This is a genomic window from Belnapia arida, assembly GCF_016773205.1.
GTDB lineage: Bacteria > Pseudomonadota > Alphaproteobacteria > Acetobacterales > Acetobacteraceae > Belnapia > Belnapia arida.
In genome coordinates, this window is the sequence record NZ_JAETWB010000028.1 from 1 (window position 1) to 41,769 (window position 41,769).

General features: G+C 65.4%; 35 protein-coding genes and 1 pseudogene. 21 read left to right on the top strand and 15 right to left on the bottom strand.

Features of this window, described 5'->3' with window-relative positions:
* Positions 1 to 198: 198 nt before the first annotated feature.
* The 8 genes from JMJ56_RS35670 to JMJ56_RS26165 form a co-directional block, all read right to left on the bottom strand.
* Positions 199 to 1,104, bottom strand: a complete 906-nt coding sequence (locus tag JMJ56_RS35670) for a trypsin-like serine peptidase (protein WP_407927956.1) — start codon at positions 1,102 to 1,104, stop codon at positions 199 to 201.
* A 343-nt stretch (positions 1,105 to 1,447) separates the two neighbouring features.
* Positions 1,448 to 1,792 (bottom strand): terminase TerL endonuclease subunit, encoded by a 345-nt coding sequence (locus tag JMJ56_RS26135; RefSeq protein ID WP_268885105.1) that lies wholly within the window; start codon positions 1,790 to 1,792, stop codon positions 1,448 to 1,450.
* Positions 1,686 to 1,937 carry a hypothetical protein gene (locus JMJ56_RS26140; RefSeq protein WP_202834699.1) on the bottom strand — a complete coding sequence of 84 codons (252 nt, stop codon included), beginning with the start codon at positions 1,935 to 1,937 and terminating at the stop codon, positions 1,686 to 1,688. Before JMJ56_RS26140 ends, JMJ56_RS26135 begins: the two co-directional genes overlap by 107 nt.
* 230 nt (positions 1,938 to 2,167) lie before the next feature.
* Entirely contained in the window at positions 2,168 to 3,082 is a 915-nt protein-coding gene (locus JMJ56_RS26145) for an SMP-30/gluconolactonase/LRE family protein (protein ID WP_202834700.1), read from the bottom strand.
* Positions 3,083 to 3,417: 335 nt separating this feature from the next.
* Positions 3,418 to 4,278, bottom strand: coding sequence for an SDR family oxidoreductase (locus JMJ56_RS26150; protein WP_202834701.1), 861 nt, complete (start codon positions 4,276 to 4,278; stop codon positions 3,418 to 3,420).
* A gap of 62 nt (positions 4,279 to 4,340) precedes the next feature.
* Positions 4,341 to 5,318 (bottom strand): Bug family tripartite tricarboxylate transporter substrate binding protein, encoded by a 978-nt coding sequence (locus tag JMJ56_RS26155; RefSeq protein WP_202834702.1) that lies wholly within the window; start codon positions 5,316 to 5,318, stop codon positions 4,341 to 4,343.
* Between the two features lie 425 nt (positions 5,319 to 5,743).
* The gene (locus tag JMJ56_RS26160) at positions 5,744 to 6,112 is read right to left on the bottom strand and encodes a hypothetical protein (protein ID WP_202834703.1); all 369 of its coding nucleotides are present in this window, start codon (positions 6,110 to 6,112) and stop codon (positions 5,744 to 5,746) included.
* A gap of 679 nt (positions 6,113 to 6,791) precedes the next feature.
* Positions 6,792 to 7,550 carry a DUF2161 domain-containing phosphodiesterase gene (locus tag JMJ56_RS26165; protein ID WP_202834704.1) on the bottom strand — a complete coding sequence of 253 codons (759 nt, stop codon included), beginning with the start codon at positions 7,548 to 7,550 and terminating at the stop codon, positions 6,792 to 6,794.
* A gap of 108 nt (positions 7,551 to 7,658) precedes the next feature.
* On the opposite strand from JMJ56_RS26165, the gene JMJ56_RS26170 reads away from it, so the two are divergent.
* From JMJ56_RS26170 to JMJ56_RS26180, 3 genes are read left to right on the top strand one after another with little or no spacing between them, the layout of a single operon-like run.
* Positions 7,659 to 8,627, top strand: a complete 969-nt coding sequence (locus JMJ56_RS26170; protein ID WP_202834705.1) for a Bug family tripartite tricarboxylate transporter substrate binding protein — start codon at positions 7,659 to 7,661, stop codon at positions 8,625 to 8,627.
* A 3-nt stretch (positions 8,628 to 8,630) separates the two neighbouring features.
* Positions 8,631 to 9,311: a cyclase family protein gene (locus tag JMJ56_RS26175; protein WP_202834706.1), complete on the top strand. Its 681-nt coding sequence runs from the start codon at positions 8,631 to 8,633 to the stop codon at positions 9,309 to 9,311.
* On the top strand, positions 9,308 to 10,081 hold the full coding sequence (locus JMJ56_RS26180; protein WP_202834707.1) for an SDR family NAD(P)-dependent oxidoreductase: 774 nt from the start codon (positions 9,308 to 9,310) through the stop codon (positions 10,079 to 10,081). The genes JMJ56_RS26175 and JMJ56_RS26180 overlap by 4 nt, the downstream gene beginning before the upstream one ends.
* Before the next feature lie 126 nt (positions 10,082 to 10,207).
* Here JMJ56_RS26180 and JMJ56_RS26185 read toward each other — a convergent pair whose 3' ends face one another.
* Together JMJ56_RS26185 and JMJ56_RS34210 are read right to left on the bottom strand one after the other, a co-directional pair.
* Entirely contained in the window at positions 10,208 to 12,079 is a 1,872-nt protein-coding gene (locus JMJ56_RS26185) for a phage terminase large subunit family protein (protein ID WP_202834726.1), read from the bottom strand.
* A 64-nt stretch (positions 12,080 to 12,143) separates the two neighbouring features.
* Complete coding sequence (locus tag JMJ56_RS34210) at positions 12,144 to 12,716, bottom strand: elements of external origin (RefSeq protein WP_236038604.1); 573 nt, start codon at positions 12,714 to 12,716, stop codon at positions 12,144 to 12,146.
* Positions 12,717 to 13,081: 365 nt separating this feature from the next.
* Between JMJ56_RS34210 and JMJ56_RS26195 the strand changes: the two genes are divergently transcribed.
* Positions 13,082 to 13,696: a hypothetical protein gene (locus JMJ56_RS26195; RefSeq protein ID WP_202834708.1), complete on the top strand. Its 615-nt coding sequence runs from the start codon at positions 13,082 to 13,084 to the stop codon at positions 13,694 to 13,696.
* A gap of 166 nt (positions 13,697 to 13,862) precedes the next feature.
* Here JMJ56_RS26195 and JMJ56_RS26200 read toward each other — a convergent pair whose 3' ends face one another.
* Positions 13,863 to 15,155, bottom strand: a complete 1,293-nt coding sequence (locus JMJ56_RS26200; RefSeq protein ID WP_236038606.1) for a site-specific DNA-methyltransferase — start codon at positions 15,153 to 15,155, stop codon at positions 13,863 to 13,865.
* Between the two features lie 724 nt (positions 15,156 to 15,879).
* Between JMJ56_RS26200 and JMJ56_RS26205 the strand changes: the two genes are divergently transcribed.
* The 7 genes from JMJ56_RS26205 (at position 15,880) to JMJ56_RS35000 (ending at position 23,299) form a co-directional block, all read left to right on the top strand.
* Positions 15,880 to 16,680, top strand: coding sequence for a hypothetical protein (locus JMJ56_RS26205; RefSeq protein WP_202834709.1), 801 nt, complete (start codon positions 15,880 to 15,882; stop codon positions 16,678 to 16,680).
* 532 nt (positions 16,681 to 17,212) lie between these two features.
* A complete protein-coding gene (locus tag JMJ56_RS26210; protein WP_202834710.1) occupies positions 17,213 to 18,490 on the top strand; it encodes a hypothetical protein in 1,278 nt (425 codons plus the stop codon).
* Between the two features lie 9 nt (positions 18,491 to 18,499).
* The gene (locus JMJ56_RS26215) at positions 18,500 to 19,816 is read left to right on the top strand and encodes a DUF3987 domain-containing protein (protein ID WP_328702474.1); all 1,317 of its coding nucleotides are present in this window, start codon (positions 18,500 to 18,502) and stop codon (positions 19,814 to 19,816) included.
* 205 nt (positions 19,817 to 20,021) lie between these two features.
* Positions 20,022 to 20,525: a DUF2924 domain-containing protein gene (locus tag JMJ56_RS26220; RefSeq protein ID WP_202834712.1), complete on the top strand. Its 504-nt coding sequence runs from the start codon at positions 20,022 to 20,024 to the stop codon at positions 20,523 to 20,525.
* Positions 20,522 to 21,877 carry a recombinase family protein gene (locus JMJ56_RS26225; protein WP_202834713.1) on the top strand — a complete coding sequence of 452 codons (1,356 nt, stop codon included), beginning with the start codon at positions 20,522 to 20,524 and terminating at the stop codon, positions 21,875 to 21,877. Before JMJ56_RS26220 ends, JMJ56_RS26225 begins: the two co-directional genes overlap by 4 nt.
* A gap of 101 nt (positions 21,878 to 21,978) precedes the next feature.
* Positions 21,979 to 22,338, top strand: coding sequence for a hypothetical protein (locus JMJ56_RS26230; protein WP_236038608.1), 360 nt, complete (start codon positions 21,979 to 21,981; stop codon positions 22,336 to 22,338).
* Positions 22,339 to 22,543: 205 nt separating this feature from the next.
* The gene (locus JMJ56_RS35000; protein ID WP_268885107.1) at positions 22,544 to 23,299 is read left to right on the top strand and encodes a M48 family metalloprotease; all 756 of its coding nucleotides are present in this window, start codon (positions 22,544 to 22,546) and stop codon (positions 23,297 to 23,299) included.
* 713 nt (positions 23,300 to 24,012) lie between these two features.
* Here the strand turns inward: JMJ56_RS35000 and JMJ56_RS26240 are convergent.
* Positions 24,013 to 25,635: a tetratricopeptide repeat protein gene (locus JMJ56_RS26240; protein ID WP_202834715.1), complete on the bottom strand. Its 1,623-nt coding sequence runs from the start codon at positions 25,633 to 25,635 to the stop codon at positions 24,013 to 24,015.
* 625 nt (positions 25,636 to 26,260) lie between these two features.
* Between JMJ56_RS26240 and JMJ56_RS26245 the strand changes: the two genes are divergently transcribed.
* Together JMJ56_RS26245 and JMJ56_RS26250 are read left to right on the top strand one after the other, a co-directional pair.
* Complete coding sequence (locus tag JMJ56_RS26245; RefSeq protein WP_202834716.1) at positions 26,261 to 27,052, top strand: class I SAM-dependent methyltransferase; 792 nt, start codon at positions 26,261 to 26,263, stop codon at positions 27,050 to 27,052.
* Between the two features lie 256 nt (positions 27,053 to 27,308).
* On the top strand, positions 27,309 to 28,325 hold the full coding sequence (locus tag JMJ56_RS26250) for a carbon-nitrogen hydrolase family protein (protein WP_202834717.1): 1,017 nt from the start codon (positions 27,309 to 27,311) through the stop codon (positions 28,323 to 28,325).
* Here the strand turns inward: JMJ56_RS26250 and JMJ56_RS26255 are convergent.
* A pseudogene (locus tag JMJ56_RS26255) lies at positions 28,308 to 29,386 on the bottom strand (IS630 family transposase). The gene JMJ56_RS26250 and the pseudogene JMJ56_RS26255 overlap by 18 nt on opposite strands.
* A gap of 212 nt (positions 29,387 to 29,598) precedes the next feature.
* On the opposite strand from JMJ56_RS26255, the gene JMJ56_RS26260 reads away from it, so the two are divergent.
* From JMJ56_RS26260 to JMJ56_RS35010, 4 genes are all read left to right on the top strand, one after another.
* The gene (locus JMJ56_RS26260) at positions 29,599 to 31,551 is read left to right on the top strand and encodes an acyl CoA:acetate/3-ketoacid CoA transferase (RefSeq protein ID WP_202834718.1); all 1,953 of its coding nucleotides are present in this window, start codon (positions 29,599 to 29,601) and stop codon (positions 31,549 to 31,551) included.
* Positions 31,548 to 32,012: a CBS domain-containing protein gene (locus JMJ56_RS35390; RefSeq protein ID WP_202834719.1), complete on the top strand. Its 465-nt coding sequence runs from the start codon at positions 31,548 to 31,550 to the stop codon at positions 32,010 to 32,012. The genes JMJ56_RS26260 and JMJ56_RS35390 overlap by 4 nt, the downstream gene beginning before the upstream one ends.
* A 102-nt stretch (positions 32,013 to 32,114) precedes the next feature.
* Complete coding sequence (locus JMJ56_RS26270) at positions 32,115 to 33,506, top strand: GntP family permease (RefSeq protein WP_202834720.1); 1,392 nt, start codon at positions 32,115 to 32,117, stop codon at positions 33,504 to 33,506.
* A 76-nt stretch (positions 33,507 to 33,582) separates the two neighbouring features.
* On the top strand, positions 33,583 to 33,717 hold the full coding sequence (locus JMJ56_RS35010) for a hypothetical protein (RefSeq protein WP_268885106.1): 135 nt from the start codon (positions 33,583 to 33,585) through the stop codon (positions 33,715 to 33,717).
* A 254-nt stretch (positions 33,718 to 33,971) separates the two neighbouring features.
* Here JMJ56_RS35010 and JMJ56_RS26275 read toward each other — a convergent pair whose 3' ends face one another.
* Together JMJ56_RS26275 and JMJ56_RS26280 are read right to left on the bottom strand one after the other, a co-directional pair.
* Entirely contained in the window at positions 33,972 to 35,366 is a 1,395-nt protein-coding gene (locus JMJ56_RS26275; RefSeq protein WP_202834721.1) for a hypothetical protein, read from the bottom strand.
* Positions 35,367 to 36,025: 659 nt separating this feature from the next.
* Positions 36,026 to 36,913 carry an alpha/beta fold hydrolase gene (locus tag JMJ56_RS26280; protein ID WP_236038610.1) on the bottom strand — a complete coding sequence of 296 codons (888 nt, stop codon included), beginning with the start codon at positions 36,911 to 36,913 and terminating at the stop codon, positions 36,026 to 36,028.
* Between the two features lie 367 nt (positions 36,914 to 37,280).
* Between JMJ56_RS26280 and JMJ56_RS26285 the strand changes: the two genes are divergently transcribed.
* The 4 genes from JMJ56_RS26285 to JMJ56_RS26300 all read left to right on the top strand — a co-directional run.
* The gene (locus tag JMJ56_RS26285; protein ID WP_202834722.1) at positions 37,281 to 38,153 is read left to right on the top strand and encodes an alpha/beta fold hydrolase; all 873 of its coding nucleotides are present in this window, start codon (positions 37,281 to 37,283) and stop codon (positions 38,151 to 38,153) included.
* 442 nt (positions 38,154 to 38,595) lie between these two features.
* A complete protein-coding gene (locus JMJ56_RS26290; protein WP_202834723.1) occupies positions 38,596 to 39,708 on the top strand; it encodes a DUF3182 family protein in 1,113 nt (370 codons plus the stop codon).
* On the top strand, positions 39,708 to 40,481 hold the full coding sequence (locus JMJ56_RS26295; protein ID WP_202834724.1) for an alpha/beta hydrolase family protein: 774 nt from the start codon (positions 39,708 to 39,710) through the stop codon (positions 40,479 to 40,481). Before JMJ56_RS26290 ends, JMJ56_RS26295 begins: the two co-directional genes overlap by 1 nt.
* Before the next feature lie 165 nt (positions 40,482 to 40,646).
* The coding region (locus JMJ56_RS26300; RefSeq protein ID WP_202834725.1) for a DUF2332 domain-containing protein at positions 40,647 to 41,769 on the top strand (1,123 nt) is incomplete at its 3' end.

The following is a 41,769-nucleotide window of genomic DNA, read 5'->3' on the forward strand; positions in this document are numbered from 1 at the left end:
AAAGGAGCAGCCTAGCTGCCGCGCCAGCGCCGCGTCAGACGCCCAACCAGGCCAATAAATGGCCTACTCCCACGCAGCAGGCAGGCTTTTCAGCAGCCTGCTAGGAAGTCGTACCCTGTGATCTGGAACCGAAATTTTTTGGCCGCACCTACTCCTATGTCCCTGCCCCGCTGCGCGGATGCCGCTATTACGAACCAGCTAAGGGTTTGCTCCGATAGCGGCGGCAGGCACGGCATGCCCGCTGGCGACTGTCGCGTCCGCATTGGTGCTGACTGCAACTCCAACGACTCCCCAACCACTTCCGTCAGGACGACGAGCAAGCATCGGAGCTCCGCTCGCACCGCGGGTGGCAGCACAATCATGGGCGAGCAGAACATGCCCCGAGGGCCTTCGCGTGAGGGATCCAAGACGGCACCCGGTATCAGCGGACAGCGTTTCAGGCCGATCTTGCTGGTATCCTCCCAACATCACCGGTGATCCCGGCTGCGGCGTACCACGCAGCAAGGGCAATATATGCCCCGGAGCACCGATCGGCCGCTCGAGGGTTAGCAGCGCCCAGTCCGCACCCGCTGGTCCCATAGCTGCCACTCCGGGGGTGAAGCCCGGCCCGACCGTATAGGAGATAACTCGCGCATGCCCTGTGTACTGACCAAGATTGTAGCCGAGTAGGAAATGGACCGAACGCGCTTGGACAAACTGGCCCGAGCGCGATGCCACCAGACAGTGCGCGGCGGTGAGTACCGTGCGCGCATCGACCAACGTGCCAGTGCAGCGCCCACCGACCTCCGTTTGCACGCGCCCGAGCGAGCGCCATGGTTCGGCGGTAGGGTCGACCCGTTGTCGCGGGTCGGTGGCCCCAACGCCAGGAAGCAAATTGCCTCGTGGTGCTCTGCGCAACTCGTCCTGACCGCTTTGCGCCGAGGCGGCCCCGGCGGCGACTGCTAATGCAGCGAAAAGTATTGCTGCTGTCGGGGCAGTGGTAGGTGCGATGCAGCGAGTTCCGCGGTGAAAAGAGCTGCGACATGGCCGTTGCTCGGCGCGGGGCGCGCTCAAACGCATCAGGTGTCTCCGCACACCGGCAAGCGGATGAAAGACGATAGTCATCGATTCCCTCCGGATGGGCGACTGTGCGGTACTCAAGAGCGGATGAAGTTTATCGCGCTCCAACTCTAGGCGAAGCTGCTGCGAGTTCCGGGTACGAACTGACGACGCAGCAACACCGCAGTGTGATTTAGAATATTTAGTATAGCGAAATAAGATCCTCGTGATCTGCCCGGTGCAATGCAGCCGGGAAATTGGCGTGCGATGGTGCAACAACCTGCGGCGGTCGCCGTCCCTCTATGCTAGCCGCTGGCAGGCTCTACACATACTCATGCCGCAGCTACGTGCCGATGGTACTCTCCTCAGAAGGCTATGCCCGATTTAATGACGGTGGGTTCTAGCGTCGTCACCCCATCCACAACTCCGCCCGCTCAAAGATGCTGGTGAACTGCTCCGGCTCAGTCATCGAGCGCCCAACCGCCATGACGAGCGCCACAGCAGCGTCGATCTTCTGCTCCGGCCGCGCTTTGGTCGGGTACAGGTTGCCGCGGCGATCCGGCTTGCCGACGACGTTGCCGATGCACCACTCCAGCACCGGGCTGCCGTCGTGCTGGAGGCGGCCCGAGCGCATGGCAGCATCAAGCTCAATGATCGCCCGGTGAGAAGTTCGCCGTAGTCGAGCGGAACTCGACCATCTCGATCTCCTGCGCCCGTAGCCGCTGCGCCAGCTGCGTTGACTGCCAGGGGTCATAGCCGACGCTCATGATCCGAAAACGCCGGCTGAGCTCCAGGATTTCGTCCTCGATGATCTGGAAGTCGGTCTCGTTGCCCATTGTCAGCACGAGATGCTTCGCAGCCGCCCAGCCGGGGTATGAAGCATTCTGTGCCTCGAGCACCGCCTTATCGTTCAGGTAGTAGCGTGCGAGCGCAGCGTAGGTCGTCTTGCTCGTCTAGCGGCAGGTATGGGGAATCTTGTAACTGTCCAACCCGTAGTTGACGATAGCCCGGAGGCAGGTTTTGGCACACCCCCGCCATCATGGGTATGCGAGAAGTTGCCTTAGAAGGTTTTCCGACGACGGCGATCCGATTCTTCAGTTTGCGGAACCACCTCATCGCCACGCCCGCCCTATTGCTGGAAGTTCAGCTTCAGCCCCGGCTCCGGCCAGCGCATCTGGCCAAGCTTACCTTCGCCCGACAGGGTGATGGTCGCGGTGCGCATATCTGGGCCGCCGAAGCAGATATTGGTGGGGTGGGTGTCCGGCATCGCTACCTGGTCCAGGATCCGGCCATCCGGTGCAAACACCGTGATTTTCCCCGTCACCAGCGTGGCGACGCAGATATTGCCGGAGGCGGTGACAGCGAGGCTGTCGAAGCGGGAGAAGCCCGGCGCACTGCCGAGGTAACGGCCGCCATGCGGCGAGGGAAAGGACTGCTTCTTCAGGGTGCCGGGGCTCTCGACGTCGAAGGCCCAGAGCCGTGCGGATTCGGTATCCGCGACATAGACGACGCTCTCGTCCGGGGAGAGGCCGACGCCATTGGAGCTGAGGATCGGGTAGGCGATCTCCTTGACCGAGGAGCCGTCCGGCATCGCGTAGTACAGCCCGCCATGATCACGCGAAGTATGGTATCGCTTGCCGAGATCGGTGAAGTAGAAGCCGCCATTCCGATCGAAGACGAGATCGTTCGGCGCCGAGAGTTTGTGGCCGCTTGCTTCCTTGTAGAGCAGCCTGCGCGCCCCAGTCTGCGGATTAACCTGCTCCACCGTGCCGTACTCGTAGTCATCCGAAGGCCCCTGCCCCATAAAGCTGTCAGGCAGGTACTTGCTGCCGCCATTGTTGCAGAGAATGAGCGATCCATCCGGGGCGCGCGCAAGCCCGTTCGGCCCGCCGCCCGGCTTGCCGAGCCGCGTCACCTCGCCATCCGCATCAACACGTGTCACCCAGCCGCCATTGATCTCCGTCAGGATGATCGAGCCGTCCGCCATTGCCACCGGTCCTTCCGGAAAGCCGAGGTCACTCGCCAGGATGCGGATGTCGCTCATCGTTGTTTCCCCCAAAGGTATTCTTTTGCAACTATCGTTGCGTGATATGCCGCGCGGTCAAGCCGCGGACGTGGCATCTCTGCGCTTGGATATAACCTCACGGTTAGGACAGCATCTGCCGCAGCGAACAGAAGATCATCCATGCTTCCAGGCCGAGCCCTGCAGACAATCCACTGACCAGCAACGTGTTGTCTCGTAGTTCCGATACCGGCAAATAGGCTGCCCTCAGCCTTGCAACGGTTATGGCCTATAGGGCAATAGTTGCCGTCGCCGCGTAGGCTGAGGTGCTGTGCGGCGACGGCTTGTGAGCACTCATGTCCCTGGTTGGTGCGCGATCAATGGCTTGGCTTAACCAAGAATGGCGTAAGCTGAAGCTCGTGTGTCCAGCACGATCTGTCCTGCGTATGCAGGTAGTAGAAAGCTTCTGCAATCTTCACCGGGTTCATCACGAGTTCGGGTTGCTGTCGGAGCTTCGGCAGCATCCGAGTTCCAGGTGAGTCGATTGTGCCGTCGATGACAACGTTGGCCACGTGCACGCCATGCTCGGAATACTCCTCGGTAAGCACCTGCGCGAGAGTTCGCATCATAACCCTGGGGTAGTAGAGCGACTCACCGGTCTTGCGTTTGACCCCGCGCAGCGACTTGGAGTTGTTCGAAAAGAAAAAAGATCCTGCGCCTTTCTTCCGCATGGATGGCAGCACCTCTTTGGCAACGAGGAAGGGTCCGCGGCTGGCAATGTGCTGTGCCGTATCGAACATCTCCACAGGGAGGTGCTCGAGCAGCTCCTTTTCGGGAGGGAGGTCCCGACCTTCCAGGTAGCCAGCATTGTAGACGAGGACATGCGGGTCACCGGCTTCGCTGCGGATCCTAGCAAAGGCCGCTGAGATGGATTGCTCTGAGATGAGATCCAACTCTACGACCATGCATGCGCCGCCCTGCTGCCGGATGGCTTCGGCCAGGGCCGAAGCATTGGTCGCAACGCGGGTCGTCAGCACGACGAAGTATCCCTCTTGCGCGAACTTCTGAGCGATGGCGCCTCCCACGCCCCAACGCACACCGATGGGCAGGTCGCTGTCATCCACTACCTTTCCGTGCGCCAGTTTGGTATTGCGGCCATCTGACTGCCATTTGGAGGTGGCACCGACCACCACCGCAACCTGCTTATCATCTGGGTTCAGACTGTTGTTTCCGCTCATGCGGAGATCCCCCCTGTTTCTTGCATCGTGAATGCACGAAGAGCCGTCGCAGCTCGCCGAAGTCACTGAGCCCTAATGTTGGCGGCTCGTGCCACCTCAGCCCAGATCTCCATGTCTTCCTTCATCAAGGCAGCGAAGGCTGTTGGCGAGCTTCTTCCGTCGAGTTCATTGCCCGTTGGCGCGAGCCTTTCAGAGATGTCTGGCCGTGCGAGCACGCGATTGATCGCTGCAGCTATTCGCTCGGCTATCGGCTGCGGCAAACCTGCCGGCCCTAGGATGCCGTTCCAGTAGCTTGCGGCGGAAAAGCCAGTCAGACCCTGCTCGTGCAAGGTCGGGACGTCCGGCGCCTGTGGGATGCGATTACGTCCGATAACCGCCAAGGCCCTGACTCTGCCGGCCTGTATCTGCGGAAGAGCCGTTGATGAGTTGATGATCCCAAATTGGACGTCACCTGCAAGCAGCGCCTGCATCTGCTGAGGCGAACCAGGAAAGGGGACGACCGTCGCTGCAAATCCAGTCCTGGTGCGGAGCAGCTCTGTCACAAAGTGCGACGGTGCTCCGATGCCAGCGGTACTGTAGAAGAGCGGGCTAGGCCGTGCACGCGCAAGGGCAATGAATTCTTGCATTGAACTGGCCCGCACTGACGGATGCACCACAAGCAGCGATGGGGTCACGGCGACGTTCACTATTGGCGTGAAAGAGCCTGGCACTTCGAAGCCTAATCGCGTGCCCATCACAGCCACCATGTTGAGCGACGCAGCGGTGAACAGGAGCGTGTACCCGTCGGGCGCTGCCCGCGCGACCGCTTGGGCGCCGATGCTGCCAGCCGCACCAGGACGGTTGTCCACGATAATGGGTTGACCGAGTTCCTCCCGAAGAGCGTCCTGCATCACCCGCGTCATCACATCGATACCGCTGCCTGGCGGCCATGCGACCACCATGGTGATCGGACGTATCGGATAGCTCTGCGCCAGAGAGGACCCGAAGGTGACGGCGAGGAGCGACGCGGCAACGATGGCTACCACCAAGAACCTCCACATCGGCTTCTCTCCTCTCGCGTAATCCTCATGTCACGATCTCACCCGGAGCTGCCAAAGAACCGGCTTGGGTGCATTTGGGGCAGTGGGCTGATTTCGCTGGCATCAGCGTCTGGCAACGCAGCTTGCGCTTCAAGATGGTCCAAGTCTGCTTTAGGGTCCAGGCTGAGGACCAGGAAGGACGGCTTATCCAGCCCCCGACCGTCTGGACGTGGATCCCGTTGCCACTGGCCTTCTACTGCTTCGTCGTGGAGAACCGAAGGCAGGCGACGACTAGCGTCCGCGCTCCAGACCCAGGACGTCGCGGGTTATTGGCCTTCCTCATGGCCGGACCGGCGCCCTTAGCTGTGGAAGCGGCGAATACTTCGTGTCGCGTACGCCCTCTGGCATCTCGCCTGTCGATGACCTGTTTCCTCCTGCGCGCACTCTCATGAAGCACCGCCGACGCGGAGAAAGGCGGTGACGGCGGCGCCGCGTAAAATGCGTGCGCGGCCGTCCTTACCGACCCGGTCGGCAGCGTGCCGAGCTTTGCCGTAGCAGGCCGTAAGCGCGATGCTGCTGTGGCAGTGGATGACAAAGTCGAGCTTCAGATCCTCGGTTAGCAACCGGTAGGGCTTGCGGTCGCCGAAGCTGCGGTCGGCGACGAGGCAGACCGTGATCCCAATTGGCAGCGCTTCGGCCGGACGGACCAGCGACTGATACTTGTAGCCGTTGCGGCGGTCCTTCAGGGTTGCCGTCTCGACACTCGGCCAGAATAGCGGCGTGGCCCGGCCATGGCGGCAGAATAGCGGGAGCATCAGTGTGGCCTGGCCGTCGGCGGGGAACTCGGTCCACGTGGGTTCGGTCGTCGCCCAAGTGAGTCTCACATGCTGAACTGTTGGGGAAGTCTTGGCCTCCTGGCTTGGCACGGGCGCACCGCTGAGGGAATAGTCGCTCGCCTTGGCGGCATCCTCGCGCTGCCCCGTCCGGTCCTGCCGGCGGGGCTCAGGCGGGTGACGGACCCCGACGGTCGGGGTCGGTCCAGGAGATCCCGGCCATGACACCATTTGACATTTTGCGCTTGGCGGAGCGCCACCCATGAGCCCGGAGGCGAGGGCCTACCGCCGTGCCCAGCGAGCGCGCTATCCCCGGAACTGGAAGCAGGTCAGCCGCTCGGTGATCGCCCGTGCCGGATACCGGTGCGAGGCCTGCGGCGTTGAGCAGGGCAAGCCGAACCCGGTCAGCGGCTCGAGGGTTATCCTCGGCGCCGCGCACTTGGACCACCACCCCGAAAACGTCTCGCCCAGCAACCTGCGATCGTTGTGTCAGCGGTGCCATCTCCGCTACGACCACCCGCACCACTTGACGCAGATCAGAGCGAACCGGCTGGCGCGGTTGGCCGCGAGCTCTCTGGGAGGTCTGCTGGCTCTCATGCTCGGAAAAGCACCATCCTCCGGCCGGTGAGGTTCACCTATCGGCACGGGACACGTCGAAGCGTTAGCTGCCGGCGCCCGCCGTCACCACTATCTCGACTTCGGCAGTTGCGGGCGGCGGGAACGCTGTGCCAGCCACGCACGCAGCCTCGACCGCGGCCCAACGCAGAAGGCCAGCTTCGCCTTCTGGTGAAAGCCGATAGAGGCCGCGGGCCTCACGCTCGAACCAGCCATAGACGTTTCTCAACATGATCGCAGCGGCATCAGGCGCGGCCTCCCTAAGGTCGCGCGGGCGGCGCGGTCCGGCACGGAGGGCCGCAGCACAGGCGAGCGCGCGCTGACGGTAGGCCGTCATAATGGGCTGTCGTGACGAGCCGCCTACAGCGGGGTCACCACGCCGGCGGTCATGCTCGGCAAGCAGAAGGGACCGCCGCTTCGTGTTCTGCCGTGGCCGGTAAGGCCCCGGCTCGGCAAGAACCTCGACCATACCCCGCAGCGGATCCACTGCGAGCAGACCAAAGCCAAGCAACCGGCAAAGCTTATGCGCACGACTGTCGCGGTCGCGCCCGCGGCGTGTGGCCCGCACCGCGAGCCAGACTTCGTCGGCTGCAGCAAGGCGATCGACCCCTTGCAGTATGAGATCCAGCGTGAGGCCGAGCTTCAGCTCGGTAATGACGACGAAGGGCGGCTCATCTGGTCGGATCGCGACGATGTCGCATCCGCAAACCTCCCCTTTGGCTTGGTAGCCCAACCGCTCGAGATGCGACTTAACAACGGCATACAGCGATGTTTCGGGAGTACGAACTGGCTTGGTTTTTAACATTCCGGAGTCCCGATCAGTAGGCCGACAGTACACCGGAACGGCCCGCTATCGGCTAGGCGCGTTGCCGAGGGCCAGTTAAGCTGGCCGCAATCAGGGAGGATAGGGTCCATGCCCAACATCAGGCGACGCAACCTGATCGCGGCGGGCTTGGCAGGCGTGTCGTTCGCTGCATCCGGGCAGGGCCTCTGGCCAGGGGAGCGCCCGATCAGCCTCATCGTGCCCTTCCCTCCTGGCGGCGGCACCGACGTGATGGCCCGAGCGATGGTGCCCTACCTGGAGCGACACCTGCCCGGAGCACGTCTCGTCGTGCTGAACCGTCCCGGAGCTGGCGCCGAGGTTGGCTACACTGCGCTCGCCACCGCGCCGCCTGACGGGCTCACCCTTGGCGTCGTCATCGTCCCAAGCTTGCAAACGATTACCATCGAGCGCACGCCACGCTACCGTCTGCAGGATTTTGCTTTCCTCGGTAGCGTGGTGGACGACCCCGGTGGGTTCTTCGTCGCGCCCACCAGCCCGTTGCACACCGTCGCCGACCTTGCCGAGCACGCTCGGGCAAACCCGGACAAGGTCGCGGTTGGCACCGCCGGTATCGGCTCGGATGACCACCTGCTGATGATGGGCTACGAGCGCCTTATCGGCACCCGGCTTGTCCATGTGCCCTTCGCTGGCCAGGCGCCGACTATCACCGCACTGCTTGGGCGCCACATCACGGTCGCCGCGATGAATATTGGGGAGAGCCTGGAGCTGGTGAAGCAGGGCCAAGCCCGTCCACTGGCCCAGGCCTCGCCGGCACGGACCGCTCTGGCGCCTGACATCCCCACCTTTCGTGAACAAGGATTCGAACTGACGGGCGGTGTGGTGCGTGGGCTGGCAATTCCGGTAGGCACGCCAGCGCCCCTTCGTGCTCGGCTCGGGGCCGCGCTGCTCGCCACCATGGACGACCCAGGCTGGCAGGCGGATGCTGCCCGGCTGTACCAGCCGCTGCGCCGTATGGACGGCACCAGTTTCACCCGCCTGGTGGAGGAGGAAGCCGAGCGGCTCCGCCTTCTCTGGCAAGACCGGCCCTGGAAGGACTAACCCATGGCACGCCGCATCATCGACCTTTCGACGCCAATCTCCGCCGGCCATTTCCGCTGGCCAGTGGAACGCCGTTTGCTCAAGTCACATACCGAAGGCGCGGGACAGGGCACCTGGGCTGGTTGGAACGTGCATGGCTTCACCCACATGGACAGTCCGCGTCATGTAGACCCGGAAGGCTTCACGACAGACGCCATCAGCCTCGACATGACGGTGGGGGATGCCGCTGTCCTCGACCTCTCCGAGGTCCCGGAGAATACCGCTATCACAGCCGAGCGGATTGCTGCCGCCGGAGCGCATCTCCGTCGCGGCGATATCGCCATCCTCAAGACACGGTGGGACGAGCGAGCCGACATCGCCGCACCGGAGTTCTGGGCACGCGCCCCCTGGATGACGGCGGAGGCCGCGATATGGCTGCGCGAGGTTGGTATCAAAGCGGTAGGGTTCGACTTCCCGCAGGATTATTGCATTCGCTACTTCCTGACCGGTGAGACGCGCCCGCCCCTGCCCGAGCACGTGACCCACTACCACCTCCTGAAGGAGGGGGTGATCATGTTCGAGTACCTCCGCAACACTGGAGCGCTGCGTGCGCCGCGTAGCTTCGTGGTTGCCCTTCCAGTCAAGCTGCCGGACAGCGACGGCGCCCCAGCCCGGGTCATTGCCATCGAGGACGATGCGGCATGAAGCTCGCTGGTGACGTTGCCCTGGTGACCGGCGGAGGCGCTGGCATTGGAGAGGCCATTGCCCATCGTCTGGCACGTGCGGGTGCAGCCGTGCTGGTTGCCGACCTGCTGCCCGATCGGGCGCAGCGCGTGGCTGATGCAATCACAGCCGCCGGGCTACGCGCCGCCCCATTTACGCTGGATGTGGCTGAGGAAGACCAAGCCGCCGCTGCGGTGGCGGCGGTGGAGGCACGGTTCGGTCCGCTGCGCCTGACAGTCTGCAACGCCGGCATCACCGACCGCGTGCCGGCACTCGAGATGTCACGGGCAGCCTTCGAGCGGGTGATCCGGACCAACCTCACGGGCTGCTTCGTTACAGCCCAGGCTGCGGCACGTGCCATGGTGCGGCATGCCCGAGGGGGACGCATTGTCACCACCTCATCAGTCTCTGGCCAGTTCGCGGGGACGGGACGGGTGGCCTACGGCGCCAGCAAGGCCGGCATTATCAATCTTACCCAGGTGCTGGCCATGGAACTCGCGTCGCATGACATCCTGGTCAACTGCGTCGCGCCTGGCCCAACCCAGGTTGCCCGCACCGCACATGGCCCACGGCAGCGTGCAGCGTTCCTCAACCACATGGCGCTGGATCGCTATGCGACACCGGAGGAGGTTGCCGCCGCGGTTGCCTTCCTCTGCTCCGAGGATGCCGGATACATCACCGGCCACGTGTTGAACGTGGATGGTGGTTTTGCCGCCGCAGGGGTGCTCTACGACCCTGCTGACGGGCCGTGATAGCCGAACAGCGCGGCCCCGACGGGCGCCAAATTCTCCAGCCGAGTTCGTAGGATCTGTGTTCTGGGCGCGCTGAAAGTTTGTCAGCCCTACCGCGAGGCGCGTGACATTATCTTGCTCAGCCGCTCAGTCCATAATCGAAGATCGCACCCGCTGGCGTGGTCGCAGCCGCATCGCTGTCCCGGCATGCCCTGGAGGCGGAGCCAGCAGGGGCTCGGGTTGAGGAATTACGATCTGCCGACGCATGATGGTCCAGAACCGCTCGCCGTAGCGGTCCGAGCCAAGCACCGCAAGCGCCGCGCGGGCGTAGACGGCGCAATCCAGCGCCTCGTTATCGCGCAGCTTGCGCCACTCATTCCGGGCATATCCATTCCGCGTTTTGTGCGTCACCAGCTGCTCGGCCACGAGCTGCTTGACCAGGCTGCCGTCTAGCCAATCCGGGAGATGCACCCAGCCTAGCGGATAGCCGACACCCTCGCCGCGACTGAGCCAAAGCCGGCGGTACAGGTCCAGCTTGTAGGTGCTGACCGCGACACTCCATAAATTGAGGCCCCGCTTTAGCTTGCGCCCGGCCTCAGTGACATCCACCAGGGTCGGCCCGGTCACCGGGCTCGAGCGGTTCCAGCCGTCGATGCCCTTCATCGGCACGAGACGCGGGTCGCGCAGCCGGCGCAGCTGGGTATAGACGCCTGCTGTGTGGTTACCACCGGTATCCACGCCGACCTTGGCGATCCGCAGCTGAGCGCCGTCTTGGCGCTCCCAGCTGCGGCCAAGCAGCACAGCGAGCGCGTCCCAGGGTCCGGGTTCAGCCGGGCTGCCCTCAACCCGCTCGTGGTGGATGAGCCAGCTTTCGTAGCCGGCCCCCCAAGCCCAAACATAGACCTTGAGCCGGGCCGGAGCGCTCTGGTTGTCGACGCCGGCGGTCAGCACCAGGGCATCGCTCGGCACCAGGCCCTGCAGCATCGATTCACGACGCTCGATCAATCGCTCATAGTCCGGCGCGTCGCCGCGCTCCTGCCAAGTTTCGCCGAGGACGGTGTTGTGGAAGGTCTTTAGCGCGCGCGCATCGCCCTGAGCCGCTTCCCAGTCTCGGGCCGCCTGGACCCAAGAGAGCCAGCCGACAGGGCTGTAGAGCGCGCTGAGGTGAAAGCCGACGGCATATGGGTCCCCTGCCCTGGCGGTGGGTCGCCATTGTCCATGGGCCAACATGGCGCTCTTGTGCTGCTCGCCGATAGCGCCATCGCAGGCCTCGCAATGGTACCGGGCAGAGTCGGGCTGCCCCCGCGCCCAGATCAAGCGGGCGAAGCGCAGCGACTGCATGTGGCCGCAGAAGGGGCACGGGACGAAATACCGCTGCTGGTCGGTGGCGAGGTATTCTCGCTCGATCCGCGATACGCCGGTGATGGTCGGGGTGGAAACCAGTAGGGTCTTGCGCCGCCAGCCAAAGGTCCGCGCCCGGGCCTCGGCCAGCGCCACCGGGTCGCCCTCGCCCTCGACATCGCCGGGGTAGGCGTCGATCTCGTCGAGGAACAGGAAGCGCGCCGACATGGACCGCAGACCGACGGCGCTGTTCGCCCCGGTCATGACCAGCTGCCCGCCCGGAAACTCTTTGCTGAGCTGGCGATTGCCGCTGTCCCGCGAGCGGGCTGGTGCGACCAGCTCCCGGATGGCTGGCGTCTCTTCCACCAAAGGGTCGATCCGCTGCTCCGAGAACCGCTTGGCCAGCTCGGTGGTGGGCTGAACCGCAAGCATCGGCCCTGGGGCATGTTGAATGACGTAGCCGATCCAGTTGTTGCCGCATTCGGTGCCGCCGACCTGGGCGCCCTTCATCAGCACGACCCGCCGCGCCGGATGGGTCGGCGATAGCACATCCATGATCTGGCGCAGGTAAGGAGTCCGGCTGGTCCGCCAAGGCCCGGGCTCGGCCGAGCCGCGGCTGCCCAGCAGGCGGTGGCGGTCGGCCCAGTCTGAGATGAGCAGCGCCGGCTCCGGTGCCATGCCGGCGCGCCAGGCCGCGACGATTTCCGCCGCACCCTCGAAGCCAGCAGCGGCGTCCAGCGTCTCACTCGACAATGACACGGGCGCCGTTCCTTTCCGCCAGGTGGATCCGCAGGCGCTGATCCAGCAGCAGCTGCAGACGGTGGGCGTCGACGGCGAGCTCGGCTGCGAGCTCAGCGGCGATCCGGGCGGGCCAAGCCAGGATGGCGTCACGCTCCTCCCGGGCTAGGCGGTGCACCAGCAGCAGGGCACGCGCCTTGTCCACCAACCGGCCGCGGCGTTCATCAATCTCCAGCCGGCGCCCTTGTGCCTTGAGCACTTCATTGGCCGTGCGAGCGTCGTAGAAGGTCGCCCCACCCGGGCGAGCTGATGTCAGACCCGAAACGCCCTGCGTCCCGCCCGTGCCTGGCTCACTGCTCTCGAGCTCAGCCGAAGGTTGGAAGGAGCTGACTGAACGCGCAGGATCGGCGCTCGCGGCCAGCTGCACCCGGAGCTTCTCAACATTCCAGCCGCCCCCCGGCTCGGGCTGAATACGCCCGGCTTGCACCGCCTTTTGCAAGGCCGTGTGCGATAGGCCAAGCTGGCGCGCTGCCTCCCGCTGTGAGGTCACCCGCGCCGGATTCTGGATCGGGGTCATGGTATGATCGTTAGCCCTGAAAACAGCACGGAAGCCGCAAAATACCGGTTAGGCTGGCGCTATGAGAAGAGCGATCTTTGCGCGCATCTGTTTGGTTCCCGCTTTGCGAAGGATGGCCGGTGACTGACCGCTTCGATAGCGCCGCTGACGCTTGATAAGTTGAGAATGGCTGACTTAGACAACTCCTACTCCGCTCAGCCAAGTCGTGGCAGGTTGAGATGCCCGACCATCCGTCGCCTTAACTCTTCTTTGACTCCACACGTGGGAAGGGCCCGGTGGTGCCCAGGGAATGAAGGCGAAAGCTAGCGGACGTCCGGGCTGCGCCAAGCCGTGTCGATGGAGTTCCTCTGGAGAAGGAGCGTCTCATGTATATCAACCTGCGCCGCTATGCCCAACTTGGCGCCGGCAAGGCTGTCATAGAGCATTCAGTCGAAACTGACCTCCTTCCCGAGTTGCAGAAGCAGCCGGGCTTCAAGGCTTACTGCGCATTCTGGGACCAGCATGGCGCGGGTGTCAGCATGAGCCTTTTCGATGATGCCGAGGCAGCCCACGAGTCTACTGATGCTGTGCGCAGATGGGTCATGCATCACCAAGATTTCTTCCCTGAACGCGGCGAAGAGTTTGCTGGCGAGTGCTTTGCGTACGCCGTTGCTCATGGCCAAGAACAAAGCCAAGGCGGTGCCAAGCGGGCACTCTACGTCCTGATCCGGGAGCTCGATAACGTTCCAGGCACGCAGGACACACAGGCCTTCGTGCAGCAGCGAACTCTCCCGATGATCACGCGCTCGCCGGGCTTCCGGGGTGTTTACACCGCGCGCCATGACGAGACCGGAAGCCGGGCAGCTGTGGTAACGCTCTTCGATGAAGAGCGGCAAGCCCTTGCTTGCCATGAGAAGGCCGTTGAGCTGCTCAAGGAAGGCTTGCCCAAGGTCGCCGTGACTCGCGTCGTTCGGGGTGAAAGCGTCATCCTTCGCATGTAGGGTCAGTTGCGAAGCGCGCTTTGTGCAGACGTCGAGCTCATTGAGCTGCTCTGGCAAAGTCCACCACGGCATCGCGCCCAGGTCTCCGTGGACCTGACCAGGCTGCCAGAGGCGTATAAGACCGGTAATGAGCCGGAAGTGGCTGGGGAAGCCTGCCTTTCCCAGCTCACCGAGCGCCCTCGGTTGCCGCCAGTATTTGGCGAGCGCCGGCAACCACCTCATATGGGCGGCGGTCGCCGTCCAGCATGGCGCGTCGGCCAGTCAGGTCCTGCCATCGGCGCACGGCAACATCGACATAGCGAGGGTCGATTTCCATTCCATAGCAGCGCCGCCCTGTCACGTCGGCCGCCATCAGCGTCGTCCCACTGCCGAGGAAGGGGTCGTAGACCGCGTCGCCCGCTGCGCTGTTGTTCAAGATCGGTCGGCGCATGCACTCTACCGGCTTCTGCGTGCCGTGCACCGTGGCGGCATCCTCCTCTCCGGAAGTGCCGATGGCCCAGAGCGTAGCCTGGTCACGGGCACCCTGCCAATGGCCGGTGCCGCCGCGACGGACGGCGTAAAGGCAAGGCTCGTGCTGCCAGTGGTAGTCGCCCCGGCTCAGCACGAACCGCGGCTTGGCCCAGACGATCTGACTGCGGACCACAAAGTCGGCTGCCTCGAGGCTCTCGATCACCACCCGGGCATGCACGCCGGCATGCCAGACGTAGGCGACCTGACCCGGGAACAACGCCCAGGCCTGTCGCCAGTCCGCACGGTCGTCATTCGCCACACGCCCAACGCGGGTTGTCGCCGAGACACCGGCGGAATTCCGCCAGGCGGGGTCGTACTCCACGCCATACGGCGGGTCAGAGACCAGCAGATGGGGGATAGTCCCATCCAGGAGCTGGGACACGTCTCCGGCCGCCGTGGCGTCGCCGCAGAGTAGGCGGTGCGGCCCGAGCTGCCACAGGTCACCAGGGCGGCTGACAGGCACCTCCGGGGGCTCCGGCGCCGCGGCGTCTGGATCGCAGCCGTCCCGCCCGGGGACGAGGTCGTCATCGAAGGTCAGCAGCCGGTCGAGTTCCTCGATGCCGAAGCCGACTACCGAGAGGTCGTAGCCCTCGTCACGTAGACCTCGCAGTTCCTGCGACAGCAGTCCTTCATTCCAGCCGGCGTTCAAGGCAAGCTGGTTGTCGGCGAGGCGGTACGCCCGGAGCTGCGCCTCGCTTAGGTGTCCGAGCCGTATGGCCGGAACTACATCGAGCCCCAGCGTGCGCGCCGCGAGGACCCGGCCATGGCCGGCCACCAGCACGCCGCGGTCGTCGACCAGCACCGGCGCAGTGAAGCCGAACTCGGCGATCGACGCTGCGATCTGTGCCACCTGCTCAGGCGAATGAGTGCGGGCGTTGTTGGCGTAGGGCAGTAGGCCGCTCACCGCGCGCATCTCGACGGCGGCCGCTTGCCACGGGACTTGAGACATCAGGACACCTTGCTGATTGCGACAGTGAGCTGTGACACGCCGGCATTCGAGGCTGGCCTCGAGCGTTGACGGGCTTGATGGTTGCCATGCGGTGCGACGCAGATCGCAGCGATCGGCGGCTTTCCGCGCGAGGTGGCAACCTGGCAACCAGGATTCGGGGTCTGCCGGTAGCGAAGTGTCGCGCCCCGAACCCCCCGCAGTTCTAACATCGCCACGGAGGAACCGAAAATGCATGAAGCGCACCATTCCGGACCGCTATGCTGCCTCCGATTAGACTGTAGACTAAAGAGCTTGTATTTCACCGGTCAATGTTGTTCGAGTGCTCATTGATTTGCGGAGCATTGAACTTGCCGTGCCGCACCGTGCCAAAAGGCCGCAGCCTGTGCTTCCGAGCTGTACCTTTGCTACTCGCACCGACGGCAAGGAGGGATAGGCTTGACCAGTCGGGAACAACGAAGAAGAGACACAAAATGTCGCCTTTGTCGCTTACGCGCGTGAAGAAAGAGAGGCGATTTCCCTCCTCATCGTTATTTACCGTAAGCAGCTCCCTCCCCTGCTCACACACGCAAGCGACAATGGCGACGAAGCAGCCATGCCGGTTTCAGATGAGCGCGATCATGCTGGACTGACGTTGCCAAACCCCGCCCACCTCGAGCGAAGTTTTGCCTGTCGGACGCGCCAAACTATCAAAGATCGAATTCCGGCCAACGATATAGGAGACAACATGTCAGAAGACTGGCAACGTCGAGTGGCATCGACCACAACCTCCGGCACCCCTCATCAGCGGCCAGACACTGTTCAAGCCGTGAACGCAATTCTTGATAGGGTGATGTCTATTTCATCCATTGGTAAGATTACCCGTGCGGAAGCTCATAACCTCGTCGACGCCTGCTATGATCTTGCTGCTCACGCAGGCCATCCCGACGATGTGGCAGAGGACGCAGCGCGGGCGGTTGGACAAGTTCTCGCAGTTGGTGCGTTTGGGTGGACAGAGTCGCAGCTTTGCCTCCTCGATCGTGATTGGGACTCACTTGAGGAGGTGCCTGCGCTGTGGCGAGTCGAGTTCCTCCTGCGACTCTGCCGGAGCCCGCATATCCTGCCGAGACAAATGATAGATCAGGTGGTGAATGCCTTCGCTGCGCTCAATCTAGGCGATGGTCATATTCCGCGGATTTTTCGCCCCTCCACCGAACCTGGCAGAGGACGCAACCCTAAAGCGGCTCGCGGCACAGAAGAACTGCTGTGGTGCTGGATAACTTGGCAACATGCAGAAGGTGAGAAAGTTGATCTCTTGGTCGTACGGGTCGCTGCTGCTGTGGGGGAGACGACCGATGCTGTCAAAGGTTGGCGGACTGCGTGGATCAAACGCGACGGCCTCGACAAGGTCAGGGCAGAGCTCAACCTTTTCAAATCCCAGAGCTACGGACGCGAGTTTTTCGAGCAAGGCCCATCGCTGGACGAGATGGTTGCGTCATGGCGCGATTCGCGCATGCCGAAGAAATCCGAAGACCGAAAGTCAAGCTAGATTTCAGATCGCATAATCTAGGCGAGATTGCGCTTACAACAGATAGTTAGTCCTAGTAAGTCCCGACTGGTAGCCTTCTCACCATCGCAAACGCGTGCAGCTGCACGCAATTCGGTGGTGATACCGATGTTAAACTCTTCACCTAGCAATCCAGACGCACTTTTAACCCGTGAAGCAACGTCGGCTGCACTGAGCGCATCCGGCTTCCCAGTAGCGGCCAAGACCTTGGCAACCAAGGCCACGCGCGGCGGCGGGCCGCCTTACCTTCTTTTCGCAGGACGCGCACTTTATCGTTGGGCTGACGCTCTTGCCTGGGCGCGTGGGTGCATGATTTCGCCGCGTCGCACTTGTCGCTCTCCCTTTGACGAGTGGCCGAAGTGAGGTCCGCCCCTTTACCGCTGATGCGATGTCGTTATAGGAGGGTCAGTTCGACAGGCTCACGAAAATGTCTTGAGATCAGAGGCTGTCGCCCGCGGCTGCAAGCAGCCAAGCGCTGCACGCAGAAACCTCGGTGGTATAAAGGAGGTTCGCGGTGAGCAGCAGCCTTAACCTGTTGTCGGCCGACATCAACCAAATTGACCGCTTCATCGTAGGCCTGTTCCCATACGCAGACCGCGAGACGTTTGTCTCACTCCGATCCTTCTTTGATGAAACGCAAGGCGTTCACCATATCGAGGCGGTGCCAGTCGGAAACGGAATGACGCATTTGGTGGAGGCTGCTTCTGCCCAAGCGACCAAATGCGCGCGCCATCCAAGCCCAACAGTCTTCTGCCCACCGGTCGCGACCTTTAACAACCCCAATCACGCACGCGACGCAGATCTCGCAAACGGGCTTGCACTGTCCGTGGAGTGCGATGCTCGGCCGAAAATGGCGTTGGAGACACTAGAGAAGCTACTCGGTCCTGCCACCATCGTCGTTCGAAGCGGCGGCTTGTGGACCGATCAGATGACCGGTGAGGTGCAAGACAAGCTCCACTTACATTGGAGGCTCGCCGAGCCAACACGCAATGCTACTGCACATGCCGAGCTGAAGCGTGCTCGACGTCTGGCAGTACGTCTAGTCGGTGCTGACAGCAGCAATGTCCCAGCAGTCCACCCCATCCGCTGGCCCGGCAGTTGGCATCGAAAAGCTGCGCCTCGCATGGCAGAGATCGTTGCATCCTCCGACGCGGAGATAATGCTGAGTGACGCTCTGGAACGCCTCGAGAATGCGGTCCGCGAAGTCCAGCCAAACGGCACCGCCACCGACGAGCGTGTACAGAATAACACCAATGGCGGTGTAGATGAAACCTCGGAGCTGATCCGCCGCATTGTTGCGGGCGAAGCGTATCATGAACCGCTGGTGGCACTCGCCATGCGCTACCACAAGGGCGGGATGCAAGCTCGACAAATCGTGCTAACGCTCCGTGGGGCAATGCGGGCGGTTCCCGAGCGCATCCGAGACCGAAAGGGTGAATCAGAACAGCCAGGTCGTTGGCAGGCGCGCATTGACGACATTCCTCGTTTGGTTGCGAGCGCCGTTGCGAAGGCGCCCCACTCCAGCGACCGTCCAGAAGAGTTTGAGGAGAGTTGGCCAGAGCCTGTGGACTTCCTCTCTGATTCGGAGCTGACGGGCGAACCACAGCTTAAGTCGCAACACCTCCCCGATGCTCTCGCGTGCTTCGTCTTCGATACCGCGGAACGGATGGGAGTCGACCCAGTTGCGGTGGCGCTATCGTCACTGGTCGCGCTGTCAAGTGTTGCGCACGACGACTGGGTTTTGGCCCCAAAGGCGTTCGATCGCACTTGGACTGAGAGCGCGAGGCTGTGAGGTGCCCTTGTGGGTGGCCCCTCCATGCTCAAGACGCCGGTGCTTAAAGCAGCGACGAAACCAGTCGAGCTGCTTGACGAGCAAGCACGACAACGACATGCCGGTGAGATGCGTCGCTACCAGTCCAAGGCAAAGGCGCGCCTCCCCGAAAACCTGGCAGACGATGAGCCACCACCCAAGCTTCAACGCTTTCTTGTCGAAAGCACCACAATCGAGGCCTTGACCGAAGTTCTTCGTGACGACTCCGAAGCAAAACAGCAGGCGGCGGCCAAGAAGATTTTAGTGCGTCAGGACGAAATGTCGGAGCTGGTCGGAAACTTGGACCGTTACCGCAGCGGCGGTAGGGGTGGCGGCGACCGCGGAGCATACCTCCGACTGTATAACGGTGGCCGCCATGTAGTGGATCGAGTCGGACGTGGCCCATTGGTCTGCCCTAACTGGTCAGGGTGCGTTCTGGGCGGGATTCAGCCCGAGGTGATCCAACGCATTGCCCGTGAGGCCGCCGACGACGGGCTTCTGCAGCGGTTTTGCTACGCCGTGCCCAGCTGGCAAGGCCGGGGCGTCGACCGGGCTCCGCAAGCGGAGGCCTTGGCGCGGTACGCAGCCCTCTTCCCGGCCCTTTGCACACTGCGGCCCCCAACCTTAGAGGACGGGTCTGTGAACCCGGTAGCACTGCACGCTGACGCGCAGCGGCATCGGCACGCCGTGCTTGAGCTTCTCGAGGCGGTGCAGGCAATGCCTGATACCTCAGTGCGCGTCAAAGCAGCGTTGGGTAAGTGGCCCGGCCTATTTGCACGTATCGCCCTGCTCTTCCACCTTATAGACCTTTCGGACGCAACAGCGCGCGGTTCCGAAGTACCCTGCACGTTGGTAGTGCCTGAGGCGACGGCTCACCGCGCTGGCGCATACATGCGAGACATCTTGCTACCGCACCTGATGCGGGCCGACGCGGTCATGTTCTCCAGCATACAGACGGGACACGCCCGATGGATCGCTGGCTTTATCCTCGCGCACGAAAGGCAGCGGGTTGAGGTGCGGCAGATAGTGCGAGCCTACAAGGCTCTATACGCACCGGAACAGCGCACAGAATTGAACAGTGTGATGCAATCACTCGAGGCCATGGCATGGGTCCGCCCAGAAACGCCAACCAACCCGGCACGCCCGCCATCCGCATGGCAAGTCAACCCCAATATTTATACTCGATTTGCCCAACGGGCTGCGATGGAACGTGAGGCGAGACGGAACGCGAAGGCGCGGATAGCGGAAAAGGTTGAGCGCATTCGGCGAGATCGCGCGGCCTCGGAAGCGTCGGAGAGATTGGGATGAGCGGGCCGCGCACCGAAGCAATGGCTGTCTCGTCCCATCTTCGGGAGGTGTGCGCCATCCTCGCTGTCGGCCTAACGCGGCTCCAGCGTCGCACCGCCGAGGATCTCGCCCGTGACGCCGCACAGGCCGGTGACCAGGGAGAAAGTTCGCTACACTTCCGCGCCGACCAAAGCATGCATGCGAACCGGAACAACCGGAGACCCGCATGCCCCGCATAGCCACCCAGCAGGCCCCAAAGGCGCCAGCGCTGACCATCCCCGCCATCCCACCAGCGAACGTCCTGGGCCGCCTAGCAGCCCTACAGGCCACGTCCATCGCCCACCTGAAGCAGCAATGGCGCGAGCTGTTCGGCAAGGAGCCACCTCCCTTCAGCCGCACATACATCCAGAGCCGCCTCGCCTACCGCATCCAGGAGCTGGCCTATGGCGGTCTGAAACCCGAGACCCGGGCACGGCTGGAGGCGCTGGGCGAGCAGCTCGATGGCGGCAACGTCGTCCTCCGCCGCATCCGCGCTGACAGCCGGCCGCTACCCGGGACACGGCTGATCCGAGAATATGACGGCGTCCTGCATGTGGTCACCGTCCGCGCCGACGACTTTGAGTACGAGGGCCGACCCTATCGGTCCCTCTCCGCTATCGCCCGGTACATCACCGGCACACGCTGGAACGGCTGGACCTTCTTCGGGCTGAAGGGGAGGCCGGGAGTATGAGCCGCCGCAAGCTACCAGCAGACGGCATCATGCCTGCCTCGGTGAAGAGGCTCCGCTGTGCCGTCTACACGCGCAAGAGCACCGACGAGGGCTTGGACAAGGAGTTCAACACCCTCGACGCCCAGCGTGACGCCTGCGAGGCGTACGTCGCCTCCCAGCGTGCCGAAGGCTGGGTGCTGGTCCGCGACCGCTATGACGATGGCGGCTTCTCCGGCGGCACGCTGGAGCGGCCGGCGCTGCGGCGACTACTGGCCGATATCGAGCAGGGCCGGGTCGACGTCATCGTGGTCTACAAAATCGATCGGCTCAGCCGCTCGCTGATGGACTTCGCCAAGCTGGTCGAGACGATGGAGGCGCACGGCGTCACCTTCGTCTCGGTCACTCAGAGCTTCAACACCACAACCAGCATGGGGCGGCTGACGCTGAACATCCTGCTCAGCTTTGCGCAGTTCGAGCGCGAGGTGATCGGCGAGCGGATCCGGGACAAGTTTGCGGCCTCGCGGGCGCGGGGCATGTGGATGGGGGGCAAGGTGCCGCTCGGCTATGACGTGGTGGCGCGCAAGCTGATGCCGATTGAGGCCGAGGCGGAGCGGATCCGGCGGGTGTTCGAGCTCTTCGTCGAGACGGCCTCGGGCGTGGAGACGGTCCGGCGCCTGCAAGCCGAGGGCGTGACCAGCAGGTCGGGTCGGCCGCTCGACAAGGGCGACGTCTACAAGCTGCTCCACCTGCGGACCTACATCGGCGAGGTCACGCATAAAGGGCAGATCTATCCCGGTGAGCACGAGGCGATTGTGCCGCGGCCCTTGTGGGACAAGACCCACGCCATCTTGCAGGTCAGCCCAAGGGCTCGAGCCGCTCAGAACCGCCAGCACGCGCCGGCGCTGCTGAAGGGCTTGATCTTCGGCATCGATGGCCGGGCGCTGTCGCCTACCCACTCCAGAAAGAATGGGCGCCTGTACCGCTACTACGTGGCGCAGCGGGTGCTGAAGGGCGACGCGGCCGGCGACGAGGGCATCGTGCGCCGGGTGTCCGCGGCCGAGATCGAGGCGGCGGTGGTGGACCAGGTCCGAGCGCTGCTGCGGCAGCCGGAGATCATCGTCGGAACTTGGTTGGCGGCGAGGGTCGAAGCGCCGGACCTGACCGAGATGGAGGTTCGAGACGCGCTGGAGCGGCTGGATCCGCTCTGGGGTGAGCTGTTCCCGGCCGAGCAGGCGCGGATCGTGCGGGCGCTGGTGGAGCGGGTGGTGGTTGGACCAGGCGGCGCGGATATCCGGCTGCGGGTCGAGGGGCTGTCCGGCCTCGTCCGGGATCTCGGCGCGATTGCACCCGGGGTGGAGCGTGTGGCGGCGTGAGCGCGACGGCCAGCATCACGGTTCGGGTACCGCTCGCTATCCGGCGCCGGCCAGGGCGGAAGACGGTGGTGACGCCAGGGCTGCAGGGAGGCGTGCCAGCCGTGGCTACGCGCGCTGATCCGGCGCTGGTGAAGGCCCTGGCCCGGGCTTTCCGGTACCAGCAACTGCTGGACGAAGGGCGGTATGCTTCGATTAGCGAGATGGCGGAAGCGGAGCGGATCGAGCGTGGCTATCTCGGCACGCTGCTGCGGCTGACGCTGCTGGCGCCGGATATCGTCGACATGATCCTCGACGGGCGGCGTTATGAAATGCTGACACTGCCACGGTTGATGGACCCATTTCCCTCTGAGTGGTCCGACCAGCGTGCGGCCATAGCCGCGTCAGATGCCCTGCCGAAGGGGCTAGAAGAAGTCTGCCGCCGAGAAACGCGAATAGCTCGGCATCATCACACCCATCCGTAGTGGTGAGGTTCACCTTTGGCCAACATGGGCAACCTGGTAGCCATTCGAACAGTTATCAGCTCCGGAAGCGAACGGAGAAGCTGTCGTGGGCGGCGATCATGCGCGGGCAGGTACGAGGCCCAGTGCCGCCGTGGGCGCGTTCCAACCATGCCATGGAACCTTGTTGTCCAGCTTGCCTTGGCTGCCCGCATTCGCTCTTCTCGCCATGTTATCGACAGCTGGGTGCGGCGCCCGCTTTGCACCGCCTCAGGTCAACCCAGCTGAGCTCGAGGCGGCACGGCTGGCCGTTGTGGAGGGCGTCCCCCCAGCTAGTGGATTGCAATCGGCCGAGCAGGCAACAGTAGTTCTCACTGCTGTTTCGCAGCGCCTTACAGCAGCCGCGCAGCCGCTCTGTACGGCTTACCTTGGCCAGCCCTGCGGCTTCCGTATTTTGTTGGATCGGTCCGCGACGCCGCGAGCGGCATTGACTGGACAGGGAGAGGTGACGGTCACGCTCGGCATGATGTCGCTGCTCGGGTCGGAGGACGAGGTGGCGGCCGTGGTGGGACATGAGTTTGGCCACCACGTTGCTGGCCACGTCGGCAAGCGACGTGTCAGGAGTTTCGCCGCCGGCACTGTCGCCGGGACATTGCTGGGGGCGGTGGTGCCCTTTGGCGGCATCGCTGGTTGGGCACTCGGCCAGGGCGCGGCCCAGATCGGTTCCAATGCAACGCAGCTCGCGTTCTCCAAAGACGAGGAACGCGAGGCCGATTACCTCAGCGGCTATCTTGTCGCCCGCGCCGGATACGACCTCGACCGTGCCGGTCTTGTCTGGGTGAGGCTGACGCGTGGTGGACCGAACGAGGCTGCAGGGTGGCTCGACAGCCACCCTGCGGGGCCGGAGCGGCTGGCGGCTTGGCGAAACACCATCGACGAGGTGCGCGCATCTTCCGACCTCGTGCCACGGCGACCAGGACGGTAGCCGCTCCGCCTGCCGCGAGACGTTACTCCGAGCCGAATAGCTGCGCATCGCTGGGGCGCTCGTGGAGCGGATGGTGGTCGGGCCCGCCGGCGCTGACATCCGGCTCAGGGAGAAGGGACCGGCGACCTCGTCCGAGATCCCACCACCGTCGCGCCCGAGGCACCGATGGTGGCGGCACAACCCCAGGCGAGCAGCATCACGACCCGGGTGCTGCTGGCCATCCGCCGTAAGCCGGGGTGGAAGACGGTGGTGACGCCGGTGCACGAAGGTGTGCCGGCTGTCGCTACGCGTGCGGAGCCGGCGCTGGTGAAGGCGCTAGTCCGGGCGTTCCGGTACCATCGGCTGCTGGATGAAGGGCGGTATGCCTCAATCAGCGAGACAACGGAGGCGGAGCGCATCGAGCGAGGGTATCTTGGGACACTGCTACGGCTTACGCTGCTGGCGCCTGACATAGTTGAGGCAAATGTGGACAGGCGGCATTCAGTGGAGGTCAGGTTGCCAGGGCTGCTGGAGCCGTTTCCAATTGAGTGGCAGCTACAACCTGCCACACTTGCGCAGGCTGCCTGTGACATGTTGGCACGCACCTGATGCTGACAGCGGGCCCGAACTCGCCCGAACGGCGGCGCCGTAGTCGAGATTTGGCGCCGCCCAGCTTGTATTCATATGGTCGCAGAGGTCGAGGGAACCTCGCCTTGGTTCCCCGCACCACGCACTCACTGCTTGGCGATGTACGCGCGCGCAGTTGCAAGCTCCGGTCGCGCGCCATCTTCCGCACGCGCCGCAATCTCGAGGAGGTGGGCGTAGTGCCGGCGCGCTGCCTGAGCATTACCCGCCATTTCCGCTGCTCGGGCAGCGCCATTGACGGCGCGGAAACGGCGTGGCTCCGTCTCTTGCACCGCCTCGAACTCGCGCTGTGCCTCAGCGGGACGGTCCACCAGTAGCAGTATTTCGCCGAGCTGCTCGCGCGCAGGCATGAGAGGCCCTGGCGTCACCGGATGCTTGTCCGTCCGGCTCTCTCGTTCCGCCGCCTCGCGCAACAGGGCTAGGCTCTCTTCGCGCCCACCGCGGGCGAAAGCGACCCAGCCCTCGGCAGCGAGACGCAAGATCTCCGTCTGCTCTGCCCAGTAGACGTCGCCGCTGTCGCGCAACGCCTTGGCAGCAGCCTTCAGTGCTTCAATGTCGCCGCCGGCGGCGTCCGGACGCCCGGTGCGGGCAATGCCCACCGCGCGCGCGAAGTACGTGTTCGCAACCACGAGGGGCGCTGTCTGCCGACCCAGTTCCAAGGCTGCCGCCTCCTCCCAGGCACCCCGCTCCAACGCGTAGCGCGCCGGCATCACCGTGAGCGCCCAAGCGAATATCGGTGCGGGTGCGTTCCAGCTGGCGAAGCGCGGCAGCTCCGCCAGCGTGCGACGTGCCGCCTCCAACTGTCCAGTCTGAAGATAGCCATAAAGCATGTAGTCGAGCGCGTGGATCTCGTCGAACGGCGACCGTCGCGCCCGCGCTGTCTCGGCCGAGCGCCGGTTCGTCTCGATCGAATCCTCCCACCGCCCGACACGAGTAAAGATGTGGGAGGGCATGTGCAGGGCGTGGGGCGCGTCCGCGGCGAGGCCGGCGTAGCGCTCGGCAGCGGGCAGGCCACGCCGCGCTAGCGCCGGCACGTCGTAAGTGTGGATGAGATAGTGGACTACACCTGGGTGCTGCGGTTGGCGAGCGGCCTCACACTCCAGGATCTCGGCGGCCTTGAGCTGCCTTGTATATGTCTTGTCGGTCGGCGACGCGGCCATGGCGAGCGCAAGCGCGTAGTGAATTGCCACCTCTGGGTCGTCCGGAAAGCGTCCGTGCAGCCGTCCCATTGCTTGCTCGTAATGCTCCAAGCGGGCACGGTGCGTCGCCGGGTTCTCATCGCCGTAGAGTTCTGACAGGGCGTCGATCAGGCTGGTCTCGCGCTCACTCTTCGCCCCGATGCGCCGCGCCTCTGCCAGCACAGCCCGGCCCTGACGCAGGTTGGCTGCTGTGGTCACAGTAAAGGGGTTGACCAGCAGCGCCATGGCCTCTCCCCAATAGGACTTGACGCAGCCCGGATCGCGCTTGCGCACAAGCTGGAAGGCCTCCTGAGCGGCCTGGTACCAAAAGGAGTGCTGCAGCTTCATTGCCGCGTCGAAGGCAACCTGCGCCTCCGGCGTGCAGCTAACCGGGAAATGCACCTCGCCGAGCGTGGCCGGCGCCGGGGGAGTGCCGCCATGGGTGTGACCGTCGTGGTGGTGTTGCGCCTGGCCGAACGCCGGGCACAACGCGACGCCGAGGGCAAGCGCCCAGCGGCTGGCGTGGTTCCGCATTGCTTCCTCCCTTGCTGCGGCAGCCTCGAGCGGGCGCCTCCAACGCCGGAGCGTATACAGCCCATTGCATCTGCACCAAGGTGAAAGCTACGGCGCCCAGGCCACCCCTATGCATTTGTCTCGTGCGGCTACCATCAAGGTGTTCTAAGGGAGGCTGCCGGACGCTGCCGCTTGAGCCTTGGCCGCTCCAGATGATCCCCTCATCCGGCGTGGCGGCCCTGGCGGATAGCAATCGAGACCTGCTCCAGCTGCGGCCCATCAGAACCGGTCTCGCTTGCTGCATTCGGAAAGGTCTGGATTCCGTTTGCCTCGGCTAGAGGAGTGAAAAGATACAAGGTCTGCTTTTGAAGCAGCTTTCCATTTGGATTGGGCAAGTCGCGCGCCTCGCCCGGGGCGGAATGGACCGCTGTCCGTTCGAGTCGCTGCCGCGGAACGCAGAAATTTGGCGATCTCCGTCGACCGCTAGTGGATGGCACCTGACGGAAGGTACCGCCCAGGGCTTCCTCAGATCGCTCGCGAAAAGGCGTGCGCGTGTTCCGCGGCGCCCCGCCTAGCCTGGGTCTTGCAGTCGGACCGCCGAGAGCCTGCCTCCGGCGCGATGCCGCGCTCGGGAGGGAAACGACCGATGCCCGAACTCCAGTTCCACGAGTCCGCCGCGGCCGGGTATGACCGCGCGGTCGGGCACATGACCCGGCAACTCATCCCGCCCCTGCTGCGTGCCGCGCGCCTCGCGCCCGGTATGCGCGTCCTCGACATCGCCACTGGGACCGGCATCGCCGCCGAGGCCGCGGCCAAAGTGGTCGGGCCTTCGGGCCACGTGGTCGCGGCCGACATCTCCCCCGCCATGGTCGAACGGGCGCGCGAGCGGCTGGGCGGCCTGCCGAACGTCTCCTTCTCCGTCGAGGACGGCCAGCGCCTCACACTCGTGGACGAGAGCTTCGATGCGGTGCTCTGCAACATGGGGCTGATGTACTTCCCCGACCCCGCACGGGGCCTCGCGGAGTTCCGCCGCGTGCTTCGCCCCGGCGGGCGCGCCGTGGTTTCCAACAACACCACACCCGAGCGCTCCCTGATTAGCCGCGTCCTTGTCATCATCGGGCGGCACATTCCCTCCAAGGCGGCGGAAGCGGCGCGACTGTTCTCGTTGGGAGAGGAGGAGCGCATCCGCACGCTCTTCGAGGCGGTGGGTCTTGCGGATATGGAGACCGCGACGGAGACCCTGCACATCGAGTTCCCCTCCTTCGACGCCTACTTCGGCGGGGTCGAGCAGGGGGCGGGGAACGTCGGGCAGGAGTACATGGCACTGCCGGAACACGTCCGGCGGGCCGTGCGCGAAGAGGCACGGCGCGACGCGGGAGATGTCGGCGGGCCGATCCAGATCGAGGTGACAGTGCGTTTCGCCAGCGGGCGGCGCTAGTCCAGGTGATCTAGTGGATAGCGCCTGACGGAAGGTACCGCCTGGGGCTACCCAACGGCTGCTCGCGAGATGGCGTGTGCGTGCCCCGTGGTCACCCGTGTAGCCTAAGCCGTGCGGTCGGATCGCCGAAGGCCCCCTCGGCTGCGGTGCCGCGCTCGGGAGGAACGTCGTGCATGGCCGAACTCCAGTTCCGCGAGGCCGCCGCTGCCGTGGCCGGCGCGTACGACCGGACCATCGCAAGTAGGGGGAGGCATGGATGACCCGATTCCCGGCCTTCCGCCTCGCCGCCGTCCAGGCAGCCCCGGTCTTCCTCGACCCGGCCGCCTCCACCGAGAAGGCGTGCCGGCTGATCCGGGAGGCGGCCGCGCGCGGGGCCGCGCTCGCCGCATTCGGCGAGGCGTGGCTGCCGGGCTTCCCGTTCTTCCTCGGCGCGCCGATGGACGAGGCGTTCTGGCGGGCGAGCGCCGAGTACATCGCCAGCGCCGTCGAGGTCCCCGGCCCGGAGACTGACCGGCTCTGCCGGGCGGCGTGCGAGGCCGGCATCGACGTCGCCATCGGCGTGGTGGAGCGCGACCCGCGCACGCTCGGCACGGTCTGGTGCACCGCGCTGCTGATCGGCGGGCGCGAGGGCGCCATCATCGGCCGGCACCGCAAGCTGAAGCCCACCCACCGCGAGCGGACCATCTGGGGCGACGGGCCCGACGGCTCGGGCCTGCGGGCCCACCAGCGGCCTTACGCGAGGGTGAGCGCGCTGAGCTGCTACGAGCACATGATGCTACTGCCGGGCTACGCGCTGGTCGCGCAGGGCACGCAGGTCCACGTCGCGGGCTGGCCGGGCTGGGAGCCGGCGGAGGCGCCGCGCGGGGGCTACCTCTGGCCGCGGCAGACCCTCCTCTCGCGCGCCTTCGCGGCCCAGGGCGCCTGCTACGTTCTATGCGTCGGCGGCCTGCGGCGGCGCGAGGACGTGCCGGAGCGGTTCCGTGGGCTGTGCGGCCCGGACATGACCGGGGACAGCCTGATCATCGACCCGCGTGGCGAAGTGATCGCCGGGCCTGCCGAGGGCGAGACCATCCTCGTTGCCGGAGTCTCCCTGGAGGCGGTCGCGGCGGCGAAGGCGGTGTGCGACGTGGCCGGGCACTACGCGCGTCCGGACGTCTTTGAGGTACGGGTGGATGGCCAGCCGCTCGCGGTGGCATCGGCCGTGACTACGCAAGGCGTGCACCGGCCGGAGGGCATCCGGCCAAACCGAGACAAGCTACCGGAGCCGATCTAACGCCTGGTATCCCCGCTTGGCGACGGCGATGATGGCGTCCGGGTCTTTGGTCCAGCGGAACGGGCGCGGTCTGCGTTCGCCTCGGCGACGAAGCGGTTGATGGCTTCCTGGAGCGCGACGAGGGAGTGGAACACGCTGCGCCGAAGCCTTCGGCGGGCGAGCTTGGCGAAGAAACCCTCGACGGCGTTGAGCTAGGACGCCGAGGTCGGGCTGAAGTGGAACACGAAGCGCGGGTGCCGCCCCAGCCACCGCACGACCTTCGGGTGCTTGTGGGCGGCGTAGTTGTCGAGGACGACGTGCACCACCTTCCCGGCCGGCACCTCGGCCTCGATGACGTTGAGGAAGCGGATGAACTCCTGGTGCCGGTGGCGCTGCATGCAGCGGCCGATGACCGTGCCCTCCAGCACGTCGAGGGCCGCGAACAGCGTGGTGGTGCCGTTCCTGATATAGTCGTGGGTCATGGTGCCGCAGCGTCCCCTCTTCAGGAGAAGGCCGGGCTGGGTCCGGTCGAGCGCCTGGATTTGGCTCTTCTCGTCCACCGAGAGCACGACGGCATGGGCAGGCGGATCGACGTAGAGGCCGACGACGTCGCGCAGCTTGGCAGCGAACTGGGGGGCGCTGGAGAGCTTGAAGCGCCGAAAACGGTGGGGCTGGAGCCCGTGCGCGCGTCAGATCCGCCGGACCGAGCTGGCGCTGATCCCGCTGGCCTCGGCCATGGCCTCTGCCGTCCAGTGGGTGGTCTCGCCCGGCGGGTCGGTCATGGTCAGCACCACCACACGCCCGACCACCTCCGGGGCGAGGGGCGGGATGCGCGACGGTCGGGTCTTGTCCCGCAGAAGCCCGTCCACGCCCGCTTGCATGAAGCGTTCTTGGCAGCGCCAGACGGCGGTCTTGGCCTTGCCGGTGCGGTTCATGATCTCGGTGGTGCCACACCCGTCCGCCGTCAGCAGGATTATGCGGGCGCGCCAGACGTGCTTCTGCGGGCTGTTCCGGTCCGCCACCACCGCCTCCAGCCGAGCCCAGTCGGCGGCGCCTACCTCAACGACGATGCCTGTGCGCATCGCGCAGACTAGCATCAGGGCTGGACCATAGGAATCCCGACCGGGCCTCTTTCGTCAGGCGCTATCCACTAGAGCATCGTCCAACTCGCGCCGGCCCGCCGGCCGCTTTCCCTGGCGTGGACAACGCGCCCCGCAGGCCGGAACCGGGGCGGAGCTCCGCCGTTGCGGCCGGCAGAGGGCGCTCTAGCAGCACTCCCGGGGAGGAAAGAGCGATGGCGGGGCAGAGCGGGCATCCCTTGCTCGGCGGAGGCCAGATCACCCGGCGGGACAAGATCGTCACAGCCGAGGAAGCGGTCCGGCTCGTCCGCGACGGTGCCACTATTGCCACCGGCGGCTTCGTCGGCATCGGCTTCGCCGAAGCCATTGCGGAACAACTAGAACGGCGCTTTCTCGAAGGAGGCCGGCCACGCGACCTGACGTTGGTCTACGCCGCCGGCCAGGGCAACGGAAAGGACCGCGGACTCAACCATCTCGGCCATGAGGGGCTGGTGCAGCGGGTGATCGGCGGGCACTGGGGGCTTTGCCCGAAGCTCCAGCGCCTGGCGCTCGAGAACAAGATCGAGGCCTATAACCTGCCCCAGGGGGTGATCTCTCACCTCTTCCGCGACATCGCTGCCGGCAAACCCGGCACCGTCACGCGCGTGGGCCTCGACACCTTCGTGGACCCACGTCACGGCGGCGGCAAGATCAACGCCCGCACCACCGAGGACCTGATCGAGCCCATCACGCTGCGCGGCGAGGAATACCTCTTCTACCGCGCCCTGCCGATTGACGTGGCCATTCTGCGCGGTACCACCGCAGACCCGGACGGCAACGTCACCATGGAGCGTGAGGCGCTCGTCCTCGAGGCGCTGGCCATCGCCACGGCGGCACGCAACTCCGGCGGCGTGGTGATCGTGCAGGTGGAGCGCCTAGCCGAAGCTGGCAGCCTCGACTCCCGCCTAGTGCGCATCCCCGGCACCCTAGTGGACTGCGTCGTGGTGGCCTCGCAGGAAAACCACTGGCAGACTTTCGCTACGCCCTACAACCCGGCCTTTAGCGGCGAAACGCGGGTGCCCATACGCTCCCTGCCGCCGATGGGGATGGGGCCGCGCAAGATTATCGCCCGCCGCGCCGCCTTCGAGCTGCGGCCCAACAGCGTCGTCAACCTCGGCATCGGAATGCCCGAGGGCGTGGCCAGCGTCGCCAACGAAGAGCGGATGCTGGAGTACCTGACGCTGACCACCGAGCCCGGCACGATTGGCGGGCTGCCGGCCGGCGGGCTGGACTTCGGCGCCGCGAGCAACATCCAGGCCCTGGTGGACCAGCCCGCACAGTTCGACTTCTACGACGGCGGCGGTCTCGACGCGGCCTTCCTCGGCATGGCGCAGGTCGACCGCGAGGGGAACGTTAACGTCAGCAAGTTCGGGTCCCGGCTGGCGGGTGCGGGCGGCTTCATCAACATCAGCCAGAACGCCAAGAAGGTAGTCTTCCTCGGCACTTTCGCGGCGCGAGGTGACCCGAAGTTCGTGGAGCGGGTCGAGCACCGCACCTTCAGCGGCCGCCTGGCGGCGCAGCGTGGTCAGCCCGTCCTCTACGTCACAGACCGTTGCGTCTTCCGCTTGGCCGCGGGGGGGCTGGAGCTCGTCGAAGTCGCCCCCGGTCTGGACGTCGAACGCGACATCCTGGCAGAGATGGCCTTCCGGCCGCTGGTCCCGAAGGATCCGGCCCCGATGGACTCTCGCATCTTCGCCGAAGGCCCGATGGGCTACCGCGAGGAATGGCTGAGCCTGCCGCTGGAGGCGCGCCTGACCTACGACCCGGCCGAGGCGGTGTTCTTCATCAACTTCGAGGGCTTCGGCATCCGACGACAGGAGGACATAGACCGCGTCCGACGGGCAGTGGAGGAGCGCTTGGCGCCACTGGGCCGCAAGGTGCCGGCTATCGTGAACTACGACCACTTCACCATCGCGTCCGAGCTGCTGGACGCCTACACCGACATGGTGGGTGGCTTGATGCGGCAGTTCTATTCCGGCGTCACCCGCTACACAACGAGCGCCTTCCTGCACCTGAAGCTCGGCGACGCGCTGCGCCGGCGCGACGTGGCGCCGCACATCTACGAGGCGCGCGAGGAGGCGGAAGGTCATCTGCGCGACCTCGAGCGCGACGGGGGAGGCCGACCGTGAAACGTACCTGGAAAACGGTGGCGGAGCTCCTCGGCCCGCGCCGCGGCACCGTGCTCTCCATCCCCGCCGACGCCACCGTGCACGCAGCGCTCGAACGTTTAGCCGAACACGACGTGGGCGTGCTGGTCGTGCTGGACGACGGCAAGCCGATCGGGATCTTCTCCGAACGCGACCTCGCGCGGAAGGTGGAGCTGCGCGGCCGGACGGCGAAGGGCACCATGGTGCGGGACGTTATGACCCCGCAGGTGATCTACGTCACGCCGGAGCACACGCTCGACCAGTGCATGGTCCTCATGAGGGCGGATCGCGTCCGCCATCTGGTTGTGGTGGAGGATGGGAGGGTCGTGGGCATGGTGTCCGCCCGCGACATCCTGGTGGACGCGGCCGCGGAGGCCGAGAAGCACATCCGAGGTCTCGAGGCCGACCGACTGGTCATGACGACCAACACCGGCGCTTATTGATCCCGCGGGGGCTCAGCCTCCGGCGGCCCCGCCGCTCAGAAGCGACATCGCTGCCGGGGATCTCCTCCGGCGGTCTAACCCGACCAGCACTGGAGTGGCGGTATGGACTTCCTGATCGCGGTGGCCGCGCTGGCCTTCCTCATGTTCATCGCCTACCGCGGCTTCAGCGTGATCCTGTTCGCGCCGGTGGCGGCGATGGGCGCCGTGCTGCTCACCGACCCTTCAGCCGTGCCGCCGGTTTTCACCGGCGTCTTCATGGACAAGCTGGTCGGCTTCGTGAAGCTCTACTTCCCCGTATTCCTGCTCGGCGCCGTGTTCGGCAAGGTGATCGAGCTGTCGGGCTTCTCCAAGTCCATCGTCCGGGCAGTGATCGGGCTGGTCGGACGGCAGCGCGCCATGCTGGCCATAGTGCTGGTCTGCGCGGTGCTTACCTACGGCGGCGTGTCGCTGTTCGTTGTGGTGTTCGCCGCCTACCCCTTCGCGGCGGAAATGTTCAGGCAGAGCGGCATCCCGAAGCGGCTGATCCCCGGCACCATCGCCCTCGGCGCCTTCACCTTCACTATGGACTCGCTGCCGGGCACCCCGCAAATTCAGAACATCATCCCCACCACCTTCTTCCGCACCGACACCTGGGCCGCGCCCGTCCTCGGCACGATCGGGTCGGCGTTTATCCTGGCCGTCGGCCTCGCCTACTTGGAATGGCGCCGCCGGAGCGCCGCCGCGGCGGGCGAAGGCTACGGCGAGGGCCACACGAACGAGCCGGAGCCGGCTGACGAGGAGGCGCTGCCGCACCCTGCCATCGCCATCCTACCCCTGGTCGCGGTGGGCGTGCTGAACAAGCTTTTCACCTCCCTGATCGCAGCCCAGTACGGCGCGCGGCACGAGGTCACGCTGGCTGGCATGGCGCAGCCATTGGTGACGCAGGTGCCCTCGGTCGCCGCGATCTGGGCGGTGCTGGGCGCGCTGCTCGTCGGCATCCTTACCGTGCTCGCCTTCGCCTACGGGCGGGTGGCGCGGCGCTTCGCCGAGGGCTCCAAGGCGGCGGTGGGTGGTGCGCTGCTCGCCTCCATGAACACCGCCGCGGAGTACGGCTTTGGCGCGGTGATCGCGGCGCTGCCGGGCTTCTTGGTGATTCGCGAAGCGCTGCGAGCGGTCCCGAATCCGCTCGTCAACGAGGCGGTCAGCGTCACGGTCCTCGCGGGCATTACCGGCTCCGCCTCGGGCGGCATGAGCATCGCGCTCGCCGCGATGGCGGACCAGTTCATCGCCGGGGCGGAAGCCGCCGGCATCCCGCTGGAGGTGCTGCACCGGGTGGCTTCCATGGCGAGCGGGGGCATGGACACGCTGCCGCACAACGGCGCGGTGATCACGCTGCTCGCCGTCACCGGACTTACCCACCGGCAGGCCTACGGCGACATCTTCGCCATCACCCTGACCAAGACCGCGGCAGTTTTCGTCGTCATCGCCGTCTACTACCTCACCGGCATCACCTGAGCCGCGAGGTCGCGGCGCCCTCCGCGAAGCCCACGCTGCCGGCCTTCGAATATGTGAACGTCCGGGGCATCCCAGGATGTCCCGGACGTTTCCCTCGCCACGCTTCGGACCCTCGCTGTGGGACCCGCGGTGCCTGCAGGCCGCGCTCTACGCGCTCGGCGGCCGCGGTGTCGGGGCCGATCTAGTCCGCCATGTCGCCCCGCCCGGATGAGTGCACATCAGTCTCGCAGGCGACCACGTCTGGGCCGCGGAGGCGCAGCTCGCCGCTGGGGGTCCTCAGGCCGGACAAATCCGACTAGAGCCAGTCAGCGATTCAAACCATCGACTCCACCGGCATCCGGGCATTTCTCATCATCGACTTAGTCGATCAGAGACCATGCATTTGAGGACTCCTGGGCCGGATGAGCCTCGTACTCAATGTAAACAGCATTGGTTGGTGGACATCAGCACGTCGCTGCCACGTGCTTACTGGCGCAGTTCTTCAACACCTAGTTCCTGCCACATCCAGCCGAAGTCGTACCCGCCGACGGGGTCTCCAGCCGGGCGCTTAGCCGCATGATTCTCCAGCATCTTGAGCCAAGCCACGACCTTTTCCCGCCCTTTCGGCGTCTTCGCCGCCATGCGGGGCGACTTGCCGCCGAGAGCGGGGATTGGTTGGTCGAGGATGTGCCGGTAGTGGTCGTCCAGAGTCTGCCGCAGCAATGCGCGCTCGTCCTCCTGCGTGAGGCCGCTCGGTTTCGGGGATGGGCCCTCGGCGGCTAGCATCTGCTCTAAGTCGGTCCGCTCGGTCAGGGGTGAACCCACTAAGCCGACCAACGCGAGCTCCAGCATCGCCCGGCCGCGCTCCGCCCGGGCAGTGGAGTTCACCTCCAGCGACAGGCGACGGCCCTTGAGCGCCAGCGTGCCGAGCACCAAGGACCCGTCCTCCATCGTGCTGAAAAAGGTCTGGGCCTTTCCTCCGCGCCGCGCGGTCTTCGGCTTCGCTCCAGGCTCATCCAACCAGTTCCAGAATCCAAGGTTCTCTTGGCGCAATGCAGGGATGGTGGCCAGCGCCTTGCGGACCTGCTCGGGCTTGGTGCCCTTCAGCAAGGGGAAGTGCAGAGTGGTGAAGTCGAGCGGGTCACCCTCGCTGTTGAGCAGTACCGGCCTATCCCGGCCTTGCTCCGCCCTCAGCGCCGCATCGAGCCAGGCATTGGTGAACATGAAAGCAGCCTGGGCGAGCAGCAGGTCCGACGTTAGCATGCCGGCCAGAGTCTTCGCGTCGGCTTCGATACCGAACTCGCGCGCGGCCGCGGCGACCTCGTGAGGTGCCTTTGTCCGGGTTTTCCGAAGTGAGGCAAGTAGCGCCTCGCTCGCCTCATGCTCGAACAGCATGAGCGTGCCGCTGATCACAGCGCCCTCGCCCAAGGGGATCACCCGAGTGGCGACCCGGTCCCACTGCCGCAGCCCTTGGGAGCCTAGCTTCTCCGACACGCGCACCGGTTCGCCGCCACGGACCAGGTCGCGCAACCGCATGGACTGGCTCGGCACGAGCCCGCTCACCTCATAGAGACTGATGACCGACCGGCGCAGGCCAGCAATGTAGTCGCGGGTGGAGGCGCCCTCCTTCCAGCCGCGCCGGCGAAGGTAGTCCTCCGCGACATTGCGACCGCCTGGGAGGTCGGTAGCAACCAGATCCTCGAAGGCGGCGCCGAAGAGGATTGTGGCGGCGTTATCACCGAGAACGTCCGCAATGTCCTCCATCTTGATACCCGCCCCGGTGCAAGCCTGGGCACTATGGCGGTCCAGCAACTCGGCCAGCGCGCCGCGCCACTCTTCGCGCTTGGCCCAGGCGATTAGTCCGGCGATGTCGTGCGGCATGGCAAGACGATGCCTCCGATCAGGATGGACACGGATGGTCTATGGGAGCTCCGCAAGGGACAAGGGCTTGGGGGCGGAGAAGGGCATTTGCCCACAGCTTCGACCGGCAGGCGGTCGCCATGCTGAATAAGGTGCCGGTATCGCCCCCGAAAATCGTGCGTATTCAACGCAGTAAAGCTTGAGGGTTAAATCCTCCTACCCTCAAGGTCCGGAGAGTCTCCGGCATTTCGGAGAGAAAATCCGCCCTCGTTCCGGAGCAGCACCATCAAGGTAGCGGCTGAAACCGGCCGGAAACCTGCGCCCCAGCGGGGTGCGCCATATGGGAGAGACAGGTTGCGAGGAAACCGACTGGAGCAGCGATGGGAACTGGGGAACGAAATTCTCTGGCCAGGGCTGCTGCATCACCGCAACCGCCAATTAAGCAGTTGCGGATCAGCAAGAAACCCGCGCATATCGCTCCGGAGGCAGCGAACCACACCCTCTGCGCACTGGGACGTTCCGATGTCGCTATGATGGTATAGCCGGGTACGTTACTCAGGTTGGGCTCCCTGCGCACCATCACCCTGTTGCCGGCGCATAGGCAGACATCGTCCAGATACAAACCTCCGAGGTTGCCCCGCTGACCGAGCGCGCGTCATCGCAATGCATGAAGTGACCACTTATTTCTCCGACGCCGCAGGGTGGGCGCGCAAGAAGACCAGGATAGCTTCGGCGAACTCGAGCCTTCCCGGTGCTAAGCCGTGCGAGGCATTCTCGATAGTGACTAGCTTGAGCTGTGGCATCCTCGCCCTCAGCTCCAAGAACGAGCCCAGGTAGGGATCAGCGGTGCCGACAAGCCCAAGCGTCGGCACCGTGACCGCCGCCATTTGCGCCAGGGTGACTACCTGGGCGGGGTTCGAGCGCCGCACAGCAGCGAGGGCGCGCACGTCTTGGCGGGCGAGTTGTGCGGCAGAGAGCTCGCGGATCCGCGCCTCATTGGGAGGCGGTTCGCCATTTGGCCAAAGCCGGAGCATTTGGGAGCGGAGCAGGCCCTGCTCCATCTCGGCGGCTTCGCGGTCTACCCGCTGCTGATCCTCCGGCGACCAGCTGAACCGGCCGGGGGCGCCGCCAAGCGTCGCGGTCAGGAAACGCTCGGGATGGGTGGTGAGCAACTGCGCTACGATGTGCGCCCCCATCGAGTACCCGATGATATGGGCTCGCGCGATACTAAGGCGATCGAGCAGGCGCAGGATGTCATATCCCATCTCTGGCCCGTACTGGGCAACGGCATGCGGCTTACCGCTGCGCCCGTGACCTCGTACGTCCAGGGCAATGACGCGGTACCGCGTGGCAAGCGCTTGAGGTATGCCGGTCCAGGCCCACTGGGCCTCGGCGTCCGAGGTGTAGCCGTGAACTAGGACGACACACTCCCCCCGGCCCTCCTCAATGTAGCGGATGCGAACGCCGGCCGAGTCAAAGAACTGCTCCTCTGCCGCGTCGGCGCCAGTGGTAAGGCAAAAGGCTCCAAGCGCGAGCAGGGACCGTCTGGCGATGAGCATCGTCCGCATCTTACCGAGTTTGGTCCTTCTCTCTGATCGTCGTGTTGGCACCTAGCAGGTCCGGTTGACCTGCATGGGGCTGAAACGGGTGATGCCGTAGCGTGCCGATCGAAGGATACGCTACGCGACATCGGACTGGTTCGAAGCGGGTGATTAGCGCGCTGGGCTGGCGGGACTAAGGCTGGGCTGCGCTTACTTTAATGGGCAAAATCTGACACTTGGTACCGCTGTTTGGCCCAGCGCTGCATTTCAGGAAACAGTTATTTCCTGCCTCGGAGGCGAGCTTGCAGGCCTATTGCGGCGTGTTAGGCTGAACCTTGTTCGAGAGGTGGGACGGTGTGGTTAGCCTGGCCACCCCGCAAGGAGCATCTGCCTGATGCCGGCGCTCCTGCGCGTGCAGGCGGCCCTGTCCGGGAGCCGAAAGACGCCGATGCAGTTCCTGCGGGCCAATGACTACGACATGGCCTACCTGGAGCGGGGGGCAGGTACTCCTCTGCTTCTCATCCACGGTGCGCTCTGCGACTGCCGCTATTGGATGCCGCAGATGGAAGCGTTCGGCCAGCGGTATCGGGCGATTACCGTCAGCCTCCGCCACTTCTGGCCTGCGTGCTGGGACGGGTCGGGCGACAACTTCACCACGCGGCAGCATACCGAGGATGTTGCTGCCTTCCTGGTCACCCTCGGAGCCGGACCGGTACACCTCGTCGGGCACTCGCGGGGCGGTTATGTAGCGTTTCAGGTCGCTCGCAACTTCCCGGACCGGGTCCGCGCTCTGGTCCTTGCCGAGCCCGGCGGCGACCTCGATGCATCGTTGCAGCCTACTTTGACGGCAGCAGCTTCAATCGCACCCATTTCGTTCGATGGAGCAGCTGAGCGTATCCGCCAAGGCGATGTCGACGCTGGCCTTGCTGTGTTCGTGGAGGCGGTCAGCGGTCGTGGCGCCTGGGACGACCTTTCCGAGCGATCAAAGCAGGTCATGAGGGACAATGCACATACGCTGCTCGGGCAATTCAGGGAGCATCGGGCCCCCTTCACCCGAACGGACGTAGAGGCGATTGCGGCACCAACATTGCTGGTCGGCGCAGAACGATCACCGCCGGCTTACGCACGGATACTGGACGCGCTGGAGCAGTCGCTCAGGGATGTGCAGCGTGTGACCATCCCGGACGCTTCGCACCCAATGAACCATCGCAATCCCGTGGCCTTCAACACGGCCGTGCTGGACTTCCTTGCATCGTGCGGGACCTGATCCCGCGCAACGACGCACCGAGCCGGCAGCCACGCCGCCAGGGGGCGTCGCAGCGCAAAGCTCCTCCGCGGCAGTGGGCGTACTACCCCTACTGTCGTGCCGCCCGCCCGCGTCCAGTCCGTTGCCGCCCGACGCCGTTGTGCCGTTCAGGCGCTCGTCCATTCACATAGACTTGGAGCCACGCTTCGGCAGGCCGCGGGTGGCGAGGGCCGTGTATGTGCGTCTGCGCTGTCCGGCGCGAACGAACTCCGGCGCAAAATGTCGAGCAAACTTTAGTGATCTGCGGACCGCGCCCGACCGGCGCGCGCTCAGGCGTTTGGTGCTGGCCCTTTCAACTCGTGCGAATGCAACGGCACGATGCGTACCCGCGAGGTGTTCGGCCCACCTCTCCTGAGTGGCCTGGCGTTGCCGCTTGGCTTTGTAGGGGTGGAGCATAGGCGCGATGGGAGATTTCCAGGTGCAACGTGGCGTCGTGGCCGTGTACTCCGACCCCAAGCGCGGCTTTGCCCATAGCCACGAAAGGGCCACCCGCGAGGGGATAGCGAGGCAGCTGGCCGCCCTTAAAGACTTCGATTTTGTGGGGGAGTATGAGCCGGGCACCCGCTATCCGGGCCCCGTCTACCTCGTGCCGAGCGACACCCTGGTCGGGCTCGGGGCGGCGGCGGCGCTCGGGTTGCGAGGCGAGCACGACCTGTTTGGCGGCGTTGTGCCTCAGGCCTTTGTAGCGACCAAGGCGATCACCCACCCTCTCGTCAGCCCTGACGCGGCAGCGCCGCCCGGCTGGTCGCCCGCATTCGGGCACCGGGTGAGTGGTGCCGTCCTTTCCGGCTTCACTGCCTTCGCCTGCGTAGACGCCCGCCGCGCTGGCAAGCGCCTGCTTGAGCGCGGGCCCGTGCGCGTCAAGCCAGTGCGGGCGACTGGAGGGCGCGGGCAGGTCGTGGTCTCCGACATGGCCGCGCTGGAGGCAGCGCTCGACAGGGTGGAGACCGTAACCTTCTCGGACGACGGGCTCGTCCTGGAAGAAAATCTCGCGGCGGTGACGACCTACAGCGTGGGCCAGGTGCGGGTGGCCGAGCTGGTTGCGACCTACTGTGGCACACAGTGCCTCACTCAGGACAACAGCGGCGCGGCCGTCTACGGCGGCTCCAAGCTGTTCGTCGTACGCGGCGGCTTCGAAGCGCTGGCGGAGCTCGGACTTCCGGACGAAGCACGGCTCGCGGTATCACAGGCGCAGACCTACGATACGGCGGCGGTGGAGTGTTTCGCGCGGATGTTCGCCTCGCGCCGCAACTACGATGTTGCCCAGGGGTCAGATGCGACGGGCCGGCCCCGCTGCGGCGTTCTGGAGCAGTCCTGGCGTGTCGGCGGCGCTAGCGGCGCTGAGCTCGCGGCACTTGAGGCGTTCCGCGCCGAGCCCGCGCTGCGCACGGTACGCGCCGCTACCGTGGAGATCTATGGCGAAGCCGCGCCACCGCCGCCGAACGCGACGGTGTACTTCCGGGGGGTGGACGAGCTGGATGGCCCGATGACCAAATACGCGATGGTGGAGCTCTGATGGCTACGCGCGATGAAGCGGTCGAAATTCCTGTCGACGGTCGGAGCATTCCCGGTACCGTGGTCGCGCCGGCGACCGCGATCCCCGGCATGCTGTTCGTGCAGGGGTGGGGGAGCAATCAGGACGTCTACCTCCCCCGCGCCCGTCAGATTGCGTCGCTCGGCTGCGTCGGCCTGACCTTCGAGCCGCGCGGCGTGGCGCGAGATGACCCCCGGCACGACACCGTGTCGCGTGAGGACAACCTGCGCGACCTTGTTGCGGCCTACGATACGTTAGCCGGTCAGCCGGGCGTCGACCCGGCGGCGATCGGCGCCGTCGGCAGCAGCTACGGCGCCTACTTGGCGGCTATCCTTACCACACTCCGGCCCGTCAGGTGGCTCACCTTGCGCGTGCCTGCCCTTTACCGAGACGAGGATTGGGCGGCACCGAAGCAGCGGCTCGATAGGGACGCTTTGGCGGCTTATCGGCGGGGCCCGGTCGCCGCGGAGGAGAACCGGGCGCTGCGCGCCTGTGCAGAGTTCGAAGGTGATGCGCTGATCGTTGAATCCGAGCACGACGACATCATCCCCCACGCGGTGGTCGCAAATTACCTCGCGGCGTTCCGGCGCGCACGCTCGCTGACCTATCGCCGGATCGAGGGTGCCGACCACGGGCTGTCCGACAGGGCGTCACAGGAGGCCTATGCCGCGCTGCTTATGAGTTGGGTGACGGAGATGGTGTTGGACGCCAGAGGCGGCCAAGCCTACCCTTCCGGCCATCCGTGGGCGGGTTGAAAGGCTTTGCACAAGCCTTGCTGCACGGGATGTCGCCCAGACAAACGTGGCCGCTCTGGAGGACCTTGTCGGGCGTGATCCCTCCGCCCAACGGCGTCCGCCCCACAAGGCCTCCCCCGCGCAGACGCGTTCCGGCGGGGCGAACACGACCACAGGGACCCGCCCATGGTGACCTCAGCCGAAACCACCATTCGCAAAGCATTTGCCGCACAGGCCGAAGCGTGCGCCAAACGCGGCTCGCCCTTCACGGGTTTGCTCTGCGAGGTGCTCGAGCGTTCGCTCGACCGCTCGACAGAAGTCGGACGACGCGTGCTCAACTGGTCCGGGCGGCCCGACGCACGCGGCGACTCGGTTCCGCTCAGGTTGGCTGGGGGCCTGCACGCCCTGGTCCGGCGGGGGCGCCTGCCGCGCCTGGCTGCGATGTACCCGCCCAATCCACTACCTGAAGCGGAGACGCTGGAGGCGACCTTGGCCGACGCCCTGCCAGACGCCGATGCCGACCTCCTGCCGTGGCTCGACCGCGCGCCACAGACCAACGAGCCCATGCGCTCGGCCCCGCTCATGGCGGGCCTCCTTGTTATCGCCGCCGAGACCGGCGGATTGCCCTTCGCACTGCACGAGCTTGGTGCGAGCGCGGGCCTCGTCCTCGTGCTCGACCGGTACGAGCACCGGTTGGGCGGTGTGACGGCCGGCACGCTGGGCGCGCCGGTCAGGGTCGCTCCCGCTTGGGAGGGTGCCCCGCCGCCGGCCGACGTGTCAGTACATGTGCTGCGGCAGCAGGGGTGCGACCTCGACCCGCTTGACGTGGCAAACCCTACGGACCGCGAGCGCCTGCTTGCCTACGTGTGGCCCGACCAGGCCGATAGGCTCGCCCGCGTCGAAGCTGCCATCAGTGTCGCGGCCACCGACCCGCCCCGGCTGGACCGCGCCGAGGCAGCCGCCTGGACCGAAGCGACGCTTGACCCGGGTGCCGCCGAGGAGGGGGTGGCGCGCGTTCTCATGCATGCGGTGGCCCTCCAGTACGCCCCACAGGAGACCGCTGCCCGGGTCGCAACGCATGCGGCGCGGGTCGGGGCGGCTGCGACCAGCGAGGCGCCCTTCGCCTGGCTCCGCTTCGAGGCGGATCCGGCCTACGGCGAGCAGGCGAGCCTGCGACTGACCTTGTGGCCTAACGGAGGCGAGCGTGTGCTCGGGTTAAGCGACACGCACGGTGAACCGCTCTGGGTTTGCCGGAGGCTTCAAACCTTGAGAGGTTGGAGCCATGACGAAGAAGACGTTGAACCGATTT

Excerpts from the sequence above, each read along its gene's own strand:
- JMJ56_RS26195 (WP_202834708.1), top strand. The coding sequence starts at position 13,082 with ATGTATATCAACCTGCGCCGCTATGCCCAACTTGGCGCCGGCAAGGCT.
- JMJ56_RS26155 (WP_202834702.1), bottom strand. The coding sequence starts at position 5,318 with ATGTGGAGGTTCTTGGTGGTAGCCATCGTTGCCGCGTCGCTCCTCGCC.
- JMJ56_RS35010 (WP_268885106.1), top strand. The coding sequence starts at position 33,583 with ATGTCCCGGACGTTTCCCTCGCCACGCTTCGGACCCTCGCTGTGGGAC.
- JMJ56_RS26135 (WP_268885105.1), bottom strand. The coding sequence starts at position 1,792 with ATGACCCCTGGCAGTCAACGCAGCTGGCGCAGCGGCTACGGGCGCAGG.
- JMJ56_RS26145 (WP_202834700.1), bottom strand. The coding sequence starts at position 3,082 with ATGAGCGACATCCGCATCCTGGCGAGTGACCTCGGCTTTCCGGAAGGA.
- JMJ56_RS26285 (WP_202834722.1), top strand. The coding sequence starts at position 37,281 with ATGCCGGCGCTCCTGCGCGTGCAGGCGGCCCTGTCCGGGAGCCGAAAG.
- JMJ56_RS26180 (WP_202834707.1), top strand. The coding sequence starts at position 9,308 with ATGAAGCTCGCTGGTGACGTTGCCCTGGTGACCGGCGGAGGCGCTGGC.
- JMJ56_RS26170 (WP_202834705.1), top strand. The coding sequence starts at position 7,659 with ATGCCCAACATCAGGCGACGCAACCTGATCGCGGCGGGCTTGGCAGGC.
- JMJ56_RS26160 (WP_202834703.1), bottom strand. The coding sequence starts at position 6,112 with ATGCTCCCGCTATTCTGCCGCCATGGCCGGGCCACGCCGCTATTCTGG.
- JMJ56_RS26185 (WP_202834726.1), bottom strand. The coding sequence starts at position 12,079 with ATGGCACCGGAGCCGGCGCTGCTCATCTCAGACTGGGCCGACCGCCAC.
- JMJ56_RS34210 (WP_236038604.1), bottom strand. The coding sequence starts at position 12,716 with ATGACCCCGATCCAGAATCCGGCGCGGGTGACCTCACAGCGGGAGGCA.
- JMJ56_RS26275 (WP_202834721.1), bottom strand. The coding sequence starts at position 35,366 with ATGCCGCACGACATCGCCGGACTAATCGCCTGGGCCAAGCGCGAAGAG.
- JMJ56_RS26205 (WP_202834709.1), top strand. The coding sequence starts at position 15,880 with ATGTCAGAAGACTGGCAACGTCGAGTGGCATCGACCACAACCTCCGGC.
- JMJ56_RS26295 (WP_202834724.1), top strand. The coding sequence starts at position 39,708 with ATGGCTACGCGCGATGAAGCGGTCGAAATTCCTGTCGACGGTCGGAGC.
- JMJ56_RS26150 (WP_202834701.1), bottom strand. The coding sequence starts at position 4,278 with ATGAGCGGAAACAACAGTCTGAACCCAGATGATAAGCAGGTTGCGGTG.
- JMJ56_RS26165 (WP_202834704.1), bottom strand. The coding sequence starts at position 7,550 with ATGTTAAAAACCAAGCCAGTTCGTACTCCCGAAACATCGCTGTATGCC.
- JMJ56_RS26220 (WP_202834712.1), top strand. The coding sequence starts at position 20,022 with ATGCCCCGCATAGCCACCCAGCAGGCCCCAAAGGCGCCAGCGCTGACC.
- JMJ56_RS35670 (WP_407927956.1), bottom strand. The coding sequence starts at position 1,104 with ATGACTATCGTCTTTCATCCGCTTGCCGGTGTGCGGAGACACCTGATG.
- JMJ56_RS26270 (WP_202834720.1), top strand. The coding sequence starts at position 32,115 with ATGGACTTCCTGATCGCGGTGGCCGCGCTGGCCTTCCTCATGTTCATC.
- JMJ56_RS26250 (WP_202834717.1), top strand. The coding sequence starts at position 27,309 with ATGACCCGATTCCCGGCCTTCCGCCTCGCCGCCGTCCAGGCAGCCCCG.
- JMJ56_RS35000 (WP_268885107.1), top strand. The coding sequence starts at position 22,544 with ATGTTATCGACAGCTGGGTGCGGCGCCCGCTTTGCACCGCCTCAGGTC.
- JMJ56_RS26175 (WP_202834706.1), top strand. The coding sequence starts at position 8,631 with ATGGCACGCCGCATCATCGACCTTTCGACGCCAATCTCCGCCGGCCAT.
- JMJ56_RS26290 (WP_202834723.1), top strand. The coding sequence starts at position 38,596 with ATGGGAGATTTCCAGGTGCAACGTGGCGTCGTGGCCGTGTACTCCGAC.
- JMJ56_RS26260 (WP_202834718.1), top strand. The coding sequence starts at position 29,599 with ATGGCGGGGCAGAGCGGGCATCCCTTGCTCGGCGGAGGCCAGATCACC.
- JMJ56_RS26240 (WP_202834715.1), bottom strand. The coding sequence starts at position 25,635 with ATGCGGAACCACGCCAGCCGCTGGGCGCTTGCCCTCGGCGTCGCGTTG.
- JMJ56_RS26225 (WP_202834713.1), top strand. The coding sequence starts at position 20,522 with ATGAGCCGCCGCAAGCTACCAGCAGACGGCATCATGCCTGCCTCGGTG.
- JMJ56_RS26245 (WP_202834716.1), top strand. The coding sequence starts at position 26,261 with ATGCCCGAACTCCAGTTCCACGAGTCCGCCGCGGCCGGGTATGACCGC.
- JMJ56_RS26200 (WP_236038606.1), bottom strand. The coding sequence starts at position 15,155 with ATGTCTCAAGTCCCGTGGCAAGCGGCCGCCGTCGAGATGCGCGCGGTG.
- JMJ56_RS26280 (WP_236038610.1), bottom strand. The coding sequence starts at position 36,913 with ATGCGGACGATGCTCATCGCCAGACGGTCCCTGCTCGCGCTTGGAGCC.